A 57,671-nucleotide genomic window follows, 5' to 3' on the forward strand; every position below is an offset into this window, starting at 1 on the left:
GAGTACGTCACCGTGTCGAGCCCGGACGGCCGGGAAAGCTACCGGTACGACCGACACCTGAACCGGGCGACCGGCGCGGACTACACCACCGACGGGCGGCCGGGCTTCTGGGCGATGTCGGTGGACGGCGACACGGCGGTGGTGACCTTGCACAGCAACCGCTCCTCCCGGGGCAGCGCCGCGATCATCGACCGGTTCTGGCGCGGCTACGACCGCACGGAGATCAGCCAGTACAACTTCTCCATCCAATCGGTGTGCAGCACCGACGCCCGCCGCGACGTGGTCTGCTACCAGAGCAGCCACCCCACCGAGTACGCGCGCGGCAACGCGGTGGCCCGGCTGCTGATCAGCGGCGGCGGAATGTGCACCACCTGGCGGGTCGGCAACACCAACCGCATGTTGACCAACAAACACTGCTTCTCGACCCAGGCCGCGGTCAGCGGAAGCGAGATGCAGTTCAACTACCAGTGCGCCACCTGCGGTGGGGCGAACCCCGGGCCGGGCACCAAGGTCAGTGGTGCCACGCTCTACCGGGTGAGCAGTGGGGGCTCCAGCCAGCTCGACTACGCCCTGTTCTCGGTGAACAACTTCGCCGCCATCCAGGGCTTCGGCACGCTCTACCTGGCGACCTCCGCCACCACCACCGGGACGCAGATGTACATCCCGGGGCACGGTGACGGCAGCCCGAAGCGGCTGTCCATCTTCGAGAACGCCCAGAACGGCGCGCGCTGCACCGTCCGCAACGCCAACTACAACACCTGGAACATCAGCTACAGCTGCGACACCTCCGGTGGCAACTCGGGCTCACCGGTGCTGAACAGCAGCCACCGGGTGATCGCCCTGCACCACCTCGGCGGTTGTCCGTCCAACCAGGGCGCCAAGGCGCACCTCATCTACAGCGAGATCGCGAGTCTGATCGACAACGGCTGACCACAGCCGTGGCGGCCCGGTGGCGGACCACGCGCCCCCGGGCCGCCACCGGTCACACCAACCCTCGTGGGCCGCGCACCCGAGGCCGCCGTACCATCCGGTACATGACGATTGCCGTCGAACAGCACGTGGACGCCGAGGTCGCCACCGTCTGGCGGACAGTGAGCGACGTCGACCGCTGGGCCGAGTTGCTGCCTACCATCGACGAGATCAGGCGGATCGACGACGCCGGGCCGGTGGCGGTCGGCAGCCGCTTCCGGATCCGCCAGCCGGGGCTGAGCGCCGCCACGTACGAGATCACCGACTGGCGGCCCGGGGCCGGCTTCACCTGGGTGGCCCGTACGCCGGGTGTCCGGACCAGGGCGAGCCACGAGCTGCTGCCGGAAGGCTCCGCCACCCGCCTGCGGCTGAGCATCGACTGGGCTGGTCCGGTCGCCCGCCTGGTGGAGCTGCTGTACGGCAAGCGGACCCAGCGGCTCCTCACGCAGGAGGCGACGGCCTTCGCCAGGCTCGCCGCAGGCAACGGAGGTGCCCGATGAATCCGGTCGAGCGCATACCCACCCGCTGGGAGGTCCTGGACGAGCGGTTCCGGACGGTGAGCGGTGACCACATGGCGCAGCGGCTGTTCGACGGCGGGCGTTGGCTGGAGGGGCCGGCGTACTCCCCCGCGTGGCGCTGCCTGCTGTTCAGTGACATCCCGAACGACCGGGTGCTGCGGTGGGACGAGATCACCGGGCGGTGCGACGTCTTCCAGACGCCCGCCGGCTACGCCAACGGCCGGACGATCGACCGCCTCGGCCGCGTCGTGACGTGCGAGCAGGGCCACCGCCGGGTCACCCGGACCGAGCCCGACGGGTCGCTGACCGTGGTGGCGGACCGTTGGCAGGGCAAGCGGCTCAACAGCCCGAACGACGTCGTGGAGACCAGCGACGGCTCGTTGTGGTTCACCGACCCGAGCTACGGCATCGACAGCGACTACGAGGGGCACCGGGCGGATCCGGAGCTGGACGGCTGCCACGTCTACCGCTGCTCGCCCGACGGCCGGGTGGAACGGGTCGCCGACGACTTCCTGCGTCCCAACGGTCTCGCCTTCTCGGCCGACGAGCGTCGGCTGTTCATCGCCGACACCCGACGTCGGCACCTGCGCCACTTCGACGTGGGCCCCGACGGGACGCTGCGGGACCGTGGCGTGCTGGCCGAATGCGACGCCGGGTCGTTCGACGGGATCCGACTCGACCGGGAGGGCCGGCTGTGGGTCGCCGCCCACGACGGGCTGCACTGCTTCGACCAGGACGGCACCCTGCTCGGCAAGCTCCGGCTGCCCGAGATCTGCTCGAACCTCACCTTCGGTGGCCCTAAGCGCAATGTGCTGTTCGTGACGGCCACCACCTCGGTCTACTCGCTCGCCCTCAACGTCACCGGCGCAGGCCCGACGACCGGCCCGGCCACCGGGTAGGCACACCGACGACCGCTGGTCGGACCACCCGAACACCAGCCACCGGTCCGCTGCCGGCGGGGCCCGGGCAGGCCGGGAGGGTTGGGTGACCAACGGCCCGGGTATGGCACACCTGTTCGAGAGAAAGGGTGCCGACATGATGAGCGAAAAGCATGATCCGCAGGCCGCGGTGAAGGACCCGGACGAGTGGGTGACCGGCGACGAGCCGACGACGGCGGCGCAGGAGTCGTATCTGCGGACCCTGGCCCGCGAGGCGGGCGAGAGCGTGCCGGACGGCATCAGCAAGGCCGAGGCGGCGAAGCTGATCGACCGGTTGCAGCAGCAGACCGGGCGGGGTGTCCAGGGCTGATCCCCTGAGGCCACCTCCATCTTATCGACGGGTCAAGTCGTGCGAATCACCCTGGATGCCGATTTTACGGTTCTGGCCGGTACATATTCTCGACCAGTCCCCGTGCAGCAGCCTCTGGCAGACCAGGGAGCGGTGTGTCCGAAACAGTGCGGCAGCTCGCCATCGAGCAGCAGGTGGTCGACAGGGTGTACGAGCGACTGGAGGTCATGCGTACGCAGGCGAGGGAACTGGAGTCCGAGGGTCGCGGTCGCGCCTCGGCCGGCCCGCTGACCGGGCTGGTCGAGCGCGACGCGATGGTGCTGAGCGCGGCGGCCAGACTCTCCGATCTGGCTGGTCAGGAGGAGGGCCTGGTCTTCGGCCGGCTGGACTTCGACGACGGCGACACCTACCGCATCGGCCGGCTGGGCGTACGGGACGAGAACCGGGAGCCGCTGGTGGTCGACTGGCGTGCGCCGGCCGCCGCGCCGTTCTACCGGGCCACCCCCGGTGAGCCACTGGGCGTGGTCCGCCGTCGGATCATCAGCTGCGAAGGCCCCACGGTCGTCGGCGTGGACGACGAGGTGCTGTCCGGCGGCGAGGTCGACGGTGTGGTGGGCGAGGGTGCCCTGCTCGCGTCGCTCAGCCGGGAACGCGGTCCGCACATGCGCGACATCGTCAGCACCATCCAGCGCGAGCAGGACGAGGCGATCCGCGCACCGGCGCACGGCGTCACCGTCATCACCGGCGGCCCCGGCACCGGCAAGACCCAGGTCGCCCTGCACCGTGCCGCCTATCTGCTCTACACCGACCGGGGGAAGTTCGCCGACGGCCGGGTGCTGGTGGTCGGTCCGTCGACCGTGTTCACCGAGTACATCGGCCGGGTGCTGCCCGGTCTCGGTGAGGACAGCGTCCACCTGCGGGCGATCGGCGAGCTGTTCGACGGTGTGGTGGCGACCCGGCGTGACCGCGCCGAGGTCGCCAGGTCCAAGGGCGACCTGAAGATGGTACGGGTGCTCACCGAACTGGCCTGGGACACTCCGCCGAACGCGCCCCAACGGTTGGGCAGGCTCGACGCCGACGACCTGGCGAAGGCCCGGCTGGAGGTGCGTCGACGGTGCGAGGCTCGGGGCATCAAGCCCAACCTCGCCCGCGCCGAGGCGGCGCAGGTGCTCTCGGACCTGCTCGGCGGCAGGGAGATCCCGGACGCCTTCCTGAACGCCTGGTGGCCGATGCTGACCCCGCAGGACGTGCTGCCCGCGCAGCACGGGCAGTGGTCGGTGGACGACGTCCCACTGCTCGACGAGCTCGCCGAGATCCTGGGCCCACCGGTCACCACGGCGCCGACGAGGAGCGAGTGGCAGGTGCGGGAGCTGAGCAGCGGTCCCCGGCTGGCGGAGACCTTCGTGCTCAGCCTGAGCCTCAACGACGGTTGGCAGCTCTTCGCACCCGGACTGGCCACCCCGATCGCCGTCTCCGGCCAGTCCCTGGACAGCGGCAACGTCTGGGCGGCGCAGCGCTGGGCGGCGGCGATCATCCTGCGTGAGGGCCACACGGTGGTGGGCTGGGCGGACGGCTTCGACCCGTACGGCGAGGAGGGCCAGGTGCCGGAACTGGCCGAGCCGCTGCCGGTGGCCGTGCCCACCGAGCCCGTCGAGGACGTGTACCTGCACGTCATCCTCGACGAGGCCCAGGATCTGTCGCCGATGGAGTGTCGGATGATCGCCCGCCGAGCCGCCCACGCCTCGATGACGATCGTGGGCGACCTCGGTCAGGCGACCCATCCGCTGGCCGCCCGGAGCTGGCCGGAGCTGGTGAAGCAGCTGAGCAGACGCGAGGTCCGGATGCTCGATCTACCCACCGGCTATCGGGTGCCGCAGGTCATCGCCGACTTCGCCGCCCGGGCGCTGGCGCCCGGGATCGCGCCGACCCGCTCCTTCCGACCCGGCGGCACCCTCACGATCCGTCAGGTGGACGACCTGCGGGCGGCCCTCGCGCAGGAAACCGGTGCGATCATCGCTCCGGACGCGATCGCCGACGCACTGGGGGCGATCCCGGTCAGCCAGGTCAAGGGGCTGGAGTACGACCGGGTGGTGTTGGTGGAGCCCGCCGACATCGTCGCCGCCGAGCCTCGCGGCATGAACCGGCTCTACGTCGCCCTGACCCGGGCCGTCGCCGAACTGGTCATCCTGCACACCAGGCCACTGCCGGAGGCGCTCCGGTCGTGAGCGCCCGGTCGGCGTCGGTCACCCGTCGTCCGACGCCGCCGGTGGTCGCTGGACCGCCTCGGCGACGACCCGCCAGACCTGGGTGGCGAGCCAGTCGTTGAGCTGCTCCGGCCCGACCTCGTCCCGATGGTCGAACCACCAGATGATGCCGGCGTCGACCATGCCCACGACGCTGGCCACCACGTACGCGGGCAGGTGCGCCGCGTACCCGGCGGCACGCAGGTTGGCGACGGCGGCTTCGGTGATTTCGGGAACGGCGTACGCGGTGCCGAGACGGGCCCGGAACCGGTAGAGGTTGGGGTGGGCCACCGCCCAGCTCAGCACCTGGCCGACGATGCCGTGCACCACCTCCGGCGGGGTGCCCGAGGCGGTCAGCGACGGACGGATCCAGGCGCTCACCAGGCGGGCGGCGTGCCGGGCGACGGCCTGGTCGAGGTCGTCCTTGCTGGCGAAATGGCGGTAGACGTGCGGTCTGGGCAGCCCGGCCCGGTCGGCCACCGTGCCCAGCCCGATGTCGGTGCCGTGGTCCTCGATGACGCGGACCGCGGCCTCCACGATCGCCTGCCGTCGCCGGGCCCGCTCCTGCGGAATGCCGCCGGCACGGCGGGCGGCGATGGTGTCCCGTTTCACCGCCGCGTTACCCACCCGATCACTGTAGCGGGTCGGTAGCCTTGGTTGGGTACGAGCTGTACCCAACCAGCATCCTGCGAGGTAGCCATGCCCAGTCAAGCGCCCGGCCCCGTCGACCTCGCCCGCCTTCAGCAGGTGCTCGACGGACCGTGGGCCGAGGTCCGCAACGCGCACCGTCGGCATCTCGACGAACGCTTCCTCCCGGTGTACGGCGAGACCGGCGACCAGGCGCGTGAGCGGATCACCCGACTGCTCGGCGAGCTGCCCGTCAAGCTGGGTATCGCGTCGGCCTTTCCCACCCAGTACGGCGGCGGATCCGACGTCGGCGGCTCGATCATCGCCACCGAGATGCTCGCGCAGGTCGACCTCTCGCTGATGGTCAAGGCCGGCGTGCAGTGGGGCCTGTTCGGCGGCGCGGTCGCGGCTCTGGGCACCCGGCGTCACCACGACGCCTACCTTCGGGACATCATCTCCGGCCGGATCCTGGGCTGCTTCGCGATGACCGAGACCGGACACGGCTCCGACGTCCAGCAGCTGCGCACCACCTGCACGTACGACCCCCGGACGCAGACCTTCGACCTGCACACCCCGCACGAGGCGGCCCGCAAGGACTACATCGGCAACGCGGCCCGGGACGGGCGGATGGCGGTGGTCTTCGCGCAGCTGGTCACCAACGGGCGGCGGCACGGCGTGCACGCGTGGCTGGTGCCGATCCGCGACGAGCGGGGCAACCCGCTGCCCGGCGTGACCATCGGCGACGCGGGGGCCAAGGCCGGCCTGCTCGGCGTGGACAACGGGCGACTCAGCTTCGACCACGTGACGGTGCCCCGCGACATGCTGCTAGACCGGTACGGCCAGGTCGCCGAGGACGGCACCTACTCCAGCCCGATCGAGAACGACTCCCGACGCTTCTTCACCATGCTGGGCACCCTGGTCCGGGGCCGGGTCAGCGTGGGTGGCGCCGCGTCGTCGGCCACCAAGTCGGCGTTGACCATCGCGGTCCGCTACGGCGACATCCGCCGCCAGTTCAGTACCCCTGACGCGGAGCGGGAGGTGCTGCTCAACGACTACCTGGCCCACCAGCGCAAGCTGCTACCCGCCCTGGCCACCTCGTACGCGCTGCACTTCGCCCAGGCCGAACTGGTCGCCGCGGTGCACGAGGTGCAGGGCGGCGACGGCCCGGTCGACGAGCGCCGGCAGCGGGAGCTGGAATCCCGCGCCGCCGGGCTCAAGGCCGCACAGACCTGGCACGCCGCCCGCACCATCCAGCTGTGCCGCGAGGCGTGTGGCGGCGCCGGTTACCTGGCCGAGAACCGGTTGCCGGGGCTACGGGCCGACACCGACGTCTTCACCACCTTCGAGGGCGACAACACGGTCCTGCTGCAACTGGTCGCCAAGGGGCTGCTGACCGGCTACCGGGACGAGTTCGGCTCGCTGGACGGCTGGGGTCGCGCCTCCTTCGTCGCCGAGCAGGTCCGGGAGATGGTGCTCGAACGCTCCGCCGCACGGTCGCTGATCCAGCAGCTGATCAGCGCCGTGCCGGGCCGCGACGAGGAGGTCGCCGTCACCGACCGGGGCTGGCAGCTGAAGATCTTCGACGACCGCGAGAAGCATCTGCTCGAAGGGGCGATCCGCCGCTTGCGTAACGGCGCTTCCAGCAAGCAGGACCGCCCGTTCGACATCTTCAACGATGTCCAGGACCACGTCCTCACCGCCGCCGCCGCGCACATCGACCGGATCACCCTGGAGGCGTTCGTCGCCGGCATCGAGGACACGGCGGACCCGGCGGTCCGGGCGCTGCTCTCCCGCGTCTGCGACCTGTACGCCCTCAGCGTCATCGAGGCCCACAAGGGGTGGCTGCTGGAGCACGGTCGGCTCACACCGGCCCGCTCGAAGGCGATCACCGCTGTGGTGAACGGCCTGCTCAAGGAGCTGCGCCCACAGATGCGGACACTGGTGGACGGATTCGCCATCCCGGACATCTGGCTGCACGCGGCCATTCTGAGGGAGGAACCCGGTCGCCAGGAGACGATGACCGCCCACGACACCGCCTCCGCCTAGCACCCGGCCGCGCGGGGTCCGCGCGACGGGCAGGCGGTCTGCGCCACGTGGGTCTGCCGCTCTGGCGGCAGGCCCACATCAAGGTGAGACATCTCCTATTTGGTTCAAGCTTGAACCGAGTCCGGCTATCGTCGGATTCAAGCTTGAACCTCAGACTCATGGGAGTTGTCGTGACCCTGTTCCGACTGGATGCCAGCATCCGCACCCACGGCTCGGCGAGCCGCGAGATCGCGGACATCGTCGAGGCGGAGTGGCTCGCCGCGCGCCCCGACGACACGATCGAACGTCGCCACCTCGGCGTCGACCCCCTGCCCGCGACCGCCTGGGCCGCAGCGGTCACCGCTGGGACGACCGCGCCGGAGGAGCACACCACCGAGCAGCGCGAGGCCGTCGCCCTCGCCGCGACGCTTGTGGACGAGCTGCTCGCCGCCGACGCCATCCTGTTCGCCGTGCCGCTCTACAACTACGGCGTCTCACAGCACTTCAAGGCGTACGTCGACCTGGTGAGCACCGACCAGCGAGCGTTCGCCCAGCCGTTCCTGGCGGGCAAGCGGGTCGTGCTCGCGACGGTGCGTGGCGGGGCGTACGGCGGTGGCACGCCCCGGGAGGGTTGGGACCACGCGACGCCGTACCTGCGCCGCATCCTCGCCGACTGCTGGGGTGCCGACCTCACCGTCATCGAACGCGAGTTCACCCTCGTCGGCGTCAACCCCGCCCTTGACTCGTTCACCGACCAGGCCGCGCAGATGCACGCCGAGGCCCTGAAGGCCGCTCGGGAGGCCGGCCGCGCGCTCGGCGGCCTGCCGGTCCCGGTCTGAGGGGCGGGTGAGGCAGACCGGCGCGGCACGCCCCGCGCCGGTTCCACCTCGCCCTCAACCATCCGCCCGGCCGGAGGCGTTTACTTCTGGCGAGGGGGTGGCGATGAGCCAGACGTTCCACGAGTTCGTGGTGCACCGTTCACCGGCGCTGTCCCGGACCGCCTACCTGCTCACCGGCGACCACCAACTGGCCGAGGATCTCCTCCAGAGCGCACTCGCGCGGACGTACCGGCACTGGCGGCGGATCCGCGACGGTGACCCGGAGGCGTACGTGCGCCGGGTCATGTACCACCAGCAGGTCTCCTGGTGGCGGCGGCGTCGGTTCACCGAACGGCTGGAGGCCGACCCGGCGCCCGCGCAGGCCAGTCACCCGGACCCCAGCGACGCCGCCACCCTGCGGGTGACGCTGGCCGCCGCGTTACGGCAGCTCACCCCCAGGCAGCGGGCCGTGGTCGTGCTGCGCTTCTACGAGGACCTGACCGAGGCGCAGGTGGCCGCCACACTCGGCTGCTCCGTCGGGACGGTGAAGCGGCACGGGCACGACGCGCTGGTGCGGCTTCGCGCGGTGGCCCCGGAACTGATCGACCCGGTGCCGGAGAGGAGCGCGCGATGACCGCCCGGCTGCGTGAGGCGCTGCACGACACCGCGGCGCAGGTTCCCGCGTACCAGGTGGAGCAGCGGGCGCTGGCGACGGCGCGTCGCACGCGGCGGCGTCGGGCCACCGCGGTGGCCGCCGCGCTCGCGCTCGTGGTGCTCGGCGGGCTCGCTGTCCCGGCGACCCGCACGCCGCCGGCGGATCCGGCCGGTCGGGCCGCGTCGGGGGCGTTGCCGGACCGGATCGGCCTGCCGCCCCTCGGGAGCCTGCACGCCACGGACCGACCCCGGACCGGTCCCGCCTCGGTGATCTTCACCGGCGAGGCCGGACGCCTGACGTACGACGACGAGTGCAGTCTCGTCACCGTGGTGGACGGCGACACGGATGCCTACCGGACAGTCCGCAGCGGCTGGGAGATGACCGCCGGCACGGACGTGGTGCTCTCCCCGCAGGGACGGTGGATCGCCCACGACCCGCAGCGAGGCGATCCCCGAGTGGAGATCATCGACCTGGTCACCGGCGCGACCCGTCAGCTGCGCAGCGGTGTTTCCGGGACGGTCGGCACGGAACCGGCCGGCTGGTCGCCGGACGGGAAGTCCCTGGTGGTCCGTGACTCGGTGCCGACCCACCCCGATCGTAGTGATCACCGGCGACTGCTCAGCCTGATCCGGCTGGACGACGGCAGCTCGGTCCGGCTGGCCGAGGCGCCATCCGGCAGCGTGCCCGGCGTGGTCGTCGCCTTCGCGCCCGGCGGGGACCGTCTCGCCTGGCAGACCGGGCACGTGGTCACGGTCGCGCACACCGACGGTAGCGTGATCGCCTCGTTTCCACTCGCGCCCGGTACCGAGCTGGCCGGCAAGGGGGCCTGGACGCCGGACGGGCGGTGGCTCACCGTGGCGCGGCGCGATGACGCGAGGTGGACGCTGCGCCGGATCGAGCCGGCCACGGGACGGGACCTCGGGGCGTTGGGAACAGCCGGCGTCGACGACGTGGTCGGCATCCAACTCCTGGGCTGGACGGCGACCGGGGTGCCCTGGGTGGTGTCCTACCTGCCCCATCCGCCCGACTCACCGGACTTCACCCGCCCCTTCCCCAACGATGACCGCCCGGAGTACGGCCACATCGGGAGCATCGAGGTGCTGTCGCTGCCACCGGACGGCCAGCCACCGACCACCCTGCTCACCGCACCCCGGCAGGTGGTCTCCATCGACATCGCCGACGAGGTGATCCGGGCCGGTCAGACCCGCGTCGCCGACCCACCGCGCGGCGTCGGCGGCCGGTTCTGGATCTGGACCGCCGGGATCGTGCTGGCGGTAAGCGCGGTGGCGGCCTACCGGCGCCGGGAACAGCTCACGCTCTGGTGGGAGAACCGCCGGGTGCGACGGTCAGCCGGGGCCCGGTGACGCTGGAGCGCTGACCGGCATTCAGTGGCCGTTCACGCCAGCGCCAGGCAGGCGTCAACTCGTCACGGCAGGGTGACCGCCTGCGCACGTTGCGCGGATGCTCTGAGGTGGACTCTGCGTGGGACGGGGCCGGCAGACGATGCGATCCGACATGACCGGAGAGACGACGCTCTCCGTGGTCATTCCGATGTACAACGAGGAAGCGGTGATAGCCGGCCTCGTCGCCCGGCTCCGCCCGGTGCTGGACGGTCTGCACGTCGACTACGAGGTGGTGGCCGTCGACGACGGCAGTCGGGACGCCACGGTCACGCTGCTCACCGCGCAGGCGCGGGACTGGCCACAGCTACGGATCGTGCGGCTGCGTCGCAACAGCGGCCATCAGGCGGCGCTGACCGCCGGCCTGCACCGGGCGCGCGGCCGGTGGGTGGTCAGCCTCGACGCCGACCTCCAGGACCCGCCGGAGACCATCGCCGAGATGCTGCGGCTGGCTCGGGCCGGTGCCGCAGTGGTGTACGGGGTACGCGCCGACCGCAGCACCGACACGGTCTTCAAGCGGCACACCGCCCGGGCCTACTACCGGCTGATGCGGCGGATCGTCGGGGCCGAGGTGCCGGCTCAGGCGGGCGACTTCCGAATGGTCAGCCGGGAGGTGGTGCAGACGCTGCGCCGGCTGCCGGAGCAGAACCCGGTCTACCGGCTGCTCATCCCGGCCCTCGGGTTTCCCAGCGCCGAGGTCCGCTACGTACGCGAGGCCCGGCACGCCGGGCAGACGAAGTACCCGCTGCCGCGCATGGTCGCGCTGGCCTGGGACAGCGTCGCCAACTTCTCCGCTGCTCCGCTGCGGCTGGCCACCTGGCTCGGCGCGGGTAGCTTCCTGGCCTGCCTGGCGCTGATCGCCTTTGGCGTCGTCGGGCACCTGCGCGGGGTGACCATCCCCGGCTGGACCTCGCTGTTCGTGGCGGTGCTGCTGCTCGGCGGGGTGCAGCTGGTCTGCCTGGGCCTGCTCGGCGAGTACGTCGGCCGGATCTACGCCGCCGTGCAGAACCGACCCGCCTTCCACATCGGCTCGGACACCGCCGACGACCCGCCCACCACGTCGGAGCATCAGGCGGCCAACGGCCAGCCGGTCGCTGCTCTCCGTGGCTGAGCTGCGTCGATTCGCCGCACTGCTGCCCTGGCTGGCGGTACTCACCGTAGTGCCGGTCGGCTGGTGGCACGGCGGGGTACCGGTCGCCGACGTCTTAGCGTTCGTGGCGTACTGGGCGTTGGCGGTGGTGCTGCCGGGAACCCTGGTGCACCGTGCGCTACGCGGCAGCCGGGGTAACCTGCCCGAGGATCTCGGCTACGGCGCGGCCACCGGCCTGCTGCTCGAACTCGCCGCCTGGGCGGTCGCCGCCGCCACCGGCGGCCAGCACCTGTTGCGGTGGTGGCCGCTGCCGGTGGTAGTCGTTTTCCTGGCCGTACCCCGATTGCGGAAGCACTGGCGTACCGGTCCCGGTCGACAACTGCCGCTGGGCTGGCACTGGGCGATCTGCGGGGTACTGCTGCTCATCGCCGTATGGGGCTACGCCAGCTGGCGGATGCTGCCGCTGCCCCCGGCCGACTACGCCTACTACCCAGACCTGCTCTACCACCTCGGGCTGGTGCACGAACTCACCCGGACCATGCCCTTCGAGCTGCCGCACCTGGCCGGGGAGCCGCTGCGCTACCACTATCTGTCCGACGCGCACATCGCCAGCGCCAGCATGATCACCGGCGTGCCACCGGCGACGGTGCTGCTGCACCTGTGGGTGGTGCCGGTCGGCTGGGTGGCCGCGCTGGTCACCGCCGCACTGGCCCGCGAGCTGGCCGGACGCTGGTGGGTCGGGCCGTTGGTGGCCGGTGCGGGGTATCTCGGCGCCTCGCCGACCTTCGGCTCGCCGCTGGACATCCCGTGGACCCGTGCGCTGTCGTACGCCAGCCTTTCTCAGACGTACGCGCTGCCGCTGTTGATGCTGCTCGCCGCCGTCTGTGTCCAGGTGCTGCGCGGGCGGGCCCTCGGCCCGGCCTGGGTGCTGGTCCCGGCGCTCGGCCTGGCCTGCGCGGGCGCCAAGTCCAGCGCCCTGCCGCCGCTGATCGCCGGCCTCGGTCTCGCCGCGCTGGCCGCCTGGGTCCGTCGTCGTCGGGTGCCGTGGCGGGTGTTCGCGCTGCTGGCCTCGCTGGTCGTCGCCATGGCCGTCGGCTACCAGTTGTTCGCCGGTGGCGGCGCGGGCACCCTGCGGGTTCAGCCGCTCGGGCTGATCCGGCACCTGTTGCCCTACCAGCAGACCTACGGCGCGGAAGAGGGCGCCCGGTTCGGGGGCCTGCTGCCGCCGGGCCTGGCCGAGGCGGACGGGAACGCCGCGTGGCTGCTCGCGGCGGCCCTGTTCGGCTCGTGGCTGCTGCGGCAGACACCCCGGCTGGCCGGCGGGTTGCTGCTGGCCACACCGGCCCGACGCGATCCGGTCGCCTGGTTGTTCACCGGTGCCGTCGCCGCCGGTCTCGCCGTGGCCTGGCTGACCTATCACCCCTCCGCCAGTCAGGTCTACTTCTGGCTACCCGTCATCCCGTTCGGCGCGCTGCTCGCCGGCTGGCTACTCGCCCGGAGCCGGGTACGGTGGCCGGTGCTCGTGACGGCCGGTCTCCTCGGCGTACTCACGCACCTTCTCGCCCCGCCGCTCGGGTCGCCGCCCGTGCTGACCCAGGCGGAGCGAGCCGTCGAGTCGGTACGCGTCGCCAACGCCGACGACTGGATGACCGCCCTCGGGTGGTCGGCTGCCCGGTACGCCGCACTGATCGTCCTGTCCGCACTGCTCGCCGTCGCGGTGGAGGCGCTGCTGCTCACGTGGCCCCGGGCCGCCGTCACCGCCCGCCGCGCCGCCCTGGTCCGTCGGCGGGGCCGGCCGGCGCGGACGACGTTGCTCGGCCGGTCGGCGCTCGCCGGAGCGGTCACGGCACTGCTCGGTGCCAGCCTCGCCACCGGAGTGGACATCCCGGTGACACACCTGCTCGCCCGCGAGGACCCGCTCGGCGCCATCAACCAGCAGCTCGTGGTGTCCGAGACCGAGATGCGGGCCGCGCTCTGGCTGAACGATCACACCGACCCCTACGACCTGGTCGCCACCAACGTGCACTGCCGACCGGTGCGCTCCACACCGCACTGCGACGCCCGCGCCTACTGGGTCACCGGCCTGGGCGGACGCCGCGCCCTGGTGGAGAGCTGGGCGTACGCCGACGCCACCCTCGCCGCCCACGGCCGCGACGGATACCGCTACCCCCGGCAACCCGCCCCCGACCCGGCACTGTTCGCCCTCAACGAGCGGGTGTTCACCGCCCCCACCCCCGCCGATCTGGCCCGGCTCCGCGACACCCACGGGGTGCGCTGGCTACTCGCCGACACCAACGCCGGACCGGTCTCCACCGACCTGGCCCGGCTGGCCCCGGTCCGCTACGCCGCCGGCCCGGTCACCATCCACGAACTACCCTGACCCGCGACTCGACCGGCTCGGGTAGCGACGGAGGTGGTCGGCTCGCCTCGGCGAACCGACCACCTCCGTCCCGATCGGTCAGAACAGCCAGGTCGGCAACGCCGGGTCACTGCGCAGCGGCACCGGCGGCTGCGCGGCGGGGCCGGAATCCTGGCTCGACGCCCGACCACGGGCCGACGTCGTGCCCGGCGGCGGGGCTGCGGCGCAACGGGTACCCTCCGCCGGCACCACCTGATCGATCAGGTACGCCTCGATGGCCTCGTCCGCGCAGCTCACGCGGCCGTACACGATGTGCCCCCAACCCTCGTAGGTCAGCAGTTCGGCATGGTCGGCGAACTGGTCGGCGGCACCGAGCGCCCAGTTGTAACCGGTCGCCGGGTCGTGCAGCGAGTTGACGAGCAGCAGTTGCGAATCGTTGGTCGGGTTGATCCGCCGCTGCGGGTTGTCCACCGAGGTCGGCCAACCCAGGCAGATCGCGCCGACCGACGCCCGGGGCGGGTCCGGTAGATCCGGCGCGACGCGCTGCGCATCGGCGAGAATCGACCGCCACCGGGTGACATCAGGTGCCTTCAGGTTCCAGTCCTGGCAGAGCACCGCCTGGTACGCGAAGGCCACCACGGTCGGCGGTTCCTCGGCCGACTCCCGCGCCGCCGCCGACGTCCCCGACGGCCGGCCCGCGTCGACCCGCTCCAACTCGGCGGCGATCTCCAGCCAGTACGGCTGGTAGTTGAGGTTGCCCAACACGAAGTTGACCAGATCCCGCTGGGTGATCTTGTAGCTGTGATCGTCCGGGTCCGGCAGCTCACCCCGGGCGGCGCGGGCGAGCAGCCGCTGCCAGAACTGGCGGATGTCCCGGCCGTACAGGGCGCACTGCGGCAACCGGGCGCAGCCGGCCACGAACTCGTCGAACGAATCCTGCCCGGTGGCCGCCTGGGTGACGGCGAAACCACGCGCGTCCTGACTGTGATCCATCACGCTGTCGGCCACAATGGCGCGTACCCGGCTCGGATACATTTCCGCGTACTGCTGGGCCATCAGCGTGCCATACGACATCCCGAGAAAATTCAGCTGGGTGTCACCGACCGCGGCGCGTATCGCGTCGATGTCCTGGATCACCTGTAGCGTGTCCACGTGGTCGAATACCGGCCCGCTGTTGGCGCGACAGTCATCGGCCAACGCGCGACTCGCGGACACCATCCGGGCAAATGCGCTGGACGTTTTGATCGGCTCGACCGGCAAATCGTTAATCTTGTCCAGCGTACACATGATCGGTGAACTGCGGGCCACCCCGCGCGGGTCGAATCCGACGATGTCGAAATGGCGGCGCAGTTCGTCGCCGTAGGCGGCCCAGAGCGCCGAGTCGACGCCGGAGCCGCCGGGGCCGCCCGGATTCACGATCAGCGACCCGCGGCGCACCGTCGGGTCCGTTGCCGGCCGCTTGGCCAGCGCCAACTCGATGGTCGGCCCGTTCGGATCGGCCCAGTCGACCGGTACCTCCAGGGTGCCGCACAGGGCGCTGGCGTCCTGCTCACACGGCGTCCACTGCACGTCCCCGGTCGGGGCCGCGGACGCGGACGACGCGGCGAGCGGTGCCAGCACCACCCCCACAGTGACCCCGGCGAGCAATCGCCGGATCATTTTTCTGCGCATGCTCCCTCTCCCAGATCGTTTTCCGGCTTTCCGCCGGCCGGTGCTGAACGTAGCGACCAGGCCACGGTCCGGGGTTACCGGAAAATGTCGTCGGCAATACCATTTGGAACGCGACACGATTGATCGGAATGACCAGCGAGGGCACCGTTCCCGTACGGCGTGCGTGAATGGCGAGGTCACTGGGGAGACAGCGGTTGTCGCGGCTCACCAATCGGCAACCGGTCGACGTTTGTCAACATGGCAGAGGTCACAAGCGGTGTCCGTGTTAGCGCTAACGCAGAAGGCATCCAATCGCAACGTGCGGTCAAATTGCGTGATGAATTGGAAACCCCGGATTCATGTTTCCAACCGCCGGGCGGCCGCACGGCTCCGAGCGCCGCGGCGTACGGTCGGCGTGGGCGGCAGAGCTGGCACCGGGGCCCGCTTGCCGATCGGCTCGGGAGGAATGAGTGATCCGGATTCTTCTCGCAGAGGACGTACGCATCCTGCGGGACACCCTGGCCGCGGTGCTGCGGCTTGAGGATGACCTGGCCGTGGTCGCGACGGTCGCCAGGGGCGACGAGATCGTCCCGGCCGCGCTACGGCACCGCCCGGACGTCGCCGTGGTCGACATCGACCTACCCGGCGTCGACGGCCTGACCGCGGCGGCCGACCTGCACCAGCGCCTCCCGCAGTGCCGTACGTTGATCCTGACCGGGCTGGGCCGACCCGGCAATCTCCGCCGAGCGGTCGCCGCCCGGGTGAGCGGCTTCATGGTCAAGGACGCCCCGGCGGAGCAGCTGATCGACGCCGTCCGGCGGGTGGCCGGCGGAGAACGGGTGGTGGAGTCACAGCTGGCGTTGGCGGCGCTGGAGGCGGCGGACAACCCGTTGACCGCCCGGGAGGCCGAGATCCTCACCCGGCACGCGGCCGGAGCGTCGGCAGCCGAGATCGCCGCCGACCTGCACCTGTCCCGTGGCACGGTGCGCAACTACCTGGCCTCGGCCGTCACCAAGCTGGGCGCGCGTAACCGGGTGGACGCCGCCCGCATCGCCACCGAGGCCGGCTGGCTGTAGCGGAACGGATCCGCACGTCAGGTCTCCGCCTCTGGAACGGCCCCGCCGACAACAGGCGGACGGTAGGCGGGGTCACCCACGGCGGGTGCCCGTTCACCGCGCTGCCGTGGTGGGACGCCCGGCAGCGGCAGCCAGGCCGTCAGCTCGAAGCGACCGCCGTGGACACGCGCGGAGAGCCGCCCGCCAAGGTCAGCGACCCGACCGGCCAGGTTGGACAGCCCGCGCCCGCCGGTGTCCGGTGGCGCGTCCGGCCCAGGTGGCCGCAGGCGCCCACGCTCGCCAGCGGCGTCCGGGAGCCCGTCGTTGGTGACCCGCAGACGGACCGCATCCTGGCCCACCTCGACCGTGATCTCGCACTCCCGTGCCGGCGCGTGCCGCACCACGTTGGTGACCGCTTCCCGCAGGAGCGTCGCGAGAACGGTCTCCACCTGCTCGGGCAACCGGGCCACCGACGGCTCGGCGCGCACGACGACGTCCACACCGGCGGCGGCGAGCACCTCAGCCGCCGCAGCCAGCTCGACGCTGAGCGAGAGGTCGCGATCGTCGGCGGTCACGGACCGCAGGTCCGCCCGTGCCTGCCGGGCCAGCCGGGTCAACGCCTGCAACTCTGCGCGCGCCGCGGCGTCGTCGCGGCCGATCAGCCGCCGGGCCAGGTCACACTTGAGCGCGACCGCTGACAGGCCCATACCCAGCAGGTCGTGGGTGTCCTGCGCGACCCGGAGCCGCTCCCGCACGGCGGCCATCCGGACGAGGTGCCGGCGTACGTCGTCGAGTTCCACCGCGAGGGCCGCCATGCGGGACAGCGCGTGGACGACCAGGCCGGTGGTCACGGTCACCAGGAGCGCGTAGACGAGGTCGGCGGTGTCCAGGTCGGGCAGCACGTGCACGTGCACCGCGATCGACGCCTGGATCACCGCGAAGGTCAGCCAACCCCACGGGCGGGGCAGCAGCAGCAACGCCGAACCCGCCACGAAACCGCTCAGCCCATGGATGGCCGGGTGCATGGCCGGGACGAAACCTAGGCAGGTGAGCAGCAACTGGCAGGTCAACGTGTACGACCAGCCGCGTGGTCGGACACCGTCCCGCCACGCGGTGGAGTGGTAGAGCTGAAGCACCGCGAGCAGCACGATGGCGGCGACCGAGGCCGCCACGACGACGGTGCTCGGGGAGCTGGCCACGGCACTGACCGTGAACTCCGCCGCGAGGGCGGCCAGCACCAGGGCGAGGACGAGTCGGGCGAGCCGTGGCGCCAACGTCGGCTGCGTGGTGTGGTCGGCGGACGGATCCGGCATGCCCGCCGGTCGGTCGTACGCCACCGCTGTCCGGATCTGGTCGAGTGCCTGCCGGGCGGTGCGCGCCGCCTCGTCGAGCCGTTCGCGCACCTCGTCCGGTGTCCGTGTGCCGGTCGCGAGTGCGGCCCGGGCATGCGCCAGCACGGTGTCGAGCCGGTCACCGACGGCCACCCGCAGTCGCTCGGCCGCCCGCAGACGTTCCCGGGCCACGGTCAGGGCCGCCAGCTCGGCCCGGGCGGTGTTCAGTTCGGTGACGATGCCGGCGAGCCGGACCAGTCCGAACAGGGCCATGCCGACGTAGACCGGTAGGACGAGGACCAGCGGGGTCTCCGAGAGGCCGGTGAGATGCGGCAGTCCGACGACGGCGAAGCGCAGCGCACTCTCGGCCGCCACTGCGGCGCCGAACAGCAGCCATGACATCGGCGTCGCCACCGTCAACAGCAGCAGCGCGCCCAGGAGACCGGAGGTGCCGACCACCCACTCGCCCCCGAACAGAGCGAACGGCAGGTAGGTCAGCAACGCCTGGGTGGTGAGCAGGAGCGCGCGGTGACGCGCCCACCAGGGTCGGGTCGCCGGTACGGCGTACAGCAGCGGCAGCGCGAACGCCAGGACCGTCACCACGCCGGCGAGCGGACCCGCCCAGTGGACCGCGATCCCTGCGCCCACGGGCAGGGTCAGGCAGAGGAAGACCGTGGCGGACACCCACGAGTGCCGGTGGGCGTCCGGGGCCGGCCCCCGGTCCGCGTCCATTCCCGCTGACACCTCCTCGCCGGTTCCTGGCCGGCTGCTGCCGTCCGCACGGTAGTCGCCACCGCACGGCACCGGAACGAAGTTGTGCCGGCCGCACCCTCCGGCCCATGCGGATCGCACATTCAGCTCGTGGCCGCGGCACTGGTCCGCCGCGTCCGCACCGCACGAGACTCGACCACATGCGGCTGCGCCCCTGCCCGGCCGTACGGTCCGTTGTCAGCAGTTGCGGAGGTCAGCATGCCGAGCCCGGAGAAGCTGGCACCTCCCGGCCTCCGCCGTGTGGTGTGGAGACTCACCCGAAGCGCGGTGGTGCTGCTCGCCTTCCTCGCCGTCCCGACCGCCACCTTCGCCGCTGGCCTGCACACCTTCGACCGGGACCGGTACGCGCAACCCGACGCCGACGCGGCGGCGGTCGCGGCGGCCGTTCCGCCGGCACACGACCCCGGCAGGCCCACCGCCGTGGTCGTCGTCGGCAACAACGGCGCCAACATCGCCGACACGCTCGTCCCGTACGAGGTCCTCGCCGCCAGTGGTGCGTTCAACGTCTACACCGTCGCGCCGGAACGTCGCCTCGTGCCGCTGCTCGGTGGACTGGATCTCGTACCCGATCTCGACTTCGCGGAACTGGACCGGCGGCTGGGTGGTGCCGCGCCGGACGTCACCGTCGTACCGGAGATGCCGGCATCGGAGTCCAGCGACGCGCGGGTGACCGGGTGGCTGCGCGACAGCGCCCGGCGCGGACTGCTGCTGGGGGTGTGCACCGGCGCGCGACTGCTCGCCGAGGCCGGTCTACTGGACGGCCGCGACGCGACCACGCACTGGTACCGGCTCGACGGTCTGCGGGAGCGCCATCCCGATGTGCGTTGGCAGCGCGGGGTCCGCTATCTCGACGACGGCGACGTCATCACCACCGGCGGTCTGTTGTCCTCAGTCGACGGCACGCTGCGGGCGGTGGAGCGGCTGGCGGGTACCGACATCGCCGCGACGGCCGCGACGGCGGTTGGTTGGCGGCACTACTCCCCCGGCGGCGCAGCCGCCCTGCCGAGGTCGCGGCTGGCCGTCGGCGACGCCCTCCTGCACGTGCTCAACGTCGGCTTCCGCGCGCGGGAGACCAACCTCGGGGTGGTGCTCACCGATGGTGTGGGTGAGCTCGAACTCGCCTCGGCGTTCGCCCCGTACGCCGAGGTCAAGGCCGCGCGGACAGTGGCGCTCGCGGCCGGGGACCGGATCCGTTCCCGGCACGGCCTGACCTTCGTCCCCCGGGCGCGGCTCGGCGACGCGGAACGCGTCGACCGGCTGCTCGTTCCCGGTGCCGACGCCGCCGCCGATCCGCCCGCTGCGCTCGTCGGCTTGAACGACCGCGCCGACGTACCGGTGGCGTACCTGCATGAGCGTCCCGGCTTCGCGTTCGACCCGGCTCTGCGGGAAGTGGCCCGCAGCATGGATGTGCCCACCGGACGGTGGACCGCCAAGATCCTGGAGTACCCGCGCTCGGATCTTCAGCTGTCCGGTCCGGGGTGGCCATGGTTGTTGACCCTGCGCCCGGTGCTCCTCGGCCTGGCGGGGCTGGCGGTCGCGCTGGCGGTCCTGCGGTTGGCGCGGAAACCCCGCGTCGCGCCTCCCCTGCCCGACAATGCAGACCGATGATCCGACGCAGGTGGGCCTACACCCGACAGACAACTGGAGGTAGAAACAGATGAGCACGACCGAGAGTCGCGGCCGGGTCAAGGCCGCCATCACCGTGTCGGTGGACGGCTACGTGACCGGTCCGGATGACCGTGAGGGCCAGGGGCTCGGGGTCGGCGGTGAGCGGCTGCACTACTGGGTGATGGGCGGCCCGTGGACCTACGAGACCGACCATGAGCCCGGCGCGGGCATGAGCGACGCCGACCGCGCCTACTACGACGCACTGCTCGACGGGGCGACCGGCGGCCTGTGTGGCCGTGGCATGTACGACAACTCCGGTGCCTGGGGCGGCCAGAATCCGTTCGGCGGCACGATGGTCGTACTCACTCACCGCACTCAGGATCAGCCCGACCCGAGTAGCGGCTTCCTGATGGTGAACGGCTTCGACGAGGCGCTGGCAGCGGCCCGGAAAGCGGCGGACGGCGGGGCTGTCGCCATCGGCGGAGGCGCCGACATCATCCGGCAGGCCCTCACCGCGGGGGTCGTCGACGAACTCGGCATCACCACCGCTCCGGTGACGCTCGGCGGGGGCAAGCGGCTCTTCGAGGGCTTCGACCGCGACCTCGACCTCGATATCCTCTCGGTCCACCAGTCGCCGTACGCCGTCCATGTCAGGTACGCGGTCCGACGCTGACCGTCGACTGTCTGTGGAGACCAGCGCTACCAGCCGAGAAAGGCAACACCGGGCGGGATCACGACCGCGCGTAGTGGCGGCAGCGGCCGGTGAAGGTCATCGCCAGGACCGGGTCGATGACCGCGTCCGCGGGCGCCCGACGACGGGCCGGATCGTCGGGGCCGACCAGGATCAGGCTGGCAGCCAGACCACAGGTGGTGGCGAGGATCCGGGCGGCGGCGGTATCGATGTCGACGTCACCGTCGACCTCGCCGCACCGCTTCCCGTTGCGTACCGCGATCGACGCGCGCAGGTGCAGGTCGCGGTGGGCGCGTGCCGCGACCTCGGCGAGCGCCTGATCGTGCAGGGCCTGGGTCACCAGGTTCTGGGTGACGTGGAACTCCTCGACCCGGATCGCGTCGAGCGGAAGCAGCTCGACCACTGCGGTCGCGATGATCTCACGGATCGGCCGTTCGGCGGCCTCGCCGGCGGCGATGTGCGCCGCGATCCGCTCGTCCCGGCGGCGGAGCGCGTCGACGTAGACGAATCGGAGCAGTTCGTCGCGGCTGCCGAAGTAGTGCTGGATGAGGCCGACCGAGATGCCGGCAGCGGCGGCGACGCGAGCGAACGTGGTGGCCTGAAGGCCGTGTTCCACCAGGTGACGCCGGAACGTACGGGCGATGAGCGCGCGTCGCTCGTCGTGGTCGGCAACGCGGGGCATTTGATAACCATACCGTCGTATGGCTACGGTTGCCATATGAGCGTATTGCAACGAGGGGTGGCCGCGCTGCTGCTCGCGCTGCCCGGCGTCGGCCTCGACGTCGGGACCGGCAGGTCGGTTGAGGCGGCACCGGCGGAGAGCAGCGCCGTCGAACCGGGCCGGCTGGACGCCTTCGTCACCGAGCAGATGGAACGGGTGGGCATCCCGGGCGTCGCGTACGCGATCGTGGGCTCCGGTGGGGTGGAGCACCAGGCGACGTTCGGCGCGGACGGCGACGGCGAGCCGATCACCGACGCCACCCCGTTCCTGTGGGGATCGGTGGCCAAGCCGCTGACCGCGAGCCTGGTGGTGTCGATGGCGACGGCCGGGGAGTTGGATCTCGACGCGCGCGTGACGACCTACCTGCCGAACTTCAGCATGGCGGATGAGGAAGCCGGGACGATCACCCTGCGCCACCTGCTGAACCAGACCGGTGGTATTCCCGATCGCATGGATCTGACCGACCGCTACGCCGCTGATCGGCGGCCAGGCGACGTGGTCGACGCCCTCGACAACCTCCACCTGGCCGCCGGCGTCGGCGAGAGACACCTCTACTCCAGCGTCAACTACCTGTTGCTCGGGGCGGTCGTTGAGGAGATCACCGGCCGGGACTTCGCCGACGTGCTGCGTGAGCGGCTGCTCACGCCCGCGGGGATGAATACCGCGATCATCGAGGCCGACGATGCGGCAGACCGGCTCCCGCCAGGCCATCGGTACGTGCTCGGCGAGCCGACGGCATTCCCGAGCCGGTTCGACCCCGCCGGTGTCAGCTACGGGTACCTCGGAGGTTCCCTCCGGGACGCCATCGCGTTCGCCCGGGCGAACCTCGACGGCAGCGACGTGCTGTCCCCCGAGCAGCGGGCCACTCTGGTCCGCCCGGAGACGACCACCGGTGACGGCCGGAGCTACGGGCTCGGCTGGCGCACCTGGCCGGTGTTCGGCAGCGACCAGCCGATGGTCTGGCACGCCGGCGCCGCACCGGGCTACCAGGCCGGGATTGTCCTGCTGCCCGAGCAGAACCGGGCCGTGGTGGTGTTGCAGAACGCGTACGGCAGCTTCCAGGAGAACCAGCTCCTGGACACCTCGTGGGGCCTGGCTTCCATCCTCTCCGGAGCCGTACCCGAGACCCACGGCAACGAGCCGTCCTACGCTGCGCTCCTGTCCGGCCTGGGCCTGGTCTGTCTGCTGCTGCTCACGGCGGTGGCCCGGTCGCTGTGGCGGGTGGCGCGGCCCGCCGCCTGGTCCCGTCGGCGCCTGCTGGGTCTCGTCGCCTGGCTCGTGGCCCTGCTGCTCGTCGGTGCCGGCCTGCTCGCCCTGCCGTCGTACTTCGGTGTGACGCTGGGCCAGGTCTCCCTGTGGGCGCCCGACCTCGCCGCGCTGCTCGGTGCCGGGCTGCTCCTCGTCGCTGTTCTCATGCTGGCTCGCGCAGCCGTCACCGTACGCATCTGGCTCCGGCCAGCAGGCTCGGGTCCGGGCGCCGCCCCTGAGTCCGGTGTCGGATCTGCGGGGCGGATCATGCTCCCGGAAGGTGCCGGCGCATGATCCACGTCGACACCGTGCCTTCGCCGGTCACGGCGCCGGTACGCGGGTCGAGCGCGCGCCAGCGGTGCTGGTGAGGTCGAACGACCACGTAACCCAACCTCTGGTAGAACGCGATGGCCGCCACGTCGTCGACGTCGACGTCGAGACTCATGGCGGCGGCACCCCGCGCCACGCCTGCCGCCTCGCCGGCTTCGACCAGCGCCCTTCCGACCCCACGGCGACGGGCTGGCGCAACCACCGCCAGCCCGTACAGCCATGGGTTGGGGGCGTCGCAGCCGTCCCGCCACCGGACGCTCACCACCCCCACGACGTGATCGGCGGCCACCGCGACGAGCATCGCCTCCTCGCCTCGCTCGGCGGCCTGGAGACGAACTTCGGCGCGGTCCCGCGAGCCCGCCAATTCGCCCAGACCGTCCAGATCGACGTGGCGGGCGGCACGGATCATCAGGTCGTCGATCGGGCTCATTGCGGCATCCCCCAGCGCGTCGGTCACGGCTCGGCAGCGTCGCCGGTGCCACGTACGCGCGGCAACACGGGTATCGGAGATGCTGTCACTCGTCGCGGCGGGCCGGGGGTTCCACCGGGAGCAACCTAAACACATTAGGTTTTTGTCTACAGGGTGTAGGCTGTGGGTATGGCACGAGCGAACCTGACCCCGGCGGTCGTCACCGCCGCAGCGGCGGAGTTGGCGGACCGGGAAGGATTCGACGCGATCACCCTGTCGGCGCTGGCCCGCCACTTCGGCGTGCAGACCGCGAGCCTCTACTCGCATGTCCGCGACCGGTCCGCGCTGCTCGACAGCGTGCAGGAACTGGCCCTCGGCGAGCTGGCCGACCGGATCGCGATCGCCATCGGCGGCCGCTCACAGCGCGACGCGCTCACCGCTCTCGCCGACGCGCACCGCGACTACGCCCGCCAGTTCCCCGGCCGTTGGGCCGCCCTGCAACGTCCGGCGGCGGCGACCACCGTGCGGTCGGACGCCGCCGGCAGGCTGGTCGCGCTCACGCTGGCGATGCTCCGTGGCTACCAGCTGCCGGAGACCGAGCTCGTGCATGCCACCCGGCTGCTCGGCGCGACCATCAACGGCTTCCTGGCACTTGAGGTGGCCGGCAGCTTCGGGCACCGCGAGCCGCCCGCCGACACCTCCTGGCACCGGGCGCTGAGCGCGCTCGACATCGCATTCCGCTCCTGGCCCACCGAAGGGAACCACTGATGCCAGTCCCATCCGAACTCCTCCGTGGCGTCGCCGAGGCCGAGGTCACACCGCGCGGCATTCGGCCGCACCGGTTGCCGACATGGGTACGGGAGCAGTTCCCGGACGGCCAGCTGCTCGCGATGGAGAGCCAGCCGTCCGGCGTACGCATCGTCTTCCGGACGGCGGCGAGCACGCTGGAACTGGTGACCCATCCGACCCGGGTCGCCTACCTGGGCACCGACCGACCGCGTGGCCGTATCGACGTGTACGCCGACGGCGTACTCGCCGCCCGCGACACGTTGGGCGGTGGCGACCGGATCGATGTCGATCTCACCAGCGGCCAGCGCGCCTTCCATCCCGGCCAGGCGCACACGACCACCGTCTCCGGGCTGCCCGCCGGCCGGCACCGGATCGAGATCTGGCTGCCGCACAACGAGAGCATCGAGCTGGTCGACCTGCGGGCCGACGCCCCGATCGAGCCGGACGACGCCGCTTTGCCGCTGTGGGTACATCACGGCAGTTCCATCAGTCACGGTTCGAACGCCCTCGCGCCCAGCGGGACCTGGCCGGCCGTCGCCGCCCGCCGGGCCGGTGTCGAGCTGCGCAACCTCGGCCTGGGCGGCAGCGCGTTCGTCGACCCGTTCCTGGCCCGCGTGATCCGCGACGCCCCCGCCGACTACATCAGTGTCAAGCTCGGCATCAACGTGGTGAACCTCGACGGGATGCGGCTACGTACCTTCGTCCCCGCCGTCCACGGCTTCCTCGACACGATCCGCGACGGCCACCCCGACGTCCCGCTGCTGCTGATCTCGCCGCTGTTCTGCGGAATCCACGAGGACACCCCCGGCCCGGGGGCGATCGACCCCGAGTCGATCGGCACCGACCAGGTACGTTTCGTCGCGACCGGCACGCCCGGGGACGTCGCGCTGGGACGCCTGACGCTCCAGGTCATTCGGCGCGAGTTGCGCTCGCTGGTCGACCGTCGCGCCGCCGACAAGAATCTGCACTACCTCGACGGCACCGACCTGTACGGCCCGACCGATGCCATCGACCTTCCGCTACCGGACGGCCTGCACCCGAGCGCCGAAGCCCATCAGCGGATCGGCACCCGGTTCGCGGAATACGCCTTCACCGGCACCGGCCCGTTCACCCGGACGGCAACCCCCGCGACCGGATACACCGCGGCCTGATGCGCGTGACGGAGGTGCGAGAGGCTCTTACTCCAGGTCCACCACCTGCTCCAGGGCTGCGCGGATCGTCTCGTCGGACACCGTGTCACCGGCGATCTCCACCTCGGCCACAATGCGGCCGTCCACTCGCTTACGCAGTATCAGGAAGCGACGCCGATCGCGGTTGAGCCAGGCGTGGAACAGCGCCACGACGCTGCCCAGTGCCCCTCCCCCACCGACCAGAATCGTGAGGTACTGCTCCCACCCCTTGGTGCCCGGGACGTCGGGGCCCTCGTCGTGCGAGATCAGACCCTGTTCGAGCAGATCCACGCGCAGATCGTCCACCGCGCTGAGTACCGCTTCGTGGTCGTTGGCCACCCCGGTCAGGCCGGGACTCACCACGATCGTCAAAGGATCCACTTCGCGCCTCCTCCGCATTACCGGCGAGCCGTACAGTAGACCACTGGTCGCGTTGTGGGCAGTCGGGAGCGAGAGTGTACAAAGCCCTCCTCATTTGCAATTCGGACTACGGCCGGTCCGGGACGCTGCCGTTCCTCCGTGGTCCCGAGAAGGACGGGAACCTGCTGGCCGCCGCCCTGACCGATCCCGACAAGGGCATGTTCACCGACGCGACAGTACGGCCCGAGCAGAACCTGACCTCGGCTCAGATGCAGCGCACCATCAACGAATTCTTCAGGTCCGCGGATCCCGAGGACACTCTCTTGTTCTACTTCAGCGGGCATGGCCGCAGCGAGTTGCAGAAGCTCTACCTGTGCGGCGTCGACACCGAACGGGATCTCATCCCCGGCACGGCCGTCGGAAACGACACCATGAATGCGATCTTGCAGCAGTGCGTCGCCCGGACGAAGATCTTCATTCTCGACTGCTGTGACGGCGGGGCGTTCAAGGGCGACAACCTGGCGGAGCAGTTCGCGGGCCGCGGCCGATTCGTGCTCACCGCTGCCGCCGCAACGGAGCTGGCCAAGGACGCCGAGCTTGACGGCGAGCCCAGTCCGTTCACCGCAGCCCTGGTGGACGGACTGTTGGGCGGTGCGGCGGTCGACAACGACGGCAATGTCACGCTCGCGACTCTCTACGACTACCTGCACGCCACGCTCACCAGTCCGCGGCCCGGCCAGAAGTTCGACGGGTACGGCCGGATCGCGATCGCCCGCCGACCTGTCCCGGCGGTGGGACAGGTCACGCTGCCGGCAGCAGAAGCGGATCCACAGCCGACCGATCCGACCGGACAGGCCCTGTCGCTGTTGGAACGGCAGACCTCCGGCACGGGCGTGAACACCGAACAACTGGCCCAGTTCCGCGCGAACCTGCGCCCCGACATCGCCGCGGAGATGCCGCCCGCCCTCAACACCACCGAGTTCCTGCATCGGGCCCACCTGATGCGCAATGGGCGGCTGACCTACGCGGGCGCGCTGCTGTTCGGCGAGGATCCGACGGCCGTGGTGCCGACCGCCATGGTGACCTGCGTACATTTCAAGGGTTCCAACCGGGACGAGTGGTACGCGCGGGAGGAGTTGCGCCGGACGGTACCGGAGCAGATCGTGCAGGCGCGCAACTTCGTTGCCCAGCGGACGGCACAGGGTGAGACGTTCACCGGTGACTCGATGACACCGGTTCCGGTCAACGACTACCCGATGATCGCGGTACGCGAGGTCATCGCGAACGCTCTCGCGCACCGCGACTACGAGCACCGGGGCATGTGCGTGCACGTACGGGTGTTCGACGACCGGGTGGAGATCGTGAACCCGGGTTCCTGGCACGGGCCGGACCTGCCGGACGGCGAAGCGATTCCGATCAGCCAACTACGCTCGGAATCCGACCGCCGCAACTTCCACTTCGCGCGGGTGTTGACCTGGATGCGACTCGTGGAGGGCGAAGGCTCGGGCATTCCCCGCGCGGTCGGCGAATGTCAGCGCATCGGCGCACCTGAGCCGACCGTGGTGCAGACCGGCGACTGCGTCATGGTGACGATCTATCCCCGGGCCCGTAAGGACACCACGAAGGTGTACGTCTCGTCGACGTTCCGGGATCTGACCGAGTGCCGCCGCGCCGTCCACACCGCCGCTCGGCGGCTCAATGTCGAAGACGTCGCAATGGAATCGTACGTCGCGGAGAGCCGTCCGCCCCTGGAGACGTCGCTACAGGCCGTTGCCCGCAGCGATCTCTACATCGGGCTGTTCGCGTGGCGGTACGGCTTCGTGCCGGCGGGGCACGACCAGTCGATCACCGAGTTGGAGTACCGGGAGGCGCTACGACTGGGCAAACCGTGTCTGATCTTCCTCCTGGCTGACGACGCGCCATGGCCGGCCACCATGGTCGACCGTGGCGAGGCTGGCGAGCGGATCGAGGCGCTGCGTACGGAGCTTCGGGAGCGCCATCTCATCGCGTTCTTCCGCGGTCCGGAGGATCTCGCAACCCAGGTGACCGCCGCGCTGGCCAATTTCCTCGCGGGCACCCAGCCCCCTGAAGCCGACGACAGGGCCATCGCCGAGAGCCTGCGGGGATACTTCCTGCGGCTACGCCAGCGCTACGGCGGACTCGACCTGGAGGCGTTGTCCTCACCGGGCTATCGACGGATCGACCTCGGGTCGGTGTTCGTCGAGCCGGTTGCCCGCGAGGAGATCAGCCCCGGAGCGACCGCGTCAGCGGTGCCCCTGTTCGAGCTGCTGACCGATCCGAGCCGCCGAACGGTGATGCTGCTCGGCGCCCCGGGCGCCGGCAAGTCGACGGTGGCGCAGTATCTGACACTGTCACTGACGGAACCGCATCCGGAGCCCCGACTGGCGCCGCTGCGCGGGCACGTTCCGCTGCTGGTTCCGCTCCGCTCCTTCGCTGCGGCAGCCGGCGACAGTCGGCGGGAGGGCATTCTCGATCACCTCGACCACCTGCATCGTTCCGAGGGCCTCGGCCTGCCGCGCTCCGTGCTGCGCGCCCTGCTGGACGCCGGGCGGCCCATGATCTTCATATTCGACGGGCTGGACGAGCTGTTCGATCCCCGCCAACGTGAGGCGGTGACGGGCCTCATCGCGGCATTCGCCGCCGAGTATCCCTCCGTACGGATCGTGGTCACGTCGCGGCCGGTCGAGTACAGCCAGCGGATCCTGGCCGAGGCCGGTTTCCACCACCTCACCCTGGATCCCCTGAACGACGCCCAGATCGCCGATTTCCTGTCCAAGTGGTATGCGGCGGAGACACCAGACGACCCTGCCAAGGCGGAGCCACACCGGAAACGTCTCCGCTCCGCGATCCGCGACAGCCCGGCCATCCGGGCGCTGACCGGAAACCCGTTGCTGCTGACCGCCCTGCTCTCGCTGAGCCGACTCCGGCCGGAGCAGCCCAGGAATCGATGGCAACTCTACGACCACCTCACGGACGTCCTTCTCGACCGCTGGGACCAGCACCGCCACCTGAGCCCGACCCGGCACGCCGCAGCCTTCGTCGACGCCGTCGACAAGAAGCAGATGCTGGGACGCCTGGCGTACCTGATGCAGTCACAGGGCATGACGCGCCTCGGGCTAGATGAGCTTGACCGGGTCTTCGAGTCCTACCTGGAGGAGCGGTACGGCCTGTCACGGGCGCAGTCCCGGCAGGTGGCCGGCGAGCTCATCGACGAGTTCCGGGTACGCGACTTCATGCTCGTCCGGTACGACGACAGCCGGTACGGCTTTGCGCACCGCGCCTTCCTGGAATGGTTCTGCGCGCGGGACATCGTCCGGCAGCACCACCAGGAGTCAGCGGAGTCGTTACCGGCCCTGTTCGCCGCGCACTGGGCCGACCAGTCGTGGTGGGAGGTGCTCCAGCTCGTCGCGGGGGCGGTACCCCCTGGGCTGGCCGGGCGGCTGATCCAACTCCTCGCGACCGAGGTCAACCGGCCCTGGCCGGCGGACCGGTTCACCGAGCCGCCGGGGAATCTCGTGCTGGCCGTGCAGTGCCTCGCCCAACTGCGGATCGGCCCCGCGGTGGCGCAGCCGGCGTACGCGCTCCTGCGTCAGCTCATCCTGCTCATCGAGCACGGGGTGTCCACCGGCGACGAGGCCAGCGCCGTACTGATCGAGGACTTGATGCTGCCGGTGATCAGGACGGTGGGCACTGACTGGCCGGGCCGAGAGGCGTACCCGCGCTGGTACCGGCGACGTGGGTTCGAGCTGACCCGGGGCACCGCATATGCCGAGGTCGCCGCGCGGCTCGCCACGCTGCTCGGCTCTCCGCGCGACGGCATCCAGGAGCTTCTCGACCCGCTGGCCGGCGGTGGGGATCACCAGGCCCAGCTCGCACTGGTCGCCGGACTGGCCGAAACCGCGATCTCCGAGGTTCGGCTGCCAGCCGAGCGGGACCGCTGGGCGGCCGGTCGGGCACGGCTGATCTGGTACGCCGTCAACAGCGCTGACCGGGCCGTGCGACGTGCCGCACTCGACGCGCTCGTCAGCGGCCACGCCGTCGATGAGGAGCTGGTGAATCTGCTGCATCACCGGGCCCGCAACGACGAGGACCCCGCGGTACGCGCCCTGGCGGTACGGGCTCTCGGCCGCCACGACGCCGGGGACGTCCACGACATCCTTGGCGAGAGACTGGCCGAGGATGTCGCGCCTCCGGTGGTGGAGGCGGCGGCCACCGCGCTGCTTGACCAGCCCGGCAACGCCCCACTGGTCCGGCGGCAGTTGCTCGACCGGATCCATGAAGACGAGTCCGGGGCGGTGCGCAGCACCGCTGTCCGCTTGCTGAGCCGGCACTTTCCGGACGCGGGGCTGATGCTCGAACTGGTGCGTCACGACCCTGACCCGGACACCCGCCTCGCGGCGCTGGAGGCACTCGCGCGAACCACCGACCACAGCGCGGCGGTTCTCGACATAGCGCGCGACGATCCAGCGCCAGCGGTACGGCTCGCCGCCGTCCACGCTCTCCTGAACGGCAGTCCGGCCGTCCTCGCGGACGTCGCCGAGGACCTGATCCAAGACGCGGACCCTGCTGTGCGACAGGCCGTCGTCAGCACTCTCGTCCGGACCGGCACCCGCGACCACCTCGCAGTCGAGCGCATCCGCGAGGATCCGGACCCGCAGGTGATCCGCGAAGCGGTCACCGGCGTCTTCGGCTGGCAGTCCCCCGCGCGCAACGAGGTCGTCGCGGCGCTGCTGCAACGCGCCAGCCACGATCGTGACCCCGCTGTCCGAGCCGCAGCCGTCGAACTGCTCGCCAGCTCGCCCCTTCCCGCCGAGCAGTCGAGGGCGTTCCTCCTCGACCGGGTGAACGACCCGGATCCCACCGTCCTCGCGGCCGCCGCCGACGCGCTGCTCGCGGGGGACGGCGAGTCCGCGGCGGCATCGCTGCTTCGAGCACGCGCTACCAGCGACGACCCGGCCATCCGGCGCGCCGTGGTCGAGTTGCTCAGCCGCCATCCGGTGGGCGACAGCGACACCCTCGCCCTGCTGGTGGACCGGGCGAGCACCGACCCGGACGTCTCCGTCCGCCGTGTCGCCGTGGCAGGTCTCGCGAATGAGGGACACTCCCGCCCCCAGGTCGTCGACCTGCTCCGCGACCTCTTCACCGACGACGATCCCGGCGTACGCCGCGCCGCGGCCTGGGCGCTGGCGCAGCACCGCCCTGTCGAGGAGTTCCGCAACCTGGTCGTGGAGCAGGCCACCCACCATCCCGAGCCGGCCATCCGGCGGCTCGCCGAGCAGACCCTCGCCTGGCTGCCCGGCACCGATATCGACGACCTACCCGACCGCAGAGCGAGCTACCCGGACCCCCGGTAGCGGCCTTCGTGGACCGGCACCGTGAAGCCGACCGGATGGGCCCTGTCCGAGTCGCCCTTTCGACCGCCGCGGGTCACCACCACTCGGGTATGTATGACACTGGGACATGAAGGTGTCTCAGTCACATACCGCTTTCACCTAATAGCGCCTCCCGCCGAGCGGCAGGCCAACCCATACCGCACACGCGGCGGACTTGCTGCGGCTCGCCTACTCACTACTGCTGCTGCAGTACCCGAGCTTCGCTCAGAAGACCGGCGACGCCGCGGATGTGGTAGGTGCTCATGAAGTCGTAGACGTCCAGCGCCGTACCGAACTCGTCCTCGATCTTCGCAAGGACCTCGACCGCAACAATCGAGTCGCCGCCGAGGTCCAGAAAGTCGTCGTGCACGCCGATCCACTTGAGGTTCATGGTGCTGGCCCAGATCGACAGGAGCCGCTCTTCGACGTCGTCGGCCGGACCTTCGAACAGGGTGCACGTGCCGGCGATGACGGCGGACCGGACGTATTCGGTGTCGAGCGTGTTGCCGGCGAGTGGCACGGCGTTGACGAGCAGCACACCGTCCAATCCGCAGCTCGCACCGAGCCGGTCCCACACGTAGCCACGAAGCTCCGGCCCGCTTACGTACTGGGAAAACTCGACCACGCCGATCGTGACGTCCCGATCGTCGTGGCGGATCGTCGTCGCCCGGGCATCACGTACGGCCGGATGCCCCAGCAGGGTGGATGCGAGCTCTGCCAAGCCAACCATCAACCGCTCCTTCAGTAAACGGCGGCAATCCGAGCCGTCGGCGCGGATTGACAACAGTCGCCAATGTGCCACGGAAGCGTGACCGGTCGCAGAGAAGAACCGGCAGAAGTTCCGGAAGTGGTTGACTGCCGTTGCTTCTTGGCGCCAATCCTTGCCCGCGTCGGCCGCGCGATCCACAATTCTCCCGAGAGTGGCGAACCTGCGACTGTTCGCTAATCGACACCATATTGTCGCCGGCCAGGGGGTAATGGACGATGAACGAGATCAGCTATGCACAGTCGTCGCTCGTCGAAGAGGACAGGCCAAGCACCACTACGGAGCGGGTCATCGCCGAGGTGTGGGCCGAGGTACTGAATCTCGACGAGGTCGGGCGACACGACAACTTCTTCGACCTCGGCGGCCATTCGGTGCTCGCGACGCAGGCCGTGGCCAGGTTGTGCGTCGCCCTGGACCGGCAGTTGCCGGAGCGGGCCTTGTTCGACTGGCCGACCGTCGCGACTCTGGCCTCGGCCCTGCCCGGCTACCCCGTCGCCGAACAGGTTGCGCCCATCAGGCGCCGGTGAGCGACAGGCCGGTGGGCTCCGGGACCGGAGCTACGCTGCCGCATCCCGCGGGTCGGACAAACCGATCAAGCCGGAACCACACGACATGCCGGATCCTCACGACATCGAGCGACCAAACTATCGTTCAGAATTTACCGGGGTTTCGCCCGTCACAGGTCATCAGTAAGACGATCTGTAACCGGTCAAACCACCTCCCGACGAATTGAGGTTACTCGCGGTATCCCTGCTCCGCGGCCCCGCTCGAGTGCGCCCGGTTGCCGCCCGAACGACTTCCGGAACAAACGTGATTGATGATCGTCGTTCCGTGATACCGTATGCTGGCCGACATGGTGCGAGTCGAGTTCCGGGTTCTCGGAACATTGGAAGCCGTGGTCGATGGTTCCCCCGTGCCGATAACCTCCCCGCGGCAACGTATAGTGCTGGCCAATTTGCTGATGGCCGCCAACCATGTCGTGACCGTGGAAAAGCTGATCGGCGCAGTTTGGGACGATTCCCCGCCGCCCAGCGCGCGTGGTCAGATCCAGATCTGCATCTCCGCGTTGCGCCGGGCTCTCGGCAGTCCGGAGATCATCGACACCAGCCCGCTCGGTTACTCCATCCGGGTGGCCCGTCAACAGCTCGACTACCTCATGTTCGACGACGCTCTCGCCCGGGGCCGGGCCGCCGCAGCCAAGGGGCGGCTGGACGAGGCGCTGACGCACCTGGACCGTGCGATCGACATCTGGTCCGGACCGGCGTTGGGCGGAGTGCCGGGCCGGGCCGCCGAAGTCGTCTCCCACCGTCTGGAGGAACGGCGGATCATGGCGCTGGAGGACCGCGCCGAGATCCGTCTGGGCCTGGGCGGTCATCGGGAGTTGGTCGAGGAACTGGTCGCGTTGACCACGGAGTACCCCCTGCGGGAACGCCTGTGGGGGTTCCGGATGCTCGCGCTGTATCGGTCCGGACGGCAGGCAGAAGCGCTGGCGACGTACCGTACGGCCCGCACCAACCTGGTGGGCGAGCTCGGCATCGAGCCGAGCCAGTACCTGCGCAAGCTGGAACGCGCGATCCTCAGCCAGGACAGCAGCATCAGCGGCGAAGTGGACGACCGGCGAACCGAGGCCGCCACGAGCGTGCACCGTCCGCAGGAGTTGCCCGCAGATCTGCCGGACTTCGTCGGCCACGCGGCGCTGATCGAAACCCTGACCACCACACTGACCAGCGAGGACACCAAACAGGTGCCGATCGCGGTCATCACCGGCGCGCCGGGCTGCGGAAAGACCTCGCTGGCCCTGCACGTCGCGCACCGGTTGCGCGCCAAGTTCGTCAACGGCAGCCTCTACGCCTGCCTCTACGGGAGCACCACGCAGCCACGCTCGACCGAAGCCGTACTCAGCGACCTCCTGCACGGACTCGGCGTCGCCCCGGCGGCAATCCCGGTCGCACCCGGCCAGCGGATCAACCTCCTACGGAGCCAGCTCGCGACGCGGCGGCTGTTGATCGTGCTGGACGATGTGGGCAACGAGGACCAGGTCGCCGACCTGCTTCCCGGCGTGCCAGGCCCGGCGGTGCTGATCACCAGTCGCCGCCGGCTCGCCGGCATCCCGGGTGCCCGGGCCGTCGACGTCGACATGATGTCGGCCGACGAGAGCCTCACCCTGCTTGGCCAGATCTGCGGGGAGCAGCGGGTCGCCGCGGCGCCCGAGGCCGCGGCGGAGCTGACCGAGATGTGCGGTGGCCTGCCCCTGGCCGTGCGGATCGCCGGGGTCCGTCTGGCTGCGCACCCGCACTGGGCCGTTGGCACCCTGCTGGACCGGCTGCGCGACGAACGCTCTCGGCTGGACGAACTGTCCCACGGTGACGTCGCGGTCCGCTCGCTGCTCGCTGACGTGTACGACTCTCTCACCGTGCCGGCGCAGACTCTGTTCTGGCTGCTCAGTGCGTTGGAGATACACGAGTTCAGCGCCTGGACCGCGGCGGCCCTGCTGGACTGCGATTCGAGGCAGGCCACGGCACTCCTCGACGAGCTCGTGGACGTCCGGCTGCTGGAGGCCCAGCTTTCCGCGCTCACCAAGCAACCCCGCTACCGATTCCACGAGCTGGTGCGGGTGTTCGCGAGCGAACACCGGCTGACGCAGGACGACCGGGAGACCTGCATAGCTGCGGTCACCCGATCGCTCGGTGCCCTGCTCGCCTTCGCCGAGGAGGCTCATCATCGAATCTACGGGGGCCGGTTCGCGGTTCTGCACGGCACAGCACCCCGATGGGCCAACGCGCGCGCCGAGTTCGACCGCTTCCTCGGCGATCCCACCGCCTGGTTCGACGAGGAGCGCATCACGCTGGAGGTGGCGATCCGCCAGGCGGCAGAGCTGGGGCTGGACGAACTGTGCTGGGAGTTGGCCACCGTATCGGTCGCCCTGTATGAAAGGCGCGGCCTGTTCGCCGAATGGCGTACGACCCACAACATCGCGCTGGAGGCCACCAGCAGGGCCGGCAATCGCCGGGGCGAGGCCGCTGTGTTGGCGTCGCTCGGCTCGCTGGGCGTAGCCCAACACGCTGAGGACGATGGCGAGAACCTGCTGCATGCGATGAGCTTGTTCGACGAGGTCGGCGATCAGGCCGGGGCGGCATTGACGCTACGCAACCTTGCGCACCTGGACCGGATCCAGGGTCGACCCGACAGGGCGGTGCTGCGTTACGAGCAGGCACTGGAGAAGTTCCGGGCAGTCGGCGACCTGGGCGCACAGGCCCATGTACTGAGTGGACTCGCGCGTAGCCACCTGGATCTCGGAGCCCCGGAGCGGGCCGAGATCCTGGCGAAGGAATCGCTCGTACTTGGGGAACAACTGGGTAACCGGCGCCTTCAGGCCCAGGCGTTGTACCGGCTCGGTGAGGTGTTTGCCGACTCAAAGCAGTCGCTGGCCGCGAAGGCCGTCTTCCAGTCGGCTCTGGATCTCGCTCGGGCGCAGGACGACCGGGTCGGCCAGTCCTACGCCCTGATCGGCCTCGGCGGGGCCATGTTGGAGCAAGGCGAGTTCACCGCCGCCGAAATTCACTTCAGCGAGGCGGTCGAGATCTGCCGGATGACGCAGGAGCGGAATGTTCATGCACACGCCCTCTTCGGCCTCGGCCGGGTGTACCTGGGCCGGAGTGAGTTCGACACCGCGGAACACTTCTTCGTGCAGGCCGCGAACGCGTTCGCGATGCAGGAGAACAACCCGTGGCACTCGCGCTCCATCGACGAACTGGGCGCGCTGCGCCGGGCCGCCGGCCGGCTGACGACACAGAGCAACAAGAACGAGCCGGCCGGCGAGATGAAGACCTGACCGCGATCAGCCCCGCTGGCCGGCCAGCCGCCAACGTTCGAGCTTCCCGGCGGCCGAGCGCGGCACCTGATCGACGAACGTGACCCGCGTCGGCACCTTGTAGTTGACCAGACCGGCCCGGCAGTGCGCCATCAGCTCACCGGTACTGACCGAGGCTCCCGGCCGGCACACGACGTAGGCGCCGACCGTAGCGCCCAGCACCTGGTCCTCGGCCGCCACCACCACGGCGTCCAGCACCGCGGGGTGTTCCAGCAACTGCGCCTCGACCTCGTTGGGGTAGACCTTCTCACCACCCACGTTGATCACGTCGTGCCGACGGGGCGCGAGGAACAGATAGCCGTCCTCGTCGAGCCATCCGAAGTCGCCGACGCTGGCGAAACCGTCGGCCGTCGTTTCCAGCACCTGGCTGCCCAGGTAGGCGTCGCCTCGGGAGACCCGACCGGCGCGCATGAACACCTTGCCGGTCTGCCCCGGGCCCAGCCGGTTCCCGGCGTCGTCCCTGATGCTGATCTTCGTGAAGAATCCCCGGCCCACCGTGCCCGGCCGTTGTTGCCATTCGTCCCCACGCACCAGGGTGCCGCCGACGTTCTCGGTCGAGCTGTACACCTCGTACAGGTGTTGCGGCCCGACCAGCTCGATCCACCGCTTCTTCGTGAACGAGTCGCACGACGCGGCCGTGTGCATCACCGTACGCACGCTGGCGAAGGAGGCCGGATCGGGCTCGAGAAGCATCAGGATGGTACGCATGTGTGCCGGGGTGAGCTGGATCCATTCCACCGCGTAGCGCTCGACCAGCTCCACTGTCCAGGCCGGCAGGAAGTACGGCGGCAGAATTGTGGTGTTGCCGTCGAGGAGCCCGTCCAGCAGCGTGGTGAACGGGGCCGCGTGGTGCAGCGGACCGAGAATCAGTTGCCGCTGACCGGCTCGCCAGCCGGCGCGACGGCGCAGGGGCAACGGCACCTGGTGCGGATCGTAGCCGAGCGGTCCGGGCCGAATCGCGATCTTCGGCCGGCCGGAACTGCCGCCGGTGGGCAGCAGGTAGGCGATCCGGCTGGCCATCGCCGCCGGCGACCGCGCCGGTCGGCCCGCGTCGGCCTCGACGTCGGCCTCGGCGGCGATGAGCTGGGCCCGTCCGTACGTCTGACCGATGAAGTTGAGGAGCTTCTCCCGCTCGGGTACGGGCGAGGCCGGGTTCAGCGGCAGCAGTGGCAGTTCCGCGGAGAGGACGGCCACGATGTCGACCACCGCCTGGATCGTGTTGTTCGCCTCGATCGCGACCACGCCCGGACCGGTCCCCCGGGCGGCGTCGTCCACCAGTGCGTCCGCCCGCCGGCCGCTCCGCTCGGCCAGCTCCCGCCACGTCAGTACCTGCTCGACGGAGTTCTCGTCGAAGCCGACGACCGCAGGCCGATCGGCTGACATCTCCGCGATATCGGTGATCCGCTGACGGATCGATACGCTCATTCGAGCCTCCCACAATCGAGTGCGTCGTCATCCACCCGGCGGTCGGCGACCTGCCGGCCGGGCCGGCCGAGTGGACGAAACGCAGATCCACCCGGCAGACCTGGCCGGCGCACACATGATGGACGCAGGTCGATGATGGCCCGTCCGGGCCGGCGCACGCAGAGAACAACCGGCAGAACAACGCACACGACCCGGACCCCGAGTCGCTGCCGGTCCTTCTCTACTGCGCGGCGCGAAGCGCTCAATAGCCTTGCGCACATGGTCTCACCAGGGCACATCGACAGTGCCGCGCCGAGCACCCGGACGACGCGGACCCACCAGGCAACCGGTACCCGCGCGCCCCGGCGTCGGGCTCGATCGGTGAGCCTGGTTCCGCGGCCGTCGGTGACCGTGCGGTTCAGTGGAACACGATCGGCCGAGGGGCCCCTCAACATCGGCCAGTACAACATCCTGCAATGGCTGCGTCGTGAGTCGGAGCAGTTCTTCGCGGCCGTCGCGGGGGAACTCGACGTTCCGGCCGCGACCATGGTCGATGACGTCGCCCAGGCACTCGCGGTCTTGATCGAACGGCACGAAGGACTCCGTACCACCTACCTGGACGGCGTCGAACCGCAGCAGTTCGTGCAGGCCACCGGCGAGCTTGTCGTGGAGGTCTACGCGATTGAGGCCGCTGACCCACAACTCGTCGACCGGGCCAGCCTGGCCCGGGACCTTACCCGGCGGTTGCGCGCCGCTGGCGCCTACCGCATCGGCGAACTGCCGGTCCGGGTCGCCCTCGCGGTGTCCTCCGGTGACGCGTCCACCGGCTCCGCCGGGGTGGTGCAGGCGGCGGTGATCGGCTGCTCGCATCTCGCGGTCGACTATCAGGCGATGGAGATCATCAAGCGGGAGTTCGCCGACCTGATCCGTGACCGCGGCGCACGACCGGCCGGCGGACCACCGATCCAGCCGTTGGACCTGGCCGCCCTGGAACGTACGCCCAAGGCCCTGCGGCACGAGGAGACGGTTCTCAGCTACTGGAAAGACCGGTTCTCCCGCATGCCGCAGTGCCTGTACCCCGTCCCGCGGGTCGCCGCCGGCACCGGGTCGGTCTCCGTCGAGATGACCTCCACCGCAGCCGGCATGGCGTTGCGAGCGGTGACGGCGCGCACCAGGACGAGTCGCGCCAGCGTCGTGCTGGCGGCGATCGGCGCGGTGCTCTCGCACCGGACCGGCGTCCGGGAACTCGTGCTGCCAACCCTGTCCGCCAATCGCTTCGAGCCGCACCTTCGGCAGCACGTCGGTAGCCTCGCGCAGCTCGCGTCGATCACGCTCACGATCAGTGACACCACCTTCGACCGGCTGGTCCGGCAGGCGTGGGCTGCCGTGGTCGACGCGAGCCGACACGGCCGTTACGACGTGGACCGGCAGAGTGCCATCGCACGCCGGATCGAGCACGAGCGTGGCGTCGTATTCGATTGCGAACCGCTGTTCAACAACCTTGTCATCGAGTCCGGTCGGGCCGGTGGCCGGACCACGACACCGGTACCCACGCCGGATGAACTGGTCGCCGCGCGCCGCACGACGCAGCTGCGGCGGCAGCCGATGCCCGCCGGGACCACGCTGATCCGCTTCGATCTCTACGGCACCGACGGACAGCTGCGTCTCGGCTGCTGGAGCAGTGACACCGGCCGAATCCCCGACGACGAGGTCGAATCGCTGCTCCTGGCGGTCGAGAACCTGCTGATCGCGGCCGGATCCGCTGACCTCGGCGCCCGAGGGATCCGCGACTCGATCCCGCTCAGCCCGGTACAGCGGGGCCCCGGCTGGCTGCTCGTGGACGGCTGCTGGATCGAGGTGGCCGAGGTGCAACGGTTGCTCGACGACAACCTGCCGTCGACCGGTGCCCGAATCTTCGCGGAGGTGGACGGCCTGCCGTTGGTCGCCTATCTGGCGCGGACCGAGGCCATCCGCACCCCCGAACAGGCCCACGCCGCTTGCCTGGCAGCGGTGAAGGCGTATTCGACGGCGATGACACCACGGCGCTACGTCATCTGCGAACGCGTTCCGGACAACCCCGACGACCCGGCCGCCTGGCTCGACGTGTGCTCCCAGGGATCCGGCCGAAACGTCGGGACCGGCGACCCCGGGCCCTGCTGATCCGACCCGACCACCAGATGCAATGAAGGGAGCCGACGGTGACCACGAGCAACATCACGCCCGTACGCCTCACACCCGCGGTATCAAGCCATGAGTCGACACTGCCCGCCGTGCTGACCGCGCCCAGCAGTGGCGTACCGGCCGAGAGTCAGATCGCCGAGATGCGGGATTCGGTCCGTCGGCAGCTGCGCACCCACGGCGCGGTCCTGCTGCGTGGCTTCGACATCGGCAGCGTCAGCGGGTTCGAACGGGTCGTCCGGGCGGTGTCCGGTGCGCCGCTGTCCTACGCCGAGCGGTCGTCGCCGCGTAGCACCATCGAGGGCCAGGTCTACACCTCGACGGACTACCCACCGACCGAGGAGATCTTCCTGCACAACGAGAACTCGTACCAGGCGACCTGGCCGCTGACGCTGTTCTTCTACTGCATCACCCCGCCCGACACGCAGGGTGCCACGCCGCTGGCCGACACCCGCCGGATCCTACGGTCGATCGATCCGAGCGTGCTTGAGGAATTCACCCGGCGCGGCTGGACCGTGGTACGCAACTTCACCGAGGGCTTCGGGGTGCCGTGGCAGCAGGCGTTCAACACCACCGACCGGGCCGAGGTCGAGCGCTACTGCGCGCGTAGCGGTGTGGAGGTCCAGTGGGTCGGGCGCAATGGCCTGCGTACGACGGCCCGCCGCCAGGCGGTGCACCAGCACCCGGTGACCGGCGAGACCGTCTGGTTCAACCACCTCACGTTCTTCCACGTGACCACGCTGCCCGAGGAGGACTGCGAGGGGCTGCGGGAGATGTTCGACGAGGCGGACCTGCCCACCAACACGTACTACGGCGACGGCGGGCGAATCCCCGACGAGGTCGTGGCGCACCTGCGCGACTGTTACCGAGCCGCCCAGCGCCGCTTCGACTGGGAGCGCGACGACGTACTGATCGTCGACAACATGCTTGCGGCTCACGCCCGCGAGCCGTTCACCGGGCCACGCAAGATAGCCGTGGCGATGGCCGAACCATTTCCGACTTCGTGAGGAAGGTGGCACCTGACCGACGGAGGGACACCGCTGCGGCGGCCCTCCGTCGGCCTGCCCGGGAGAGACTGATCAGCCCCACGGCGTGTCACCGGCGACAGCGACCACCGACGTGGTCGACGAGACGATCAGGCGCGGACCGGAAATCATTGAAACCAGCAACTCAATACCCCTTGTCTGCTTCGGCTCTTGTGCCGGCTGCCGCCGACAGAAACGAAGCTATGGCCGGCCGTTTTCGGCTCCCCATCACGACGCTTTCCTCGCCGGCCGCTGCCTACCCGATCGGCGATAGCGGTGTGAAGGTGCCCGGGACGACGGTTGAGCAAGAATTGCCTACTCTCCGTCAACGAAGGCGACCCTCCTCATGGCCTCATGGTTGGACCAGCGGACCGCTCCGCATGTCGGCACCGCAACGCTGATCTGCATACCCAGCGCCGGTAACGGCGACTTCCAGTTCGACCGATGGCCCGACACCGTCGGCCCATGGTGCGTTGTCCGCCCGCCGGTCGTGGGCGACCCGAGCGGCGACGCACCGGGTACGCGGTCTAGGGCCCAGCCCCCTTCGGGGCTGCCGGAACGAGCCGCGGAGCTCGTGGCGGACCTCAAGCGCCGAGGGATCGAGGAGTTCGCGTTGTTCGGCCACGAGGGTGCCGCGCTGCTCGGCTACCAGGTCGCGGTCGAGCTGGACCGGCGGGGCGCGCCGGCACCGCTGCGCCTGTTCGTCTCGGGCTGTCCCGCACCCCAGTACCTCCGCCGCCATGCCGGCGAGGCGCACACCGAACCGACCGACGACGAACTGACCGAGCGGGTACTGGCGACCGCAGTGGCCATGGGGACCATCCCGCTGCCGTCGATCGTCGCCGCCGGCGTACGGGCGCTCCGGGCCGAACTGAGCGCGTTGCGGGCCTATCAGGTGCCCCACCCGGTGCCGCTGCGCTGTCCGCTGACCGCGATCCGGTGGCTGGACCAGGGCATCGAGGCGGAGGTGGTGGCCGGCTGGTCGGCGTACGGAGACACCGATCTGGTGCAGTTGCCCGGATCCGGATTGAGCTATTCGACCGAGCCGGCCGATCTGTTGCGGGTCATCGGTGACCGGATGCCGGCCGGTGGCCCACGTCGGCCAGCCGACTGGTGACGGCGGCGCGGTCGCCTCGCCCGCGCAGCCTCCGCTGACTGCCGACCGTGGGAACGACCAGCCGCACCTGAGTGCCCCGTCGTCCGCGGCTGCACGCCGGTGTGCAGCCGCGGACGACGGGCTCAGATCAACCCGGCCGCTACCCCACAGGCCACGGCGTGGGCGCGGTTGCGAACCTGCAACCGCGCCATCATGTCGTAGATGACGTTCTTCACCGTGTGGTTGGAACACAGCAACGACCGGGCGATCATCGCGTTGTCCTGGCCCTCGGCCATCAACGCGAGCACCCTCGTCTGACGGGGCGTCAGCGGCGACCGGCCGGCCGTCCAGGACGTTTCGGCCTGGTTCGGCGTACCGGTGCCACCGAGCACCCCGACCAGCACCTCGTGCGGCAACCGGACCTCCCCGTCCCGGGCGGCCTGCACGGCGGCGGCCAGCCGGCTCGGTGTGACGTCGGCGAAGCGGAGCATCACCAGAGTCCCCGAACGCAGTACGCGTACCACGTCCGTCGGTGAGAAGCGGTCCGCGACGAGCAGCGTCCGCTGTGTCGTGGGCCGCGGCCGCGGCGGGCACGCCGTCAGCGCCTCATGCACCGTGTCGACCGCCGTGACGATGACGGTGTCCGGTGATTCGTACGGGTCGGGCACGGGTGTGACGCCGGCACGCCGCAGCGCGGCCAGCACCTCGGCCCGGATGGTCGTGTTCGGGGCTACCACGTGTGCGGTCAAGGCCATCATGATCTTCTCCTGTTCGCCGTTCACAACATCCCGGCCCGCAGGGCGAAGGCCACCGCGTGGGCCCGGTTGCGCAGCCGGAATCGTCGCGTGATGTCGTGCACGACACTTGTCACCGTGCGCGTCGAGTAGCACAGCTCCTTGGCGATCTCACCGGTCTCCCGGCCCTCGGCGATCAGCCGCAGCACCGCGCGCTCGCGGTCGCTGATGTTCGATGCCAGGGTGCCGGCCGGAACCGCCGGCGCGGCGAGCAACCGGTCGAGCATGTCCGGCGAGACCGTGCAGTCTCCCTCACCGGCGGCCAACACCGTGCGGGTGAGCCGCTCCGCGGTCGCCTCCCGGCGCCGCAGCAGGCCGCGGGCACCCGCCGCGATGGCTCGCAGCGCGTCAGCCGGCTCCACCTCGGGCACGACGAGCACCACCTCGGGCCGGTCCGCGCCGGCGCGGATGGCCCGCACCGAATCCAGCGCGTCCTGGCCCAGCTGGTCGACCACCAGGACCGTGACCGCCGCCTTCTCCCGCGCCGTCACCACAGCGATGTCCGGGCATCCGAGCATCGCGCTCGTCACGCCCGCTTCCAGCACGGGGTCGGTCGCCATGACGTTGACCCACATCGGTTCGCCCATCACGCCTCCTTCGTCGTCACGCCGGGGCGTGGCGTCGGAATGTCCTGGCCGGATGGTTCCGCGACGAACTAACTGGTCGCTGTCGACTCGCTGTCGACTCGCTCTCAGCCGCCGGCGCAGCCTGATAGCGGAGCATCGACTCGCCATCGTCGCGTCAGCGCCGGTCGTCCCGGCCGTGACGCGACGGCCGGCTGCGCCGCCGGCCGACCCGGCGGCGGCAGCCTTCCCGTATGTCTGCCGATTCTTCTCTGCAGGCGATCCGCGTTTCCGTGGCACATTGACAACCGTTGTGGATCCGTGCCGAGAACGTCGATTTCCGTCGTTACCGGAGGAGCGGTCGATGAAGGATGCCAGCTCGTCGCCGGCCCCCTACCTGGACGGACACGGATCGGGAAAAGCAAGGGTCGGTACCGAAAAATCGTCGAATCAGCAGGACGTGGGTGAACAAGTGATTAGTTCTGACGTCAGTGACATTGCCGCAGACCTTGCGGCGAACGCCACTCTTCTGGAGATCGCCGAGAATCTGGGACTTTCGCCGCTACTCGATCGCGGGACCCCGTTCACGCTGGCCGAGGCAACTACCGCGACCGGCGTTCCCGAAGCTCGCGCTCTCCTCTTCCTGCGCGCCATGTCCGCCGCCGGGCTGCTGGAGCGCGACACCGAGACCGGGCCGTTCACGCCCTGCGCGGAGCTCGCGGACCGGCGGTACGAGGCGGGCTACCTCTCCTGGTCGCTCAGCGCGAACCGGCCGTTCATCGATCACGCGGAGCGGTTTCTGCGTGAGCCGGACGCGGCCGGCCGTCAGCACCAGCGCGACGGTCGACTGGTGGCGGTGTCGTCCCGCTGGATCGGCTCGCGCGGTTTCTATCCCGGAGTGCTGTCCGAGATCATCAGCCGCAAGCCCCGACACATCGTCGATCTCGGCTCCGGCGCGGGCGCGCTGCTGATCCGGCTGCTGACCGAGCTGCCCACCAGCACCGGCGTGGCCCTGGACCTCAGCCCGGGAGCATGCGAGGAGGCCGAACGTGCCGGTCGCCACGCCCAGGTGGACGACCGGCTCACGGTGGTCAACCGGTCCGTCGAAACGCTCGTCGACGACCCCGCCCCCCTCGACGGCGCGGACATCATCCACGCCGGCTTCGTCATGCACGATGTCGCTCAGCATCCCGAGGTCTTCGCAGGCGTGCTGCGGGCCTGCCGCGAGCACCTCGCCGACGGCGGCTGCCTGGTGGTCACCGACGCGGTGCCGTACGTGGACACGCCGGGCGAGCGCGCCTTCAGCGCTCTCTTCAGTTACCTGCACGAGAGCTCGATGGGCGTACGGCTGCCGACCGAGGACCGGTGGTGCGAACTCTTCCGGCAGGCCGGTTTCTCCGCGGTGACCAGCACCGCCCTGGGGATGCCCGGCAGCCGCCTCTTCGTGGCCACGCGATGAGCCGGAACGGCGGAGCAGCGGCCCTCGCGGAGCACGATGCCGAGCGCATGGCCCTGGCTCTGTACGAGGCGCGGAGCAACCGCGTGCCGATCGCTCCGTTCACCGACGCCTGCCCCACGCTCGACGCGGCCGGCGGATACGCCGTCCAGCGCCGGCTGACCGAGCTGCTGATCGCCGACGGCGAACGGGTGGTCGGCTACAAGGCCGGGCTCACCTCCGCCTCGATGCAGGAGATGTTCGGGGTCCACGCCCCGGACTACGGCCCGGTGTTCGCCTCGACCGTCCGCGCGGACGGTGCGAGCTTCGCTCGCGGCGAGTTCATCTCGCCGAAGGTGGAAGCCGAGATCGTCTTTCGGCTGGCGAGGCCGTTGACCGGTCCTGGCGTCACCGTGGAGCAGGCCCACGCGGCGATCGGCGAGGTCATCGCGGGTCTCGAGATCGTCGACTCCCGGATCACGGATTGGCGCATCCGGCTGGGCGACACGATCGCCGACCTCGCCTCGAACGGCGCGGCCGTGCTGGGACGCTCGATCCCGGCCAGCGCGGAGCTGGACTACCGGCTCGTGCGAATGGCCTTCCGCCGCAACGGGGAGTTAATCGCGTCCGGTCAGGGCGCCGACGCCCTGGGCAACCCGGTGGCGGTGGTGGCGCTGTTGGCGAACCTGCTGGGCGAGAGTGGCGTCACGCTGGAGGCCGGTCAGTTGATCATGACCGGCGCCCTGCACGCCGCCGTCCCGTTGAGCCCCGGTGACACCTACACCGCCGAATTCGATCATCTGGGCTCGGTCACTCTGCACGTCACCAATACGTAGTCCCGACGCGGGTAGGAAGGCGATCCCCTCGATGAATTCAGAACGACGGCTGTCAGTTGGGGTGCTCGGCGCCGGGCTCATCGGCGTCGACCTGGCGGTGAAAGTCGAGCGGTCCGCTGCACTGGACCTTCGCCTCGTCGCTGGCCGGACCGCCGACAGCCCGGGCCTCAAGCGGGCCGCTCGGCTGGGGCTGCCGGTCGCCAGCCGAGGCCTGTCGTCCCTTGCCGACCTCGACGAACCGCTCGACGTGGTCTTCGACGCCACCAACGCCGGCTCGCACGCCGAGCACGCGGAGACACTGACACCGCTCGGCACGCTGCTGATCGACCTCACGCCCAGCCGGATCGGGCGGATGGTCGTCCCCACCGTCAACGGCGCGGAGGCCGCCGCTCACCGCGACCTGAACATGGTGAGCTGCGGCGGGCAGGCATCGGTGCCGATCGTACGAGCGATCACCCGAGCCCACCGCATCGACTACGTGGAGGTGGTCGCGACCGCGGCGACGCTCAGCGTCGGCCGCGGGACCAGGCTGAACCTCGACGAGTACGTGGAGACCACTCAGGACGCGCTCCGCGAGTTCACCGGCGTCGGGGACGTGAAGGCCATCCTCAACGTCAGCCCGGCTCGTCCACCGGCGACCTTCCGGGTGGCCATGTCGCTGGTCGGCGAGGGCCTGACCCACGAGTCGGTGCACCCGCTCGTGGCGTCCGCCGCCGCCGACGTCCGTGCCTTCGCCACCGGCTACACCGTGACGAGTTGCATCGTGAACGACAACAAGGCGTTCATCGCCGTGGAGGTGACCTCCGCAGGCGACCAGATACCCGCCTACGCGGGCAACCTCGACATCATCAACTCGGCTGCGATCCGGGTCGCCGAGCGTTGTGCGGTGGAACGCCGACCGATCGAGGCCATGGAGGTCGTGTCATGAGCCAGCAGGCTGCGCAAAGTTCGCCGAGACAACCGATCCTGATCCACGACCCGACGCTGCGCGACGGGCACCACGCCGTCCGCCACCAGCTCGGGCGGGAGCAACTTCGGGCGTACGCTGCCGCCGCCGACGCCGCCCGGGTACCCGTCGTCGAGGTGGGGCACGGCAACGGCCTGGGCGCCTCGTCCCTGCAAGCCGGCCGAGCGCTGCTCAGCGACGAGGCGATGCTGTCGGTGGTCCGGGATGCGTTGACCACCACCAAGCTCGGCGTCTTCATGCTGCCCGGCTGGGGCACGACCGAAAGCATCCGGCTGGCCGTCTCGTACGACGTCGACATCGTCCGCATCGGCACCCACTGCACCGAGAGCGATCTGGCCGAACGGCACCTCGGGCTGCTGCGCGACGCGGGCGTCGACGCGCACGGCGTGCTGCTGATGAGCCATATGGCAAGTCCCGAGCGCCTGGCCGAGGAGTGTGCGCGGCTCGTCGAGTTCGGTGCGACCGGCGTCGGCATCCTCGATTCCTCCGGCCACTACCTGCCGCAGGACGTGAGCACGCGGATCGCGGCCATCCGGTCCGCCGTCAGCGTGCCGGTGATGTTCCACGGGCACAACAATCTCGGTATGGCGGTGGCGAACTCCATCGCCGCCGCCGAGGCGGGCGCCACCATCCTGGATGCCTGCGCCCGGGGGTTCGGCGCGGGTGCCGGCAACACGCAGCTGGAAGTTCTCGTGCCCGTGCTCGAACGGCTGGGCTATGACACCGGCATCGATCTCTATCGACTGCTGGACGCGGCGGACATCGCCGCACGGGAGCTGATGCCCGCGCCGCCCACCATCGACTCGATCGGCGTGGTGAGCGGTCTCGCCGGGGTGTTCTCCGGGTTCAAGAACCGGGTGCTGGACGTCGCCGCCCGGGAGGGCGTCGATCCGCGCGACGTCTTCTTCGAACTGGGCCGCCTCCAGGCGGTGGCCGGGCAGGAGGACCTCATCGAGGACGTGGCGCTCTCGTTGCGTGCCGGGTCCACGGGTCAGCGTGAACGGACGGCAAGCCATGTTTGACCAACTCAAGACCATCCTGGTCGAGGATCTGCAGATGCGGACCGAGGACGTCGTGGCCACCGCCGATCGCACCGAGGTCGGCCTCGACTCCCTCGCCGTGGTCGAGCTGTCGGACCTGCTCAGCAAGCGGCTCGACATCCACGTCTCCGACTACGAACTGCTGGAACTCGCGACGGTCGGCGATATCGCCGAACTGGTCGCGGAGCGCTGTCGTGCGTGAGGCCGCGGGGCCGACCGCCGGAGCGTCCCATGCCGTCACCCGGGCCCTGTCGCGCAACGAGTCACCGCACGGCCCGTTGCCGGACATCGTCGCCGCGGTCGCGGCGAGCAGCCGGGACGTCAACCGCTATCCCGACCCGGCCTGCACCGACCTGACCGTGGCGCTCGCCCGGCGGCACGGTGTCGCACCGGACCGGGTGGCGGTCGGCGCCGGATCCTGTGCACTGCTCCAGGCGGTGTTCCAGCTCGCCGGGCCGGGTGCGACGGCCGTCTACGCCTGGCGTTCCTTCGAGTACTACCCGATCCTCGCCGGTCATCTGGGGATCCAGTCGGAGCGGGTGCCACTCGCCGACGACGTGCACGACCTCGCCGCCATGGCCGATCGCATCACCGCCACGACCCGGTTGGTCGTCATCTGCAACCCCAACAACCCCACGGGTACGCTGCTCGGCCTGGACCGGCTGCGCGCGTTCCTCGATCGCATCCCGCCGACCTGCCTGGTCGCCCTCGACGAGGCGTACTTCGAGTACGTCGACGAGCCGATGGGAGCCAGTGGTCTCGCGCTGTGCGACAGGTATCCCAACCTGGTGGTCCTGCGCACGTTCTCGAAGGCGTACGGCCTGGCGGGGCTCCGGGTCGGCTACCTCATCGGCGCGGCGCGCATCGTGGCGTCGCTGCGCGAGATGACGCTGCCCTTTGCGGTGAGCGCGCCGGCCCAGCACGCGGCGGTCGCCGCCCTCGCCCTTGAGGACGTGCTCCTGACGCGGGTCCGGCAGACGATCGCCGAGCGCACCCGGGTGCGGGCTGCTCTGCTGGCCGACGGCTTCACGGTCCCGGCCAGCCAGGCCAACTTCCTGTGGCTCGGGCTCGGCGAGAACGCGGGCCCGTTCGGCAGTTGGTGTGCCCGCGCCGGGATCGAGCTGCGGGTCTTCGACGGGGAGGGCGTCCGGGTGTCGCTCGGTTCGCCCTCGGACAACGACGCGTTCCTCGCGGCGGTACACCAGTGGCGCGTCCGCAACGCACCGGAACTACTCACGACTGGAGCGCTGAGATGATGCCCGAGAACACAGCCCTTCACCGGAAGGTGATCGTCGCGCCGGGAATGTGCAGCGGCGGCTCTCTGATCTTCGGGCGGATCGGCGACTGGACGTGGGAATCGGTTGCCGAGACCTGCCGCACCAACGTGCACGCCGCCCGTACCGCCGAAGGCGAACCGACCTACCTCTCGTTCTACTACTACCGGGTGCGGGGCGGGAAGGTCGTGCATCCGCACGGCCTGGCCTTCGGTGACGAGCTTGAGGTGACGTCGAGGGTCTTCCAGTTCGGCGGCGGCTCGGTTCTGACGTTGCATCGGCTCGCGCCCGCCGGCTCCGGCCTCGGCACCGCGTTCCTCGACCCGGCGGAGGTCTACGAGACGCCGGACCCGGAGTGCATGTACGCGGAGACGCTCAACCGGTGGATCGCGCGCGGCAATCCGGGCAGCAACCGGGTCCTCTCCGAAACCGTCCCCCACGGCTTCGACAACGCCGACCTGCCACGACTCCCCAACCAGTTCTCACCGCGTACGCTCGTCGGTCGCGCCCGCGGTGCGGGCAGCTTCCTCACCCCGGCACCGCCGGGATTCGCGGTCGCCGGGGGCGAGCTGTCCTTCGAGTACGCACTGGACGCCGTCCGGGACATCAACGGCGCCGGGCTGGTCTACTTCGCCTCGTACTTCTCGATCTTCGACACGGCGCTGTTGCGGCTGTGGCGTGGGCTCGGCCGCACCGAGCGGCAGTTCCTCCAGCGGCGGGTGATCGATCAGAAGGTGGGTTTCTTCGGCAACGCCGACCTGGGCTCGCTGTTCACCGTGACCGCCCGGAGATGGCAGAACGTTGCCGACCCGCTCTCCGAGATCGCCGACCTGGAACTGCGCGACTCCGCCAGCGGTCGGCTGCTGGCCGTCGCGGCGATCGAGACGGAAACGCCGTCGACGCTGATCTGAGGACGTCGACCCGACAGGTCGCGGGCCCCGGCCCGCACCCCACCGGCCACCTGATGGGCGCGGTTGCGAACCGGCAACCGCGCCCATCAGTGCGTAGCTGACGCTCGTCACCGGGTGGTCGCCCTCGCCAGCAGTCAGCCCGGATGCGGGCACTGGTGTGGGACCGGGGACACGGCCACGGGCGCCGGGCACGGGCGCCGGGTACGGGCGCCGGGTACGGATGGCTGATCCGGGCGGGCCGCCCGCGCCGGGGTGGGACGGCCCACACCAGGTCGCACCTCAGCGCCCCCGGCAGTCGGCTTCCGGGGACCCTGACCCGCGGCGATCCCGCAACAGGGTGATGTCCGGGCCGACGTCGGCCCGGACATCACACTCTCTGCGTATATCGGGTGAACTGTTCCACGGGTGTTGCTGCCCGCTCCGGCCCGCCGCTGGCAGCGCGCCGGAGCGGGCTACCGAGCAGCTGCCGTCGCCGGCTCGGGCTCGGGCTCGGGCTCGGGCTCGGGCTGCGGGCTGGTCGGCGCCACCGGATCGAAGTGCCGCAGCGCCACCACCAGGTTGACCGCCGCGAGGGTGGACAGGGCCGCGAGGACGAGCAGGGTCGTTGTCACGCCGAATCGGCCGATCGCCATCCCGCCGGCCAGGAAGCCCAGCGGGCCGGCGATGTTGCTGATGGTCATGACCGCCTGGATGACCTTCGCCCGGATGTCCGCCGCGAACCGGGTGGCCAAGATGCTGAAGAACGGGGCGTTGGACAACGGAAGCGCCGCACCGGACACCGCGAGCGCGGCGACCAGGACCGGCACCGGCACGTCGAACAGCAGCACCCACCAGGGCAGGACGAGCTGGAAGGCGGCCAGCCCGAAGACCATCGTCGGGGACAGCCGGCTGCCGATCAGATAGCTGACCGCCGCCCCGGCGATCGCGCCGGCACCGAAGCCGGAGAGCAGCAGCCCACCGACCCTGGCATCGCCGGCGAAGCGGGCGAACGCCAGCAGCGGCAACGCGAGCATCAGGACCCGCATGAGGAAGCCGAAGCTGATGGTCGTGACCATCACCCGTCGCAGGAAGTCGTCCCGGAGCAAGGCGCGTACCCCGGCCAGGACTCCCGAGTGGTCCGGGGTCTGCCGCTCCTGCGGTGCCGGCGTCACCGACTCCGTCCGCCGCGTGCGCGGCACGAACCACCACAGCAGCAGACCCGACACCGCCGAGGTCACGGCGTCGAACAACAGCACCTTGTCCGCGCCGAGCGTCGCGATCAGCACGCCCGCTATGGCCGGGCCGGCCAGCGCGGCGATGTTGAAGCACCCTTCGAGCACGCTGTTCGCCCGCATCAGCGCCTTCGGGTCCGGACCGGCGAGTTCGGTGGCCAGGTCGCGTTGCGCGGCGAAGTAGGGCACTCCGAGCACGCCGATCACCGCGACGATCGTCAGGAGCAGGGGAAAGCTGAGCAGACCCAATGCGGCCAGCGCAGGTATCGACCCGATGGCCACGAACTGCGCGAAGTCGATGACCACCATGGTTCGGCGTGCGCCGTACCGTTGGATGACCTCGCCGCCCGCGAATCCGAGCACCGCCATGGGAAGCACCGACACGGCGAAGACCAGACCCGCCCGCGGTGCCGAGCCGGTGCTCTCCAGCACCAGCCACGGCAGCGCGAGCGTCGTCATCTGGGTCCCGACGGCGGACCCGGCGCCGGCGGCGTACACCGCCGCGAGGGCCCGCCTGGTGGTGCCCGGTGCGGGAGACGGCGCGGTCGACATACCGTTCACCGTCGCCCGGCCGGCTTGTCGATCAGCCCGGTCAGAATGCCGGCGAGGTCCGCCACGTATTCCTTCATGACCGAGAAGTGCTCACCCTTCGCCCGGTGCACCCCCAGCCCGGCGGTCCGCTCGCGCCACCGCTGGAGGTAGTCGCCGTAGCTCTGGCCGGAGCTGACGACCTCGTGCTCACCCTGCGCCAGCTCGTCGCTGACGATCAGATCCAGGTGACCAGCGTACGGGCGGTCCCGGTAGGACAGCACCATCTCCATCACCTCCTCCCACATCCGCGCGGCGGGCAGCCACATCGTTCCCGCGCCGCGCTCGGGGAGCGTGATCCCGTCGTTGCCGACGATGTCGTCCACGATGTGTTCGAGCAGGGCCAGCGTCTCCTGCCGGAGCACCGAGGTGTCCTCGTCCGGCGGCGCCGCGTCGAGCCGTTCCAGGTTCGTCACGCACTGCTTGATCAGCGCGTACTCCGACCAGAGGTGCTCCTTCTGCCAGGCGTCCTGCCCCGGGTCGAGCAGGATGAAGGTGACCTCCTCGCCTTCGGCCATCAACCGGCTGGCCATCTCGGTGCTCACCCCGCTGCCGCCACACCAGCTGAAGATCCGGTACGGCCCCTGCGGGACCGCCTCCCGCAACTCCGCGAGGTAGCGGGTCGCCATCTCCTCGGTGGACGGCACCGCGCCGGTCGACGGGTCGGGGCCCGGCCATTCGAAGGCGACCACCGGCAGATTCGGATCGAGGTGCTCGGCCAGCCGCCGGTACCAGTGCGCGCTGCCGCCGCCGGGGTGCACACACACCAGTGGCGGCTGGTCGCCGGTGCGGCGCAGCCAGAGCAGCGCCGTGACCGGCTGCCGCTCGCCGTCGATCGACGCGGCGAGCGCCGCGAGCGTGCGGTGCTCGACGAAGCTTCGAACGGTCGTCTCGATGTCGTGCCGGTCCCGCAGCATCGCGATCGCCCGCAACGTCAGCAGCGAGTGCCCGCCGAGGTCGAAGAAGTCGTCGTCACGGCCGACCCGGGGCAGGCGGAAAACCTCGGTCCAGACCTCGGCGACGGCCACTTCCGTGGGCGTACGCGGCGCGCTGTATTCCCGTACCGACGTTGCCGCCGCCGGCCGGGGCAGCGCGGCCCGGTCGAGCTTGCCGTTGTTGTTCAACGGAAGCAGGTCCAGGCGGACCCAGGCCGTCGGGACCAGGAAGCCGGGCACCCGGCTGCGCATCACGTCACCGAGCCGGGCGGGATCGGCCGGGCCGTCCTCGTCGAGCACGACGTACCCGACGAGCTGCTTGATGCCGTCCACGCCCTGGTACGCCGCCGCCGCGGCGGCCCGCACCGTGGGCAGCTCGGCGATCGCGGCCTCCACCTCGCCCAACTCGACGCGGTGCCCGCGAATCTTCACCTGATGGTCGCGCCGCCCGATGAAGTGGATCGTGCCGTCCGGGTCCTGGCGGACCAGGTCCCCGGTACGGTAGAGCCGGTTTCCCGGCGCGTGTCCGGACGGGTCCGGTACGAAGCGTTCGGCGGTCAGGTCCGGGCGGCTCTGGTATCCGCGCGCGACGCCCGGACCCCCCAGCAACAGCTCACCCGGCACGCCGAACGGGACCGGGTCGAGGTTCTCGTCGACGACGTGCACGTAGGTGTGATGGATCGGCTTCCCGACCGGAATGACGTCGGTGAGCGCCGGCAGGGGGAGCCGTGGGTGGACGGTGGCGAACGTGGTGGTCTCGGTCGGGCCGTACCCGTTGCTGACCAGCACGCCGTGTTCCATCGCCTTACGCACCTGTAGCGGCGGCAGCACCTCGCCACCGACCACCACTTCCCGTACCCCGGCCAACGCCTGCGGCCGAACGTCCATCATGGTGTTGAAGAGGCCGGTGGGCAGGCACAGCACGGTCACCCCGTGTCGGCGCAGGAGTGCGTCGAGCTCGTCGGCGGTCGGCGTTTCCGGGGAGACGACCAGCCGGGCCCCGTTGCACAGCGCGCCCCAGACCTCGAACGTCGACGCGTCGAAGGCGAGCGTGCAGATCTGGAGCATGACCTGCTCGGCGTCCAGTTGCGCGTACTCCTGGCCGTGCACCAGCCGTACGACGCCACGGTGCGGGACCAGCACGCCCTTCGGACGTCCGGTGGACCCCGACGTGTACGTGATGTAGGCGAGGTTCTCCGGTGACAGGGTCACCGGTGGCGCGGTGGTCGGCCAGCTGCCGTCCGACCACCAGTCGGAGTCCAGGTTCAGCGTGGTCAGTCCGGCACGCGTCGCGAAACGGTGGGCGTGGGTCGGCCCGCTCACCAGGACCTGGGCGCCGGCATCGTCGAGGAGGTACTCGATGCGGCCATCCGGATACTTGGGGTCGAGCGGCAGGTAGCAGCCGCCGGCCTTGAGGATGCCGAGCAGCGCGACCACCGTGTCGATTCCGCGGTCCATGCAGACCGCGACGGGCGTTTCCAGGCCGACGCCCTGCTCACGAAGCGCCCAGGCCAGCTGGTTGGCCCGGGCGTCGAGTTCGCCGTAGGTCAGGCGCGAATCGCCGCACTCGAGTGCGACGGCGTCCGGCCGGGCCTGCGCCTGGGCCGTGAACAGGTCCGTGACGCACGCCTCGGGCAGGGCGGGCCAGTCCTGCTGCGGCTCGGTGAACCGGTGCGCCGGGGTCGAGCTGAGGTCGACCGGGTTCGCGCCGTCGTCGGCGATCATCGCGGTGAGCAGTTCGAGGAAGGTCTCGCCCAGGGCGGTCAGCCGCTCCTGGGTCGCCCAGCCGGCCCGGCACTCCAGTCGCAGCTCGCCCGGGAAGGTCAACGTGACCAGGGTGAACTCGTTGGGGCTGTCGTCGACGACCGCGCCGAACACGTCCTCCTGCGCGTCGAGCACGTGGAAGTCGAGGTAGGAGAAGATGCTGCTGATCAGCGGCGTACCGGCGCCCCAGGCGCGCTGCATCGCGGGGATCGGGTAGCGCCGGTGTGGCCAGACGGCAAGCTCCTCGGCGAACACGGCGCGCACGAGGTCGCGCCAACGGGGCGTACGCAGATCCACCGCGAACGGCACCGTGTTGAGGTACATCCCCATCACCTCGTCGCCGCGCAGCAGTTCGGGCCGGCCGTTGACGACCAGACCACTGAAGAACCGCCGCTGGCCGGTGATGACGCCGATCATCGCGAGGTGCGCGGTGTGCAGCACGGCCTTGAGCGAGGTCTGCGTCCGCGCGGCCAGCTCACGCAGCCCCGGTTCGAGATGCCGCCAGGACATCCGCAGCTCCGGCACCGGGCCGTGGCCGGCCGGGGCGGTGTCCGCCGGCAACGCGATCCGGTCGTACTCGCCGACCCGGCTGCGCCAGAACTGCTCGTCCGGCCCGGCCGACAGCGATCGCCGTTCCAACCTGACGAAGTCGGCGTACCGTCCCGGGGGCGGGGGCTTCAGCGCGTCGGGGTCCGCGTCCCGGATCGCCCGGTAGGTCTCCCGCAGCTCGGCGATGAGGGAGTGGTGGCTCCAGCCGTCCAGGATGGCGTGGCATTCGGTGTGGGTCAGCACCCACGTCCGCTCCCCGGTGCGGTGCACGTGCCAGCGCAGTTGCGGGGCGTGATCGATGGGCAGCATCGCCAGCTTCATCGTCTCCCGGTACCGCTCCAGGATGTCCTGCTGCTCGGCTTCCGGGAGCTCGCGTAGATCGTCGAAGCCCAGCTCGACCCGCGCCTCGGCGTGGACGAGTTGCATCGGCTCGGTGTAGCCGGACGGGTGGAACGTGGTGCGCAGGATCTCGTGCCGGTCGACCAGCCATTGCGCGGCCTGCTGCAACGCGGCCAGCGAGAACGGGCCGTCGTCGGCGATGTCGAAGCTGGTGACGTTCTGGTACGCCGGGTGCGAGCCGTTGACCAGCATCTCGTACACCATGCCGGCCTGCACCTGACCCATCGGGTAGGCGTCCACCAGGCCGTCGGGGAGCCGGTCGCGGTCGGCCGGATCGAGTTGCTCGAACGGGCCTACCGGCGGCTCGTCCGCACCGGTCGCCGGCCGGTCGGCGAGCGTGGCCAGCTGCGCCGCGGTCTGGTGGGTGAAGATGTCCTGCACCGACAGGTTCAGCCCGCCCCGGCGCAGGGTGCCGATCGCGCGGATGGCCCGGATCGAGTCACCCCCGACGTCGAAGAACCGGTCGTGCACACCGATCCGGTCGATGCCCAGCGACGCCGCGAGCGCCTCGGCGACGACGCCTTCGGCCTCGGTGCGGGGGGCGACGTACGCTCCGGCCGCCCAGGCGCGGCCAGGTGTCGGGGCCGGCAGCGCGCGCCGGTCGGTCTTTCCGCTGGTGGTCAGGGGCAGCGCGGGTAGCAGCTGCCAGTGGCTCGGGATCATCGCCTCGGGCAGTCGGCCACGCAGGAACGACGCCACGTCGCTCACCTCGACGCCGGCGTCGGTGTCCCGGGCGACGAGGTAGCCGACGAGCTGGCCGTCGTGCACCGCGACGGCGACCGCGGACACTCCCGGGTGCTCCGCCGCCACCGCCTCGATCTCACCGAGTTCGACGCGGTGCCCACGGATCTTCACCTGGTCGTCGAGTCGGCCGAGGTAGTCGATCCGGCCGTCCGGCAGGTACCGCGCGAGGTCGCCGGTGCGGTACAGCCGTCCTCCCCCGCCACCGGACTCGGCGAACGGGTCGGGAACGAACCGCTGTGCCGTGAGCCCCGGGCGGCTGAGGTAGCCACGGGCCAACTGAACGCCACCCAGCAGCAGCTCACCCGGCACTCCGATGGGGACCGGTCGCAGGTTCTCGTCGACGATGAAGGTGCGCGTGTTGGCGATCGGCCGTCCGATGGTGACCGGCGTCCCGGGCACGCACCGCACCGCGGTGACGTCGACGGCCGCCTCGGTCGGCCCGTAGAGGTTGTGCAGCTCGCAGCCGATCCGCTCGTGGACGGCGGCGACCAGGTCGGCGGGGAGCGCCTCGCCGCTACAGATCATCCGGCGCACCGACGGCAGCGGCCCGAACGACTCGGCCAGGAACACCCGCAGCATCGACGGTACGAAATGCAGGGTGGTGACCTGCTCGGTGGCGATCAGGTCGGCCAGGTAGTGCGGGTCGCGGTGGCCGTCGGGCCGGGCGATCACCAGCGTGGCTCCGGTGATCAGCGGCCAGAAGAACTCCCACACCGAGACGTCGAAACTGTACGGGGTCTTCTGCAGCACCCGGTCGGAGTCGTCCAGCCGGTAGGCGTCCTGCATCCAGCGCAGCCGGTTGACGATCGCGCGGTGGGTGACCACGACGCCCTTGGGCCGGCCGGTCGAGCCGGACGTGTAGATCACGTACGCCGGGTGGTCCGGCCGCGCCGGGGCCGGGCTCGCCGGTGCCGATTCCCTGCCGCTGATGGCCGGTTCGCCGTCGGTGAGCACGATTGTGACACCGGCGTCGGCGCACATGTAGTCCCGGCGCTCGGCCGGGTGGTCCGGGTCCAGCGGCAGGTACGCGCCGCCGGCCTTCTGGATCGCCAGCAGGGCCACCACCAGCTCGACACCGCGCCGGCGGCACACGCCGACGATCGACTCCGGCCCGACGCCCGCGTCGACCAGGTACCGCGCCAGTCGGTCGGCCCGCCGGTCCAGTTCGGCGTAGGAGACGTCCTCGCCCTCGAAGCGGAGGGCGACGGCGTCCGGGGTCCGGGCCACCTGCTGCGCGAACAGCTCCGGCAGGGTGCCGGTCGGGTACGCCACCTCGGTCTCGTTCCACGTCCGCAGCACCAGCTCCCGCTCCGCCGGTGGGGACTCGACGAGCTGGCTGATCGGTGCGTCCGGCGTGGCCGCGATGCTGCCGACGAGAGCGGTGAAGTGGCTCGCGAACCGCTCGACGGTGTCCCGGTCGAACAGCGCGGTGGCGTAGTTCAGGAAGCCGGTGAGGGTGCCGTCGGGCTGGTCGACGACCACCAGGGTCAGGTCGAACTTGGCGTCGCTCTCGCCGACCGGAAGTTCCTCGGCGCGCAGTTCGCCGACGCGGCGGGCCGTGGCATCCCCGTTGGCCCACAGGAACATGGTCGAGAACAGCGGCGTCCGGGACGCGTCGCGCACCGGGGCCAGTTCGTCCACCAGCCGTTCGAACGGGAGCTCCTGGTGGGCGTAGGCGCCGAGCGCCATCTCCTTCACCCGCCCGAGCACCTCGCGGAAGGACGGGTCACCGGACAGGTCGGTGCGCAGCACCAGCGTGTTGAGGAACAGCCCGATCAGGTCCTGCACCTCGGCCCGGTCGCGACAGGCCACCGGGGTGCCGATCGTGATGTCGTTGCTCCGGCCGAACCGGCCCAGCGTGATCG

Annotated in this window: 42 protein-coding genes (2 of these 42 only partly in view); 30 read left to right on the forward strand and 12 right to left on the reverse strand. The window is 70.5% G+C overall.

The features are described 5' to 3' along the window. From KBX50_RS06570 to KBX50_RS06590, 5 genes are all read left to right on the forward strand, one after another. Nucleotides 1-930, forward strand: the 3' portion of a protein-coding gene (locus KBX50_RS06570; RefSeq protein ID WP_210935487.1) for a serine protease. 297 nt of this gene lie to the left of the window's left edge; the window shows 930 of its 1,227 coding nt (coding positions 298-1,227); its start codon lies beyond the left edge, outside the window; the stop codon is at nt 928-930. Nucleotides 931-1,034: 104 nt separating this feature from the next. Continuing rightward, complete coding sequence (locus KBX50_RS06575; RefSeq protein WP_210935488.1) at nt 1,035-1,469, forward strand: SRPBCC family protein; 435 nt, start codon at nt 1,035-1,037, stop codon at nt 1,467-1,469. Beyond that, complete coding sequence (locus KBX50_RS06580) at nt 1,466-2,386, forward strand: SMP-30/gluconolactonase/LRE family protein (RefSeq protein WP_210935489.1); 921 nt, start codon at nt 1,466-1,468, stop codon at nt 2,384-2,386. The genes KBX50_RS06575 and KBX50_RS06580 overlap by 4 nt, the downstream gene beginning before the upstream one ends. Nucleotides 2,387-2,525: 139 nt before the next feature. Further along, the gene (locus tag KBX50_RS06585; protein ID WP_307870866.1) at nt 2,526-2,735 is read left to right on the forward strand and encodes a DUF3072 domain-containing protein; all 210 of its coding nucleotides are present in this window, start codon (nt 2,526-2,528) and stop codon (nt 2,733-2,735) included. Nucleotides 2,736-2,869: 134 nt separating this feature from the next. Next, nucleotides 2,870-4,939, forward strand: coding sequence for a UvrD-helicase domain-containing protein (locus KBX50_RS06590; RefSeq protein WP_210935492.1), 2,070 nt, complete (start codon nt 2,870-2,872; stop codon nt 4,937-4,939). A gap of 18 nt (nt 4,940-4,957) precedes the next feature. On the opposite strand, the gene KBX50_RS06595 is transcribed toward KBX50_RS06590, so the two are convergent. Further along, nucleotides 4,958-5,584 (reverse strand): TetR/AcrR family transcriptional regulator, encoded by a 627-nt coding sequence (locus KBX50_RS06595; protein WP_210935494.1) that lies wholly within the window; start codon nt 5,582-5,584, stop codon nt 4,958-4,960. Between the two features lie 72 nt (nt 5,585-5,656). Between KBX50_RS06595 and KBX50_RS06600 the strand changes: the two genes are divergently transcribed. The 6 genes from KBX50_RS06600 (at nt 5,657) to KBX50_RS06625 (ending at nt 13,952) form a co-directional block, all read left to right on the forward strand. Continuing rightward, the gene (locus KBX50_RS06600; RefSeq protein ID WP_210935496.1) at nt 5,657-7,630 is read left to right on the forward strand and encodes an acyl-CoA dehydrogenase; all 1,974 of its coding nucleotides are present in this window, start codon (nt 5,657-5,659) and stop codon (nt 7,628-7,630) included. Nucleotides 7,631-7,788: 158 nt separating this feature from the next. Next, complete coding sequence (locus KBX50_RS06605) at nt 7,789-8,448, forward strand: FMN-dependent NADH-azoreductase (protein WP_247673203.1); 660 nt, start codon at nt 7,789-7,791, stop codon at nt 8,446-8,448. Nucleotides 8,449-8,551: 103 nt separating this feature from the next. Continuing rightward, nucleotides 8,552-9,061: a SigE family RNA polymerase sigma factor gene (locus KBX50_RS06610; RefSeq protein WP_210935498.1), complete on the forward strand. Its 510-nt coding sequence runs from the start codon at nt 8,552-8,554 to the stop codon at nt 9,059-9,061. After that, nucleotides 9,058-10,446, forward strand: coding sequence for a hypothetical protein (locus KBX50_RS06615; protein WP_210935500.1), 1,389 nt, complete (start codon nt 9,058-9,060; stop codon nt 10,444-10,446). Before KBX50_RS06610 ends, KBX50_RS06615 begins: the two co-directional genes overlap by 4 nt. A 151-nt stretch (nt 10,447-10,597) precedes the next feature. Next, nucleotides 10,598-11,593 carry a glycosyltransferase family 2 protein gene (locus KBX50_RS06620; RefSeq protein WP_210935502.1) on the forward strand — a complete coding sequence of 332 codons (996 nt, stop codon included), beginning with the start codon at nt 10,598-10,600 and terminating at the stop codon, nt 11,591-11,593. Beyond that, complete coding sequence (locus tag KBX50_RS06625) at nt 11,586-13,952, forward strand: hypothetical protein (protein WP_210935504.1); 2,367 nt, start codon at nt 11,586-11,588, stop codon at nt 13,950-13,952. Before KBX50_RS06620 ends, KBX50_RS06625 begins: the two co-directional genes overlap by 8 nt. Nucleotides 13,953-14,030: 78 nt before the next feature. On the opposite strand, the gene KBX50_RS06630 is transcribed toward KBX50_RS06625, so the two are convergent. Then, entirely contained in the window at nt 14,031-15,602 is a 1,572-nt protein-coding gene (locus KBX50_RS06630) for an alpha/beta hydrolase (RefSeq protein ID WP_210935506.1), read from the reverse strand. A gap of 449 nt (nt 15,603-16,051) precedes the next feature. Between KBX50_RS06630 and KBX50_RS06635 the strand changes: the two genes are divergently transcribed. Continuing rightward, nucleotides 16,052-16,657 (forward strand): response regulator transcription factor, encoded by a 606-nt coding sequence (locus tag KBX50_RS06635; RefSeq protein WP_210935508.1) that lies wholly within the window; start codon nt 16,052-16,054, stop codon nt 16,655-16,657. 17 nt (nt 16,658-16,674) lie between these two features. On the opposite strand, the gene KBX50_RS06640 is transcribed toward KBX50_RS06635, so the two are convergent. Continuing rightward, complete coding sequence (locus KBX50_RS06640; protein ID WP_210935511.1) at nt 16,675-18,699, reverse strand: histidine kinase; 2,025 nt, start codon at nt 18,697-18,699, stop codon at nt 16,675-16,677. A gap of 237 nt (nt 18,700-18,936) precedes the next feature. Here KBX50_RS06640 and KBX50_RS06645 point away from each other — a divergent pair, with 237 nt between their 5' ends. Then, nucleotides 18,937-20,346: a DJ-1/PfpI family protein gene (locus KBX50_RS06645; protein WP_210935512.1), complete on the forward strand. Its 1,410-nt coding sequence runs from the start codon at nt 18,937-18,939 to the stop codon at nt 20,344-20,346. A 49-nt stretch (nt 20,347-20,395) separates the two neighbouring features. Beyond that, nucleotides 20,396-21,019 (forward strand): dihydrofolate reductase family protein, encoded by a 624-nt coding sequence (locus tag KBX50_RS06650; protein WP_210935513.1) that lies wholly within the window; start codon nt 20,396-20,398, stop codon nt 21,017-21,019. Between the two features lie 58 nt (nt 21,020-21,077). On the opposite strand, the gene KBX50_RS06655 is transcribed toward KBX50_RS06650, so the two are convergent. Next, nucleotides 21,078-21,719 carry a TetR/AcrR family transcriptional regulator gene (locus KBX50_RS06655; protein ID WP_210935514.1) on the reverse strand — a complete coding sequence of 214 codons (642 nt, stop codon included), beginning with the start codon at nt 21,717-21,719 and terminating at the stop codon, nt 21,078-21,080. 36 nt (nt 21,720-21,755) lie between these two features. Between KBX50_RS06655 and KBX50_RS06660 the strand changes: the two genes are divergently transcribed. Then, nucleotides 21,756-23,300, forward strand: coding sequence for a serine hydrolase (locus tag KBX50_RS06660; RefSeq protein WP_210935515.1), 1,545 nt, complete (start codon nt 21,756-21,758; stop codon nt 23,298-23,300). Here KBX50_RS06660 and KBX50_RS06665 read toward each other — a convergent pair. Continuing rightward, the gene (locus KBX50_RS06665) at nt 23,272-23,793 is read right to left on the reverse strand and encodes a GNAT family N-acetyltransferase (protein WP_210935516.1); all 522 of its coding nucleotides are present in this window, start codon (nt 23,791-23,793) and stop codon (nt 23,272-23,274) included. The genes KBX50_RS06660 and KBX50_RS06665 overlap by 29 nt on opposite strands. Nucleotides 23,794-23,934: 141 nt before the next feature. Here KBX50_RS06665 and KBX50_RS06670 point away from each other — a divergent pair, with 141 nt between their 5' ends. Beyond that, nucleotides 23,935-24,513: a TetR-like C-terminal domain-containing protein gene (locus tag KBX50_RS06670; RefSeq protein WP_210935518.1), complete on the forward strand. Its 579-nt coding sequence runs from the start codon at nt 23,935-23,937 to the stop codon at nt 24,511-24,513. Further along, nucleotides 24,513-25,685, forward strand: coding sequence for a GDSL-type esterase/lipase family protein (locus tag KBX50_RS06675; protein WP_210935520.1), 1,173 nt, complete (start codon nt 24,513-24,515; stop codon nt 25,683-25,685). Before KBX50_RS06670 ends, KBX50_RS06675 begins: the two co-directional genes overlap by 1 nt. A gap of 27 nt (nt 25,686-25,712) precedes the next feature. Here KBX50_RS06675 and KBX50_RS06680 read toward each other — a convergent pair whose 3' ends face one another. Continuing rightward, nucleotides 25,713-26,084 carry a hypothetical protein gene (locus KBX50_RS06680; protein WP_210935522.1) on the reverse strand — a complete coding sequence of 124 codons (372 nt, stop codon included), beginning with the start codon at nt 26,082-26,084 and terminating at the stop codon, nt 25,713-25,715. A gap of 74 nt (nt 26,085-26,158) precedes the next feature. Between KBX50_RS06680 and KBX50_RS33525 the strand changes: the two genes are divergently transcribed. Further along, on the forward strand, nt 26,159-31,438 hold the full coding sequence (locus tag KBX50_RS33525; protein WP_210935524.1) for a HEAT repeat domain-containing protein: 5,280 nt from the start codon (nt 26,159-26,161) through the stop codon (nt 31,436-31,438). 214 nt (nt 31,439-31,652) lie between these two features. Here KBX50_RS33525 and KBX50_RS33255 read toward each other — a convergent pair whose 3' ends face one another. Further along, entirely contained in the window at nt 31,653-32,363 is a 711-nt protein-coding gene (locus KBX50_RS33255; RefSeq protein WP_210935526.1) for a phosphopantetheine-binding protein, read from the reverse strand. Nucleotides 32,364-32,440: 77 nt separating this feature from the next. Between KBX50_RS33255 and KBX50_RS06695 the strand changes: the two genes are divergently transcribed. Beyond that, nucleotides 32,441-32,749 (forward strand): phosphopantetheine-binding protein, encoded by a 309-nt coding sequence (locus KBX50_RS06695; protein WP_093402991.1) that lies wholly within the window; start codon nt 32,441-32,443, stop codon nt 32,747-32,749. A 326-nt stretch (nt 32,750-33,075) separates the two neighbouring features. Then, nucleotides 33,076-36,054 (forward strand): BTAD domain-containing putative transcriptional regulator, encoded by a 2,979-nt coding sequence (locus KBX50_RS06700; RefSeq protein WP_210935528.1) that lies wholly within the window; start codon nt 33,076-33,078, stop codon nt 36,052-36,054. A 6-nt stretch (nt 36,055-36,060) separates the two neighbouring features. Here KBX50_RS06700 and KBX50_RS06705 read toward each other — a convergent pair whose 3' ends face one another. Further along, nucleotides 36,061-37,518, reverse strand: coding sequence for a class I adenylate-forming enzyme family protein (locus tag KBX50_RS06705; RefSeq protein ID WP_210935529.1), 1,458 nt, complete (start codon nt 37,516-37,518; stop codon nt 36,061-36,063). 360 nt (nt 37,519-37,878) lie between these two features. Here KBX50_RS06705 and KBX50_RS06710 point away from each other — a divergent pair, with 360 nt between their 5' ends. The 3 genes from KBX50_RS06710 to KBX50_RS06720 all read left to right on the forward strand — a co-directional run bounded on the left by KBX50_RS06710 (nt 37,879) and on the right by KBX50_RS06720 (nt 41,817). Then, nucleotides 37,879-39,657 (forward strand): condensation domain-containing protein, encoded by a 1,779-nt coding sequence (locus tag KBX50_RS06710; RefSeq protein WP_210935530.1) that lies wholly within the window; start codon nt 37,879-37,881, stop codon nt 39,655-39,657. A gap of 161 nt (nt 39,658-39,818) precedes the next feature. Further along, nucleotides 39,819-40,682: a TauD/TfdA family dioxygenase gene (locus KBX50_RS06715; protein WP_247673282.1), complete on the forward strand. Its 864-nt coding sequence runs from the start codon at nt 39,819-39,821 to the stop codon at nt 40,680-40,682. 364 nt (nt 40,683-41,046) lie between these two features. Then, nucleotides 41,047-41,817, forward strand: coding sequence for a thioesterase II family protein (locus tag KBX50_RS06720; protein WP_247673204.1), 771 nt, complete (start codon nt 41,047-41,049; stop codon nt 41,815-41,817). A gap of 122 nt (nt 41,818-41,939) precedes the next feature. Here KBX50_RS06720 and KBX50_RS06725 read toward each other — a convergent pair whose 3' ends face one another. Next, on the reverse strand, nt 41,940-42,554 hold the full coding sequence (locus tag KBX50_RS06725) for a LuxR C-terminal-related transcriptional regulator (RefSeq protein WP_247673205.1): 615 nt from the start codon (nt 42,552-42,554) through the stop codon (nt 41,940-41,942). 20 nt (nt 42,555-42,574) lie between these two features. Next, the gene (locus KBX50_RS06730) at nt 42,575-43,177 is read right to left on the reverse strand and encodes a LuxR C-terminal-related transcriptional regulator (protein ID WP_210935532.1); all 603 of its coding nucleotides are present in this window, start codon (nt 43,175-43,177) and stop codon (nt 42,575-42,577) included. Between the two features lie 448 nt (nt 43,178-43,625). Here KBX50_RS06730 and KBX50_RS06735 point away from each other — a divergent pair, with 448 nt between their 5' ends. The 7 genes from KBX50_RS06735 to KBX50_RS06760 are packed head-to-tail and all read left to right on the forward strand — an operon-like array spanning nt 43,626 to nt 49,616. After that, nucleotides 43,626-44,612: a trans-aconitate 2-methyltransferase gene (locus KBX50_RS06735; protein WP_210935533.1), complete on the forward strand. Its 987-nt coding sequence runs from the start codon at nt 43,626-43,628 to the stop codon at nt 44,610-44,612. A 47-nt stretch (nt 44,613-44,659) separates the two neighbouring features. Next, on the forward strand, nt 44,660-45,424 hold the full coding sequence (locus KBX50_RS06740) for a 2-keto-4-pentenoate hydratase (protein WP_247673206.1): 765 nt from the start codon (nt 44,660-44,662) through the stop codon (nt 45,422-45,424). A 31-nt stretch (nt 45,425-45,455) separates the two neighbouring features. Beyond that, nucleotides 45,456-46,352, forward strand: a complete 897-nt coding sequence (locus KBX50_RS06745) for an acetaldehyde dehydrogenase (acetylating) (protein WP_210935535.1) — start codon at nt 45,456-45,458, stop codon at nt 46,350-46,352. Beyond that, nucleotides 46,349-47,413: a 4-hydroxy-2-oxovalerate aldolase gene (dmpG, locus tag KBX50_RS06750; RefSeq protein ID WP_210935537.1), complete on the forward strand. Its 1,065-nt coding sequence runs from the start codon at nt 46,349-46,351 to the stop codon at nt 47,411-47,413. The genes KBX50_RS06745 and dmpG overlap by 4 nt, the downstream gene beginning before the upstream one ends. Beyond that, on the forward strand, nt 47,406-47,633 hold the full coding sequence (locus KBX50_RS32685) for an acyl carrier protein (protein ID WP_247673207.1): 228 nt from the start codon (nt 47,406-47,408) through the stop codon (nt 47,631-47,633). Before dmpG ends, KBX50_RS32685 begins: the two co-directional genes overlap by 8 nt. Then, a complete protein-coding gene (locus tag KBX50_RS06755; RefSeq protein WP_307870867.1) occupies nt 47,626-48,687 on the forward strand; it encodes a histidinol-phosphate transaminase in 1,062 nt (353 codons plus the stop codon). Before KBX50_RS32685 ends, KBX50_RS06755 begins: the two co-directional genes overlap by 8 nt. Beyond that, entirely contained in the window at nt 48,687-49,616 is a 930-nt protein-coding gene (locus KBX50_RS06760) for an LnmK family bifunctional acyltransferase/decarboxylase (protein WP_247673208.1), read from the forward strand. Before KBX50_RS06755 ends, KBX50_RS06760 begins: the two co-directional genes overlap by 1 nt. A gap of 452 nt (nt 49,617-50,068) precedes the next feature. On the opposite strand, the gene KBX50_RS06765 is transcribed toward KBX50_RS06760, so the two are convergent. Together KBX50_RS06765 and KBX50_RS06770 are read right to left on the reverse strand one after the other, a co-directional pair. Then, nucleotides 50,069-51,379, reverse strand: a complete 1,311-nt coding sequence (locus KBX50_RS06765; protein WP_210935541.1) for an MFS transporter — start codon at nt 51,377-51,379, stop codon at nt 50,069-50,071. A 5-nt stretch (nt 51,380-51,384) separates the two neighbouring features. Continuing rightward, a protein-coding gene (locus KBX50_RS06770; protein ID WP_210935542.1) for a non-ribosomal peptide synthetase crosses the window boundary here: on the reverse strand, nt 51,385-57,671 show its 3' portion. It continues 877 nt past the right edge of the window; 6,287 of the gene's 7,164 nt are visible here — the last part of the coding sequence; its start codon lies off the right edge, out of view; the stop codon is at nt 51,385-51,387.

Source organism: Micromonospora sp. C51 (assembly GCF_018070435.1).
Taxonomy (GTDB): Bacteria; Actinomycetota; Actinomycetes; order Mycobacteriales; family Micromonosporaceae; genus Micromonospora; species Micromonospora sediminimaris.

What these genes read in the sequence shown, in the direction of transcription:
- KBX50_RS06575 (WP_210935488.1), top strand. Translation starts at nt 1,035, where the DNA reads ATGACGATTGCCGTCGAACAGCACGTGGACGCCGAGGTCGCCACCGTC.
- KBX50_RS06580 (WP_210935489.1), top strand. Translation starts at nt 1,466, where the DNA reads ATGAATCCGGTCGAGCGCATACCCACCCGCTGGGAGGTCCTGGACGAG.
- KBX50_RS06585 (WP_307870866.1), top strand. Translation starts at nt 2,526, where the DNA reads ATGAGCGAAAAGCATGATCCGCAGGCCGCGGTGAAGGACCCGGACGAG.
- KBX50_RS06600 (WP_210935496.1), top strand. Translation starts at nt 5,657, where the DNA reads ATGCCCAGTCAAGCGCCCGGCCCCGTCGACCTCGCCCGCCTTCAGCAG.
- KBX50_RS06605 (WP_247673203.1), top strand. Translation starts at nt 7,789, where the DNA reads ATGGGAGTTGTCGTGACCCTGTTCCGACTGGATGCCAGCATCCGCACC.
- KBX50_RS06610 (WP_210935498.1), top strand. Translation starts at nt 8,552, where the DNA reads ATGAGCCAGACGTTCCACGAGTTCGTGGTGCACCGTTCACCGGCGCTG.
- KBX50_RS06615 (WP_210935500.1), top strand. Translation starts at nt 9,058, where the DNA reads ATGACCGCCCGGCTGCGTGAGGCGCTGCACGACACCGCGGCGCAGGTT.
- KBX50_RS06620 (WP_210935502.1), top strand. Translation starts at nt 10,598, where the DNA reads ATGACCGGAGAGACGACGCTCTCCGTGGTCATTCCGATGTACAACGAG.
- KBX50_RS06630 (WP_210935506.1), bottom strand. Translation starts at nt 15,602, where the DNA reads ATGCGCAGAAAAATGATCCGGCGATTGCTCGCCGGGGTCACTGTGGGG.
- KBX50_RS06640 (WP_210935511.1), bottom strand. Translation starts at nt 18,699, where the DNA reads ATGGACGCGGACCGGGGGCCGGCCCCGGACGCCCACCGGCACTCGTGG.
- KBX50_RS06645 (WP_210935512.1), top strand. Translation starts at nt 18,937, where the DNA reads ATGCCGAGCCCGGAGAAGCTGGCACCTCCCGGCCTCCGCCGTGTGGTG.
- KBX50_RS06650 (WP_210935513.1), top strand. Translation starts at nt 20,396, where the DNA reads ATGAGCACGACCGAGAGTCGCGGCCGGGTCAAGGCCGCCATCACCGTG.
- KBX50_RS06655 (WP_210935514.1), bottom strand. Translation starts at nt 21,719, where the DNA reads ATGCCCCGCGTTGCCGACCACGACGAGCGACGCGCGCTCATCGCCCGT.
- KBX50_RS06660 (WP_210935515.1), top strand. Translation starts at nt 21,756, where the DNA reads ATGAGCGTATTGCAACGAGGGGTGGCCGCGCTGCTGCTCGCGCTGCCC.
- KBX50_RS06670 (WP_210935518.1), top strand. Translation starts at nt 23,935, where the DNA reads ATGGCACGAGCGAACCTGACCCCGGCGGTCGTCACCGCCGCAGCGGCG.
- KBX50_RS06675 (WP_210935520.1), top strand. Translation starts at nt 24,513, where the DNA reads ATGCCAGTCCCATCCGAACTCCTCCGTGGCGTCGCCGAGGCCGAGGTC.
- KBX50_RS06695 (WP_093402991.1), top strand. Translation starts at nt 32,441, where the DNA reads ATGAACGAGATCAGCTATGCACAGTCGTCGCTCGTCGAAGAGGACAGG.
- KBX50_RS06700 (WP_210935528.1), top strand. Translation starts at nt 33,076, where the DNA reads ATGGTGCGAGTCGAGTTCCGGGTTCTCGGAACATTGGAAGCCGTGGTC.
- KBX50_RS06705 (WP_210935529.1), bottom strand. Translation starts at nt 37,518, where the DNA reads ATGAGCGTATCGATCCGTCAGCGGATCACCGATATCGCGGAGATGTCA.
- KBX50_RS06715 (WP_247673282.1), top strand. Translation starts at nt 39,819, where the DNA reads ATGCGGGATTCGGTCCGTCGGCAGCTGCGCACCCACGGCGCGGTCCTG.
- KBX50_RS06720 (WP_247673204.1), top strand. Translation starts at nt 41,047, where the DNA reads ATGGCCTCATGGTTGGACCAGCGGACCGCTCCGCATGTCGGCACCGCA.
- KBX50_RS06725 (WP_247673205.1), bottom strand. Translation starts at nt 42,554, where the DNA reads ATGATGGCCTTGACCGCACACGTGGTAGCCCCGAACACGACCATCCGG.
- KBX50_RS06730 (WP_210935532.1), bottom strand. Translation starts at nt 43,177, where the DNA reads ATGGGCGAACCGATGTGGGTCAACGTCATGGCGACCGACCCCGTGCTG.
- KBX50_RS06740 (WP_247673206.1), top strand. Translation starts at nt 44,660, where the DNA reads ATGGCCCTGGCTCTGTACGAGGCGCGGAGCAACCGCGTGCCGATCGCT.
- KBX50_RS06745 (WP_210935535.1), top strand. Translation starts at nt 45,456, where the DNA reads ATGAATTCAGAACGACGGCTGTCAGTTGGGGTGCTCGGCGCCGGGCTC.
- dmpG (WP_210935537.1), top strand. Translation starts at nt 46,349, where the DNA reads ATGAGCCAGCAGGCTGCGCAAAGTTCGCCGAGACAACCGATCCTGATC.
- KBX50_RS32685 (WP_247673207.1), top strand. Translation starts at nt 47,406, where the DNA reads ATGTTTGACCAACTCAAGACCATCCTGGTCGAGGATCTGCAGATGCGG.
- KBX50_RS06760 (WP_247673208.1), top strand. Translation starts at nt 48,687, where the DNA reads ATGCCCGAGAACACAGCCCTTCACCGGAAGGTGATCGTCGCGCCGGGA.
- KBX50_RS06765 (WP_210935541.1), bottom strand. Translation starts at nt 51,379, where the DNA reads ATGTCGACCGCGCCGTCTCCCGCACCGGGCACCACCAGGCGGGCCCTC.